46 protein-coding genes and 1 tRNA gene (1 of these 47 cut by a window edge) are annotated in these 57,671 nt (G+C 60.0%); 40 read left to right on the top strand and 7 right to left on the bottom strand.

Features of this window, described 5'->3' with window-relative positions:
- Positions 1-276 carry the final stretch of a lipopolysaccharide assembly protein LapB gene (locus DW123_RS02455; protein WP_117799388.1) on the top strand. It extends 2,166 nt beyond the left edge of the window, so 276 of the gene's 2,442 nt are visible here — the last part of the coding sequence; its start codon lies beyond the left edge, outside the window; it ends in the stop codon at positions 274-276.
- Positions 277-368: 92 nt separating this feature from the next.
- Positions 369-459 (top strand) — tRNA-Ser (locus DW123_RS02450).
- A 322-nt stretch (positions 460-781) separates the two neighbouring features.
- Here the strand turns inward: DW123_RS02450 and DW123_RS02445 are convergent.
- Positions 782-2,122 (bottom strand): D-alanyl-D-alanine carboxypeptidase family protein, encoded by a 1,341-nt coding sequence (locus DW123_RS02445; protein ID WP_118273089.1) that lies wholly within the window; start codon positions 2,120-2,122, stop codon positions 782-784.
- A gap of 197 nt (positions 2,123-2,319) precedes the next feature.
- Between DW123_RS02445 and DW123_RS02440 the strand changes: the two genes are divergently transcribed.
- The 19 genes from DW123_RS02440 (at position 2,320) to larD (ending at position 28,460) form a co-directional block, all read left to right on the top strand.
- The gene (locus DW123_RS02440; protein ID WP_117743173.1) at positions 2,320-3,015 is read left to right on the top strand and encodes a response regulator transcription factor; all 696 of its coding nucleotides are present in this window, start codon (positions 2,320-2,322) and stop codon (positions 3,013-3,015) included.
- 25 nt (positions 3,016-3,040) lie between these two features.
- A complete protein-coding gene (locus DW123_RS02435) occupies positions 3,041-4,279 on the top strand; it encodes a sensor histidine kinase KdpD (protein WP_118273088.1) in 1,239 nt (412 codons plus the stop codon).
- 103 nt (positions 4,280-4,382) lie between these two features.
- Entirely contained in the window at positions 4,383-5,258 is an 876-nt protein-coding gene (gene pstB / locus DW123_RS02430) for a phosphate ABC transporter ATP-binding protein PstB (protein WP_117734741.1), read from the top strand.
- 64 nt (positions 5,259-5,322) lie between these two features.
- A complete protein-coding gene (locus DW123_RS02425) occupies positions 5,323-6,051 on the top strand; it encodes a response regulator transcription factor (RefSeq protein ID WP_089572665.1) in 729 nt (242 codons plus the stop codon).
- Between the two features lie 3 nt (positions 6,052-6,054).
- Positions 6,055-7,479 (top strand): cell wall metabolism sensor histidine kinase WalK, encoded by a 1,425-nt coding sequence (locus tag DW123_RS02420; protein ID WP_117763580.1) that lies wholly within the window; start codon positions 6,055-6,057, stop codon positions 7,477-7,479.
- A gap of 195 nt (positions 7,480-7,674) precedes the next feature.
- The gene (locus DW123_RS02415) at positions 7,675-8,331 is read left to right on the top strand and encodes a YveK family protein (RefSeq protein ID WP_118273087.1); all 657 of its coding nucleotides are present in this window, start codon (positions 7,675-7,677) and stop codon (positions 8,329-8,331) included.
- A 2-nt stretch (positions 8,332-8,333) separates the two neighbouring features.
- Positions 8,334-9,071, top strand: coding sequence for a CpsD/CapB family tyrosine-protein kinase (locus DW123_RS02410; RefSeq protein WP_117763582.1), 738 nt, complete (start codon positions 8,334-8,336; stop codon positions 9,069-9,071).
- A gap of 17 nt (positions 9,072-9,088) precedes the next feature.
- A complete protein-coding gene (locus DW123_RS02405) occupies positions 9,089-9,739 on the top strand; it encodes a tyrosine-protein phosphatase (protein WP_022094060.1) in 651 nt (216 codons plus the stop codon).
- Positions 9,740-9,778: 39 nt separating this feature from the next.
- Entirely contained in the window at positions 9,779-10,279 is a 501-nt protein-coding gene (locus DW123_RS02400; protein WP_117743164.1) for a GNAT family N-acetyltransferase, read from the top strand.
- Between the two features lie 202 nt (positions 10,280-10,481).
- A complete protein-coding gene (htpG, locus tag DW123_RS02395) occupies positions 10,482-12,506 on the top strand; it encodes a molecular chaperone HtpG (RefSeq protein WP_117734688.1) in 2,025 nt (674 codons plus the stop codon).
- Positions 12,507-13,019: 513 nt separating this feature from the next.
- Positions 13,020-15,794 carry a YhgE/Pip domain-containing protein gene (locus tag DW123_RS02390; protein ID WP_233540112.1) on the top strand — a complete coding sequence of 925 codons (2,775 nt, stop codon included), beginning with the start codon at positions 13,020-13,022 and terminating at the stop codon, positions 15,792-15,794.
- Positions 15,795-17,984 carry a YhgE/Pip domain-containing protein gene (locus DW123_RS02385; RefSeq protein ID WP_118273085.1) on the top strand — a complete coding sequence of 730 codons (2,190 nt, stop codon included), beginning with the start codon at positions 15,795-15,797 and terminating at the stop codon, positions 17,982-17,984.
- 339 nt (positions 17,985-18,323) lie between these two features.
- Positions 18,324-19,307, top strand: coding sequence for a DMT family transporter (locus DW123_RS02380; protein WP_117734685.1), 984 nt, complete (start codon positions 18,324-18,326; stop codon positions 19,305-19,307).
- 116 nt (positions 19,308-19,423) lie between these two features.
- Positions 19,424-20,725 (top strand): M20 family metallopeptidase, encoded by a 1,302-nt coding sequence (locus DW123_RS02375; protein WP_199568406.1) that lies wholly within the window; start codon positions 19,424-19,426, stop codon positions 20,723-20,725.
- A 196-nt stretch (positions 20,726-20,921) separates the two neighbouring features.
- Entirely contained in the window at positions 20,922-21,137 is a 216-nt protein-coding gene (locus DW123_RS02370) for a hypothetical protein (RefSeq protein ID WP_117734683.1), read from the top strand.
- Between the two features lie 304 nt (positions 21,138-21,441).
- Complete coding sequence (hisS, locus tag DW123_RS02365) at positions 21,442-22,755, top strand: histidine--tRNA ligase (RefSeq protein WP_118273084.1); 1,314 nt, start codon at positions 21,442-21,444, stop codon at positions 22,753-22,755.
- 257 nt (positions 22,756-23,012) lie between these two features.
- Positions 23,013-25,826 carry a phosphoenolpyruvate carboxylase gene (locus DW123_RS02360; protein ID WP_369831505.1) on the top strand — a complete coding sequence of 938 codons (2,814 nt, stop codon included), beginning with the start codon at positions 23,013-23,015 and terminating at the stop codon, positions 25,824-25,826.
- Between the two features lie 575 nt (positions 25,827-26,401).
- Positions 26,402-27,679 (top strand): nickel-dependent lactate racemase, encoded by a 1,278-nt coding sequence (gene larA / locus DW123_RS02355; RefSeq protein ID WP_117793995.1) that lies wholly within the window; start codon positions 26,402-26,404, stop codon positions 27,677-27,679.
- A gap of 49 nt (positions 27,680-27,728) precedes the next feature.
- Entirely contained in the window at positions 27,729-28,460 is a 732-nt protein-coding gene (larD, locus tag DW123_RS02350; protein ID WP_117734678.1) for a D/L-lactic acid transporter LarD, read from the top strand.
- A 307-nt stretch (positions 28,461-28,767) separates the two neighbouring features.
- Here larD and DW123_RS02345 read toward each other — a convergent pair whose 3' ends face one another.
- The 4 genes from DW123_RS02345 to serB all read right to left on the bottom strand — a co-directional run bounded on the left by DW123_RS02345 (position 28,768) and on the right by serB (position 31,766).
- Entirely contained in the window at positions 28,768-29,307 is a 540-nt protein-coding gene (locus DW123_RS02345; RefSeq protein ID WP_118273082.1) for a TetR/AcrR family transcriptional regulator, read from the bottom strand.
- A 2-nt stretch (positions 29,308-29,309) separates the two neighbouring features.
- Positions 29,310-30,221: a LarC family nickel insertion protein gene (locus DW123_RS02340; protein WP_118273081.1), complete on the bottom strand. Its 912-nt coding sequence runs from the start codon at positions 30,219-30,221 to the stop codon at positions 29,310-29,312.
- A gap of 10 nt (positions 30,222-30,231) precedes the next feature.
- Complete coding sequence (larB, locus tag DW123_RS02335) at positions 30,232-31,014, bottom strand: nickel pincer cofactor biosynthesis protein LarB (RefSeq protein ID WP_118273080.1); 783 nt, start codon at positions 31,012-31,014, stop codon at positions 30,232-30,234.
- A gap of 116 nt (positions 31,015-31,130) precedes the next feature.
- The gene (serB, locus tag DW123_RS02330; protein WP_118273079.1) at positions 31,131-31,766 is read right to left on the bottom strand and encodes a phosphoserine phosphatase SerB; all 636 of its coding nucleotides are present in this window, start codon (positions 31,764-31,766) and stop codon (positions 31,131-31,133) included.
- Positions 31,767-32,022: 256 nt separating this feature from the next.
- Here serB and aspS point away from each other — a divergent pair, with 256 nt between their 5' ends.
- The 13 genes from aspS to ligA all read left to right on the top strand — a co-directional run bounded on the left by aspS (position 32,023) and on the right by ligA (position 48,661).
- On the top strand, positions 32,023-33,810 hold the full coding sequence (gene aspS / locus DW123_RS02325) for an aspartate--tRNA ligase (protein ID WP_117798995.1): 1,788 nt from the start codon (positions 32,023-32,025) through the stop codon (positions 33,808-33,810).
- 305 nt (positions 33,811-34,115) lie between these two features.
- On the top strand, positions 34,116-34,364 hold the full coding sequence (locus tag DW123_RS02320; RefSeq protein WP_035136856.1) for an HPr family phosphocarrier protein: 249 nt from the start codon (positions 34,116-34,118) through the stop codon (positions 34,362-34,364).
- A gap of 213 nt (positions 34,365-34,577) precedes the next feature.
- Entirely contained in the window at positions 34,578-34,820 is a 243-nt protein-coding gene (locus DW123_RS02315; protein ID WP_040358815.1) for a FeoA family protein, read from the top strand.
- Between the two features lie 39 nt (positions 34,821-34,859).
- A complete protein-coding gene (locus DW123_RS02310) occupies positions 34,860-35,081 on the top strand; it encodes a FeoA family protein (protein ID WP_006234774.1) in 222 nt (73 codons plus the stop codon).
- A gap of 123 nt (positions 35,082-35,204) precedes the next feature.
- Positions 35,205-37,535: a ferrous iron transporter B gene (locus tag DW123_RS02305; protein ID WP_118273078.1), complete on the top strand. Its 2,331-nt coding sequence runs from the start codon at positions 35,205-35,207 to the stop codon at positions 37,533-37,535.
- Between the two features lie 291 nt (positions 37,536-37,826).
- Entirely contained in the window at positions 37,827-38,027 is a 201-nt protein-coding gene (locus tag DW123_RS02300) for a hypothetical protein (protein WP_118273077.1), read from the top strand.
- Between the two features lie 102 nt (positions 38,028-38,129).
- On the top strand, positions 38,130-40,079 hold the full coding sequence (locus DW123_RS02295) for an NAD(P)/FAD-dependent oxidoreductase (protein WP_118273076.1): 1,950 nt from the start codon (positions 38,130-38,132) through the stop codon (positions 40,077-40,079).
- Between the two features lie 205 nt (positions 40,080-40,284).
- Positions 40,285-40,977, top strand: a complete 693-nt coding sequence (locus DW123_RS02290) for a GntR family transcriptional regulator (protein WP_118273075.1) — start codon at positions 40,285-40,287, stop codon at positions 40,975-40,977.
- A gap of 125 nt (positions 40,978-41,102) precedes the next feature.
- Positions 41,103-42,125: a LacI family DNA-binding transcriptional regulator gene (locus tag DW123_RS02285; protein WP_158570711.1), complete on the top strand. Its 1,023-nt coding sequence runs from the start codon at positions 41,103-41,105 to the stop codon at positions 42,123-42,125.
- Positions 42,126-42,266: 141 nt separating this feature from the next.
- Positions 42,267-43,604: a glutamine synthetase family protein gene (locus DW123_RS02280; protein ID WP_118273073.1), complete on the top strand. Its 1,338-nt coding sequence runs from the start codon at positions 42,267-42,269 to the stop codon at positions 43,602-43,604.
- Between the two features lie 50 nt (positions 43,605-43,654).
- Positions 43,655-44,317, top strand: a complete 663-nt coding sequence (locus tag DW123_RS02275) for a response regulator transcription factor (protein ID WP_006234733.1) — start codon at positions 43,655-43,657, stop codon at positions 44,315-44,317.
- A 208-nt stretch (positions 44,318-44,525) separates the two neighbouring features.
- Positions 44,526-45,983, top strand: a complete 1,458-nt coding sequence (locus DW123_RS02270) for a S1C family serine protease (protein ID WP_118273072.1) — start codon at positions 44,526-44,528, stop codon at positions 45,981-45,983.
- Positions 45,984-46,432: 449 nt separating this feature from the next.
- Complete coding sequence (ligA, locus tag DW123_RS02265; protein WP_117763603.1) at positions 46,433-48,661, top strand: NAD-dependent DNA ligase LigA; 2,229 nt, start codon at positions 46,433-46,435, stop codon at positions 48,659-48,661.
- Positions 48,662-48,728: 67 nt separating this feature from the next.
- Here the strand turns inward: ligA and DW123_RS02260 are convergent, their stop codons facing one another.
- Both DW123_RS02260 and DW123_RS02255 read right to left on the bottom strand, forming a co-directional pair.
- Positions 48,729-49,568, bottom strand: a complete 840-nt coding sequence (locus DW123_RS02260) for a MerR family transcriptional regulator (protein WP_233540121.1) — start codon at positions 49,566-49,568, stop codon at positions 48,729-48,731.
- 64 nt (positions 49,569-49,632) lie between these two features.
- A complete protein-coding gene (locus tag DW123_RS02255; RefSeq protein ID WP_118273070.1) occupies positions 49,633-50,979 on the bottom strand; it encodes an MATE family efflux transporter in 1,347 nt (448 codons plus the stop codon).
- Positions 50,980-51,246: 267 nt separating this feature from the next.
- Between DW123_RS02255 and DW123_RS02250 the strand changes: the two genes are divergently transcribed.
- The 6 genes from DW123_RS02250 to DW123_RS02230 all read left to right on the top strand — a co-directional run bounded on the left by DW123_RS02250 (position 51,247) and on the right by DW123_RS02230 (position 57,086).
- Positions 51,247-52,119, top strand: coding sequence for a GTP 3',8-cyclase MoaA (locus tag DW123_RS02250; RefSeq protein WP_233540113.1), 873 nt, complete (start codon positions 51,247-51,249; stop codon positions 52,117-52,119).
- Positions 52,032-52,301, top strand: coding sequence for a hypothetical protein (locus tag DW123_RS09715; protein WP_233540114.1), 270 nt, complete (start codon positions 52,032-52,034; stop codon positions 52,299-52,301). Before DW123_RS02250 ends, DW123_RS09715 begins: the two co-directional genes overlap by 88 nt.
- A gap of 4 nt (positions 52,302-52,305) precedes the next feature.
- The gene (gene mobB / locus DW123_RS09825; RefSeq protein ID WP_118273069.1) at positions 52,306-53,607 is read left to right on the top strand and encodes a molybdopterin-guanine dinucleotide biosynthesis protein B; all 1,302 of its coding nucleotides are present in this window, start codon (positions 52,306-52,308) and stop codon (positions 53,605-53,607) included.
- 242 nt (positions 53,608-53,849) lie between these two features.
- Positions 53,850-54,434 (top strand): histidine phosphatase family protein, encoded by a 585-nt coding sequence (locus DW123_RS02240; protein WP_117563640.1) that lies wholly within the window; start codon positions 53,850-53,852, stop codon positions 54,432-54,434.
- Positions 54,435-54,682: 248 nt separating this feature from the next.
- Positions 54,683-55,528 (top strand): PRD domain-containing protein, encoded by an 846-nt coding sequence (locus DW123_RS02235; RefSeq protein WP_117563639.1) that lies wholly within the window; start codon positions 54,683-54,685, stop codon positions 55,526-55,528.
- 118 nt (positions 55,529-55,646) lie between these two features.
- Entirely contained in the window at positions 55,647-57,086 is a 1,440-nt protein-coding gene (locus tag DW123_RS02230; protein WP_117635881.1) for a PTS transporter subunit EIIC, read from the top strand.
- The last annotated feature ends 585 nt before the right edge of the window (positions 57,087-57,671 follow it).

The following is a 57,671-nucleotide window of genomic DNA, read 5'->3' as shown; positions in this document are numbered from 1 at the left end:
GGCGAGGAGTCGGGCAGCAGCGCGCTGGAAGAAATGCAGGGCCTTATGAACGAGATGGGCGTCAGCGAGCCTCCGACGTTCGAGGAAGCGGTCGAGACCATCCGCAAGGCTGGACTCGAGCTGCCGCCAGTGTCCGCCGTGACGAATCAGCTTGCAGATGCCGCTGTGCAACTGGTCGACAACGGTTTCTTTTTCCTGGCACGCGGTTGTATCTTCCAAATGTGGCGCACCATGGGCAACGACGAGCTCGGCTCCCTCAACCGCTCGCTGGGGTAGGCGAAGCTTTCAAGGAGGAAAGGCTGCTAGGCAATTAGAAAATTTCCTCTTGCCCAACTTCGGCTGTTTGGTTACTATAGAACGGCTGTTACGGAGAGCTGACCGAGAGGCCGAAGGTGCTCGCCTGCTAAGCGAGTATGCCCCAAAAGGGCATCTGGGGTTCGAATCCCCAGCTCTCCGCCAGTAAGACTTTAAAGAAGGGTTCCGAAAGGGACCCTTTTTTAGTTGAACCACGTTAGCTGGGGATTCGAACCCGAGAGGGCACGGGCGTTAAGCAAACGCGAAAGCGTTTGTAGCCCGTGGGCGAAAAGCCGCCAGGCTTTGAAGCCGGAGGGCATGCGTAGCATGCCCGGACATCCCCAGCTCTCCGCCAGTATGAATTGAAAGAAGGGTCCCATTTGGGGCCCTTTTTTATTATCAAGAATGGCGGCTGGGGATTCGAACCCTCAAAAAAGGAGGCATCCTTTCGGATGCCTCCTTTTAATGAGCTTATTATTATTGCGTCCTACACCTCGGGCGCCTTGGCGACGGTCTCGCTTTCTGCCGTGAGTGGGCGGTTGTCGATGCGACGGCCCAGGCGGTCGAGCTTCACGAGTAGCCACTCAATGGGATTCGGCCCCGAGCCTTCCTCGTCGGCAACCAAATCCATGACGGCGATCTTGGTACCGTCCTGCTTGAGCGTAATGCTGCCCACCTTGTCGCCCACATGCACCGTGCCCGAAAGATCGTCGTAGCTAACCTTTTCGGTCACCTCGCCGGCAAGGGAAAACACGGTCGCTTGCGCCGTAGGATCGGCGAGTGTGGCGTCGATCGTCTTATCAGTCCAGTCGGTTTGACCAATGCGCGCCATAAGCGGGTTGCCGTTGGCGGTCTTTTCCTGCGTGTTGGCGATCGCGACCGTCACCTTGTGACCGTAGTACCAATTGGCAAGGGTTGCGGTATCGGTAAAGCGCTGGTCGGTGGTGGTGGAGTTCAAAACGACGGTGTAGATCTCGTCGCCATCGCGGTTGTAGGCACCCGTAAAGCAATAGCCTGCATCGTCGGTAGTGCCGGTCTTGCCACCGATGTTGCCATCTTGGCCCAGCAAATAGTTATGCGTGTCCATGGAATGCGAATGGTCGGTGCCGTCGGCGCCCGTGACCTCGATCCAGGAATCCTCGCTCGCTACGACCTCGCGGATCGTGTCGTTTTTCATGGCCTCCTGCATCATCAGCGCTACGTCGTGTGCGGTTGAGTGCATATCGCCAGCCCACTCATCAAAGTCCAGACCATGCGGGTTTTCAAAAAGCGTACCGGTGCAGCCGAGCTTCTTAGCGCGCTCGTTCATGGCCTTCACAAATGTGGCCTCGGCGTCTTTGGTCTTAGGGTCGATCTTCTTGCCCACATATTCGGCGAGCACGATGGCGGCGTCGTTGCCCGAGGGAATCATCAGGCCGCGCAGCGCCTGCTCCACGGTAAGCTCGTCGCCTTCGAGCAGGCCGGCAGTCGAGTTGCCTACGGTGGCGGCAGCGTTGCTCACCGTGACCTTCTCGTCCATCTTGCAGTTTTCGACGGTCAGGATTGCGGTCATGACCTTGGTGATCGAGGCGATTTTGACCTGTTCGTCGGCGCCGCGCCCATAGTAGACGGTGCCGTCTTTGCCCATGACGAGGGCATTGGCCGCATCGATATCGGGCAGGTTTTCGGCCGTGATGACGCGCGCATCGGCGGTTTTGCCGCAGACATTGTCGGTCGTGAGCACTTGGGCGCCGGCGACGGTGGGCACGCCAGCGGTAAGGGCGATGGCGCAGGCAAAGCCGGCGGCAAGCTGGGCGGAGCGTTTTGCAAAAGAGGTGAGGGACTTCACAGATTTCGCTTTCGACGGGATGGTCTCTTCTGGCACTAGAGTATATCGTTTGCCGGCGACGACGATCGTTGCGTGCGTGCGTGGCCCACATCCGCGCCCGAACGGGCACAAGGGTGCTTAAGGCCGACTTAATCACCCACGCTTGTTGTGTGTGACGGGCGCCCCCTCGGGCATAATGGAGCGCGAGAGGAGCACGCATGAACGAGCGCATTTTGGTAGTTGATGACGAGAAGGCCATCGCCGACCTAGTTGGCATCTACCTTACAAAAGAAGGCTTTGATGTCCAGATTGCCTACAGCGGGGCCGGTGCGGCCAAGGCGATTCTGGAGCAGGAGTTTGATTTGGCGCTGCTGGATGTCATGCTGCCCGATATCGATGGCTTTGAGCTGTTGCGTACGATTCGTTCCAGCCATACCTATCCCGTGATTATGCTGACGGCGCGCGATGCCCAGCAAGACAAGATCGAGGGGCTCTCGCTTGGCGCAGACGATTATGTGGTCAAGCCGTTCCGTCCGCTGGAGCTCATTGCACGCGTTCATGCTCAGCTTCGTCGTTATACCAGCTACGGCAGCCGCGCACAGGTGGCCGAGTCGCCGATCATCCAGCTCGACGGCCTCGAGATCAACCGCGACGCCCGCTCTGTGACGGTGGACGGTGCGTCGGTGCGCCTTACGCCCATCGAGTATTCCATCTTGCTGTATCTGGTCGAGCATCGTGGTAGCGTGGTGCCCGTTGAGGACCTGTTCCGCGCGGTGTGGAACGAGGACTTTATGCCCGGCTCCAACAATACGGTTATGGTGCACATTCGCCATCTGCGCGAAAAGATTGGCGACGATGCCCAGAAGCCGCGCTTTATAAAAAACGTCTGGGGCGTCGGCTACATAATCGAATAACGCCTTTGATGGTGGGGGAGTAGATATGACAAAAGACGATAGGCGGGCATTCGAGGTGCCCGATCGACTCTTTGAATACGTAAGGGCGGTCGTTGACAACCGTGCGTTAGCGACGGTGCTGCTCTTTTTGCTGAGTCTGCTGCTCATCGGCATTGACAATATCGTTGGCATCCTGGCAGTTCTACTCATTGGCATTTTGCTGATTGATCGATTCGAAATCGTTCGTCGCTGTGTGGTGATCGGCGGCGCTGCGTGGACAATTACGTTGGCGATCGGGTCCATGGCGCTTGGCGGTATTGGCGAGCCCGTATTCTTTGACGCCGGCTTTGTGTTCAACATGCTTGGATTTGTGCTGGCGCTTGCCGTGTGCGTCCTGTTCTTCTGCGGACGCGCCCTGTACTACCAGGGTTACGAGCAGGGCGAGCTGCACGCAGACCGCGTGATTGCCGCCCGCATTCAGGACCGTCTGATCGATAACCCCGACACATGGGACAACATTGACGGCGACTTCCTCGAGGCCGAGGGTGCGCTCAACCGGGCGCGCGATTGCGAGCGCAGGGTTCAACAAGCCCTGCGTGACGAATCCCACCGCAAAGATGACCTGGTGACGTACCTGGCGCACGACCTGCGCACGCCGCTCGCCAGCGTGGTGGGCTACCTTTCGCTCTTGCAGGAGGCCCCCGATTTGCCGCTTGAGCAGCGCGCGCGTTTTACGGGCGTGGCAATCGACAAGGCCCACCGGCTCGATGCGCTCATCGAGGAGTTCTTCGACATCACGCGCTTTGATTTCCACGATATCGTGCTCACCCGCAGCTACGTCGATTTGGGGCTCTTACTGGCGCAGGTGGCCGACGAGTTCTATCCCATTCTCAGCGAACAGCATAAAGAAGCCCAGGTTGATATCTGCGAGGATCTGACGGTGCTCGTGGACGGCGACAAGATGGCTCGCGTATTCAACAACATCATGAAAAACGCTGTTGCCTATAGCTATGAAGGCTCGATGATCACGATTGAGGCCAGACGTTTGGGTAACGGCGGCGTGCGCGTACGATTTATAAACCAGGGCGATCCGATCCCTGAGCCAAAGCTCAAGGTGATCTTTGAGAAGTTCTATCGCCTGGATGCGGCGCGTGCGACCAATCGCGGCGGCGCTGGGCTGGGTCTCGCCATCGCCAAGGAGATTGTATGCGCGCATGGCGGTACCATCGCGTGCGAATCGACGCCCGAGCATACCGTTTTTACCATCGAGCTGCCCGCCGCGTAGCGTAGGCGCCCTTACAAACACTTGACAATGCGCTCACGTGCGTATGAGCCGCGATTCCTACTATCGATACTGCTGGATTGATATCGATATGGAGGTATGCGGTATGACGGCTGCTGCGGCTGTGGAGCCCACGGAGCTTGAAGAACTCATGGAAGCGCGAGCCGAGGCTGCGCACGAGCGCGAAGTCGGAGACGCGACGCGCCCCACGGCGCAGGACCTTGCCGCCTCGCCGACGCGCATCGACGTCGAGGGCCTCGATTTGTTCTATGGCGACCACCGCGCACTCAAGGACGTGTCCATCAAGATCCGCGACAAGCAGATCACCTCGTTTATCGGTCCTTCGGGCTGCGGCAAGTCGACGCTGCTACGTTGCTTTAACCGCATGAACGACGGCATCAAGGACTGTCGCATCGAGGGCAAGATCGCGCTCGATGGCCAGGATATCCTGGGCGACTACGACATCTGCCGCCTGCGCCAGCGCGTGGGCATGGTGTTCCAGCGCCCTAACCCGTTTCCCATGAGTATTTACGACAACGTCGCGTACGGCCCCCGTGGCATGGGCGTGCGCGATCGCGCCGTGCTGGATGAGCTGGTCGAGGATTCTCTTCGTCGAGCCGCTCTGTGGGATGAGGTCAAGGACAAGCTCAAGGAGTCGGGGCTGGGCCTTTCGGGCGGACAGCAGCAGCGCCTGTGCATCGCCCGTGCGCTTGCCGTGCAACCCGACATCTTGCTGATGGACGAGCCCACGAGCGCCCTCGATCCCGTGTCGACGCTGGTGGTGGAGCAGCTTGCCTGCGAGCTCAAGGAGACCTGCACGTTGGTGGTCGTTACGCACAATATGCAGCAGGCGGCGCGCATCTCCGACTCGGTCGCGTTTTTCTTGCTGGGCGAGCTGGTGGAGCACGCGCCCACCGCTCAGCTCTTCAAAAATCCGACCGACCCGCGCACAGCGGATTATTTGACGGGACGTTTTGGCTGATACCATCTCGTAAAGGTACCTTTAGGGTTAAGATGCGGTCATGTCGGCCGCAAAGGGGTTCAACATGATCTATTACGTCGAGGACGATGACAACATCAGGGATTTGACGGTCTATGCGCTGCGCAAGCAGGGGATCGAGGCCGAGGGCTTTTCGTGCGATGGCGAGTTTAAGGCTGCTGTGGCGCGACGGGTGCCCGATGCTGTCCTGCTCGACATCATGCTGCCCGATACCGATGGCCTGGCAATTATGCGTCGCCTGCGTGCCGACCGCCTGACGGCGACGGTGCCCATCATGATGCTTACCGCCAAGGACACCGAGCTCGACAAGGTGATGGCGCTCGATGGCGGTGCCGACGATTACCTGACTAAGCCGTTTTCGCTCATGGAGCTTGCGAGCCGTTGCCGCGCACTGCTGCGTCGCGGCGGCATGGTCAAGCAGGCGAGCGATGTGCTCAGTGTGGGCGACATCGTGCTCTCGCCCAGCCATCGCGAGGTGACCGTTGCCGGCGAGCCGCTTAAGCTTACCCTGCGCGAGTTCGACCTGCTTGAGTATCTCATGCGCAAGCCTGGCGTGGTCTTTACCCGCGAGTCGTTGCTGCAGAGCGTGTGGGGCTGGGACTTCGACGGCGGTTCGCGCACCGTTGACGTGCACGTGCAGACGCTTCGCCAAAAACTGGGCGAGCATGCCAGCGCCATCGAGACCGTGCGCGGCGTGGGCTACCGCTTGGCCGAGCCTTCTGCCGGTGATGGTGCCGAAGGTGACGACACCGCGGCCACCGCATCGGAGGAGTAACCCGTGGTCTTCGCCCCCCAGGGAAAACAAACGCTGTCGCACCGCGTTTTTGTGACGATCTTTGTCTGCGCCATGGCGGTTATCGTGGCGTTTACGGTGCTGGGTGCGTTTTTTTTGCAAAACACCTTGGCGGATGCCACGAGTGCCAATCTAGCGCAGGAAACCGAGCTCATTGCTGCCGCCCTCGACGAGCAGCAGGAGCCCATCCCGTTCTTGCGTAGCCTCGATCGCGAGGACTTGCGCATCACGCTGATTAACAAGGATGGATCGGTTGCCTACGACAACGAGGCATCGCCTTCCACACTGCCCAACCATGGCGATCGCCCCGAGGTCATCGAGGCCTTTGAGAGTGGTTTGGGTTCCGCGGAGCGCGCAAGCTCTACGCTCGACGAGATTATGCTGTATCGCGCCGTCGCCCTTGATAACGGCCAGGTTGTCCGCTTGGCGCAGGCCCAGCCTGGCGTTGCGGCGATTTTGCTGTCGATGGTGGCGCCGATGCTGCTTATCGCAGCAGCGGGTGCGGTACTCTCGTTTTTCATGGCGCGCCGCGAGTCCCGTGCCATCATCGCGCCGTTGCAAGAGGTGGATTTGGACCACCCGCGCCGTAGCTATGAGCACGCCTATGCCGAGATGGTCCCCATGCTTGAGCGTATCGAGTCGCAGCGCCAGGAACTCAAGCGCCAAATGGCGGTGCTAGCGGACAACGACCGTATGCGCCGCGAGTTCACGGCGAATATCACCCATGAGCTCAAGACGCCGCTTACGGCGATTTCGGGCTATGCCGAGCTCATCGCAAACGGCATGGTCGAGGGCGAGGACGACCTGCGCAACTTTGGCGGTCGCATCTATCGTGAGGCGGGCCGCTTGGCAGCGCTTGTCAACGACATCCTTACGCTGTCTAACTTGGACGAGGCCGAGCGTGCAACTGAGGGCGAGGCGGTGCCCATTGGGTCCACGGAGCCTATTGAGCTCTCGCGTGCCATCTACGCGGTTGAGCAGCGTCTTGAACAGGTCGCCCGTCAGGCGAATGTGACGATAAGTCATGAGACCAAGCCCGTGGTCGTCGAAGGCGTGTCGCGCTTGATTGACGAGCTCATCTATAATCTGGCAAGCAACGCCATCCGCTACAATCGACCCGGCGGTACGGTTACGCTGCAGTGCGGCACCAACGACGAAGGCCATCCGTTTCTCGCGGTCGTCGACACGGGAATCGGTATCGCGCCTGAAGAACAGGGCAAGGTATTTGAGCGGTTCTATCGCGTGGACAAGAGTAGGTCCAAGGCACGCGGCGGAACCGGTCTGGGGCTTGCCATTGTCAAGCATGCGGCCCTGTATCATCACGCCACGCTCGATCTGTCGAGCGCGTTGGGCGTGGGAACCACCATTACGGTGACGTTTCCCATACAGCAGGACGAGCCATTCGCATAGCGATACAACATAGATAATGATGTAGACGCCGCATTTGACTTTCGGGTGCGGCGTTGTTGTGCAATTTTACGATTGCTTCCGACATTTTTACAGGAGAGCCTGTTTCTTATGTATAGAGTTTGGTCTCGGTAAAAAGATGCGATAACATACGGACAGTTTTGTCAATCCGAACTGGGGAAATGAAAGGCAAGCTGCATGACCCTTCTCGAACTGTTCCAGCTGCTGAAGAAGCACCTCAAGCTGGTCATCACCCTTCCGGTGGTCTGCGCGATCGCCATGGGCATCGTGTCCTTCGTTGCGATGGACAACACCTACACCGCGACGACGAGCATGTACATTCTCGCTAAGACCGACGATAGCGGTCAGATGAGCTACAACGATCTCTCGGCGAGCCAGATGCTTTCCAACGATATCGCCACGCTGCTGGATAGCGATAGCGTTAAGAGCGGCGCCGCCAAGGAACTGGGCCTCACCGATCTGGATGACTACAAGGTGTCTGTTTCCTCCGAGACCACCACGCGTGTCATTACGCTTTCGGTTACCGGCACCGATGCCAAGGAGACGGCTGAGGTCGCAAAGGCCATGGCCAGCTCGGTGAGTACGGTCGCTCAGAACGTCGGCGCTGCCCAGAGCATCAACGTTATCGACGAGGCTAAGACCCCCGAAGCCCCCAGTGGCCCCAAGCGCGCGCTGTATATTGCCGTCGCGTTCCTCGCCGGTATCTTTATCGCAGTTGCCTATGTCGTTTTGGCAGACATGCTCAACACCCGCATCCGCGGTGCTGAAGAGGCAGAAGAGCTCCTGGGCATTCCCGTTGTTGGCCGAATTCCGGCTATGAAAGGTGGTAAATAGGCATGGCTAAGGCAAAGAACACCGATAAGCTCGTTGTACAGAATGCCGCCAAGACCCTTCTGGCCAACATCCGCTTTGCGAGCGTGGACGACCCCATTCGCACCATCACCGTTACCTCCTCGATTCCCAACGAGGGCAAGTCTACGGTTTCCATCAACCTTGCCCAGGCTATCGCCACCAGCGGCAAGAGCGTCCTGCTGGTCGAGGCCGATATGCGCCGCAGGTCCCTTGCCGATATGCTCGGCGTCCGCTCCCGCGGCGGACTCTATGCAGTCCTTTCCGAGCAGGTTTCTATTGACCAGGCGATTGTCGAGACGGGTCAGAAGAACTTCTACTTCCTCGATGCCGAGCCGCATATTCCCAATCCTGCCGACATCATCGTCTCTCACCGCTTTGCCAAGCTGGTAAAGGCACTGTCCTCCAAGTTCCAGTACGTCATCTTCGATGCTCCCCCGGTCGGCACCTTCATCGATGCTGCCGAGATCGCAAGTCTGACCGACGGTGCGCTTTTTGTCGTGCGTGAGGATTTCACCAAGCGCGAGGAGGCGCTCAACGCCATCGGTCAGCTTAAGAAGTCCGAGAAGGTCAAGCTCATCGGTACCGTTATGAACTACTGCGAGACCGAGACCAGCGAGTACTACTACTCCTACTACACCAAGGACGGTAAGAAGGTGAAGAAGGGCTCCGACGATCAGGGGACTTCCAAAAAGGGCATCTTCACCAACCGAGCAAACGTTTAGTTGATTAAGGCTGACCTATGCGTGACATTCATTGCCATATCTTGCCGGGTGTAGACGACGGCGCCGCCGATCTCGATGAGAGCTTGGCGATGCTCGAGGCTGCCAAGCGGGCCGGTGTAACCAGAATCGTTTGCACTCCTCACTGCCGTGATCCCTATTTTGATTACGACAAGATGTGGGATGCCTTTGAGCTGCTGCGTGATAACGCTGACGGTTTTCCGCTCCAGATGGGCTTCGAGGTCAACCATCGAAAGCTCGTTGAGCTTGGTATCGATGCCGCGGAGCACTTGCATTTCGATGGGACCAACGAGTTTCTGCTCGAACTTTCGACGCATGCCGATGCGTATGCGTTTAGAGAGTACGAGAACACGATTTACGATTTGCAGTGCCGTGGCTACCAGGTGATCATCGCTCATCCTGAGCGCTATCGTGCGGTTCAAAAGGATGTAAGCGTGGCGGAGCGTCTGGTCGATATGGGCTGCAAGCTGCAGGCTTCGGCGGACTTTATTGCCGGCGGTCGCTTTGGTCGCGAGAAAAAGCCGGCACAGCGCCTGTTCGATCAGAACCTGTACAGCTTCATCGCGAGCGATGCCCATAACGTGGGTCATTACGACTGCCTGGCGAAGGCTCGCGCGAAGTTTAGTGTGCGCGGAGCTCATTTTCGCTAATATCTGTCCCTAACGTTCGCATTGAATAAAAGGGCAGCCATGGATATCCAACTTAAGACGGGATGCTTTGATGACGCGGCGTTGGTGCGCCGCGTCGTTTTTATGGACGAGCAGGGCTACGAGAATGAGTTCGACGCTATCGACGAGGATCAGAACTGCATTCATGTGACGCTCTATGTAGACGGCGAGCTTGCCGGTTGCTCGCGCGTGTTTCCCGAAGAGCTTGAGCGCGTGGCTGACGCAGAGGCCCCGGTGTTGCCGGCATGCGACATGGACGAAGGCGTTTCGGCGGGGGAGACCTACATTATGGGGCGCGTCGCCGTGCTGCCGGCTATGCGTCGTCGCGGACTGGCGAGTGCGATCGTCGAGGCCAGTGCTTCGTGTGCACGCGATGCCGGCGCTAAGCTTATTAAGCTGCATGCGCAGGAATACGTGTTGCCGCTCTATGCAAAGGCGGGCTACACGCAAATTGTCCCGGTAGATTACGAAGACGAGGGCCAGCCCCATGTCTGGATGGCCAAGCGCGTAGATGGCAGATAGGGACGTTCCTTTTCTGCCGGCAGTTGGGGACACTCCTTGGCAATTGGCGCATTGGAACGCTCGGACATACAGTTTTTCGATACCGTGTGTATATATGCGCGCTAATGGGTTATAAAATCTAAGTCTGAACATAGCAGGTCTGCGATGCGGCTCGGGCAACCGGGCCGTTTTTGCGGACGGGGGTAGCGCGAAAGGACTGCACATGCGTCAATTTAAGACCGAGAGCAAAAAACTGCTCGACCTCATGATCAACTCCATCTACACCAATAAGGAAATCTTCCTGCGCGAGCTTATCTCTAACGCGAGCGACGCCGTTGACAAGCTCAACTTTAAGAGCCTGCAGGATCCGAGCGTCAAGCTCGACCAGGGCGACTTGGCTATTCGCGTCTCCTTTGATAAAGATGCCCGCACCATTACCATCTCGGATAACGGCATTGGCATGACCGCCGAGGAGCTCGAGCGCAATCTGGGCACCATCGCCCATTCCGGCTCCGAGGAGTTTAAGACCGAGAACGCCGAGCAGCAGGGTTCGGATGTCGATATCATCGGTCAGTTTGGCGTGGGCTTCTACTCTGCCTTTATGGTTGCCAGCCATGTGAAGGTGGTCAGCCGCGCCTATGGCGAGGACACCGCTCACGTGTGGGAGTCTGATGGTCTTGAGGGTTACACAATCGAAGACGGCGAGCGCGCCGAGCACGGTACCGATGTCGTCCTGACGCTGCGCGAGAACGAGAAGCTCGACGCCGACGGCGAGGCCGAGACCTACGATCGCTTCCTGACCGAGTGGGGCCTCAAGAGCCTGATTCAGCAGTACAGCAACTATGTGCGTTACCCGATCCAGATGATGGTGTCCAAGAGCCGCCAGAAGCCCAAGCCCGAGGATGCTGGCGACGATTATAAGCCCGAGTACGAGGACTACCAGGAGCTCGAGACCGTCAACTCCATGACGCCGATCTGGAAAAAGCGCAGCTCCGACGTTGAGCAGAAGGATTACAACGAGTTCTACAAGTCCACGTTCCACGACTTTGACGATCCGGCACGCACTATCAGCTTCCATGCCGAGGGTACGCTCGAGTACGACGCCCTGCTGTTTGTGCCGGGCCGCGCCCCGTTCGATCTGTACAGCAAGGACTACGAGAAGGGCCTGGCGCTCTACAGCTCCAACGTGCTGATTATGGAGAAGTGCGACGACCTGCTGCCCGACTACTACAACTTTGTCCGTGGCGTTGTGGATTCTGCCGACGTGTCGCTCAACATCTCGCGTGAGACACTGCAGCAGAACCGTCAACTCAAGGCCATCGCCAAGCGTGTCGAGAAGAAGATCACCGCCGACCTTGAGGATATGCGCGACAACGACCGCGAGGCCTACGAGAAGTTCTTCGAAAACTTTGGCCGCGGTCTTAAGTACGGCATCTACTCGAGCTATGGCATGAAGGCCGATGAGCTCGCCGACCTGTTGCTGTTCTGGTCTGCCAAGGAACAGAAGATGATTACCCTGGCCGAGTATGCCAAGGGCATGCCCGAGGATCAGAAGGCCATCTACTACGCCGCCGGCGACTCGCGTGAGCGCTTGGCCAAGATGCCCGTGGTAAAGGGCGTGCTCGACCGCGGCTATGACGTGCTGCTGCTGACGCAGGATGTGGACGAGTTCACGTTCCAGGCCATGCGTGAGTACGTGGCGCGCGATATGCCCAAGATCTATGAGGACGATGCTGCTCGCGAGGCTGCCGAGAAGGCCGTTGCCGACGGTGCCGAGCCCGAGGTCGAGGATCGTCACCTGGAGCTCAAGAACGTCGCTACCGGCGATCTTGACTTGGCAACCGAGGATGAGAAGAAGGAGGCCGAGGACGCTACCAAGGAGAACGAGGACCTCTTTGGCGCTATGAAGGAGGCACTCGGCGACAAGGTCGAGAAGGTTGCCGTTTCTGCGCGCCTGACCGATGCCCCCGCGTGCATTACCACCGAGGGCCCGCTTTCGCTCGAGATGGAGAAGGTGCTCCAGAAGGGTCCCGAGGGCGCGCCCGACGGCATGCCCAAGAGCCAGCGCGTGCTCGAGCTCAACGCCAAGCACCCGGTCTTTGCCAAGCTCGTTGCTGCTCAGAAGGCAGGCGATGCCGACAAGATCAAGCAGTACTCCGGTCTGCTCTACGATCAGGCCCTGCTGGTCGAGGGCATTCTGCCCGAGGACCCCGTGGCCTTCGCCGCAGCTGTCTGCGACCTGATGTAACTTAGTTACGCCGTTCTACCGAACGGCGTAACGGCTCGACGCTGCCCTCAGGTCCGCCGTTCTAACGAACGGCGGACCGGTCGACGCTGCGCGGGCACCAGAGCGACAACTTGTCATTCAAAGAGGACGGCATGACCAGAAGGTCTATGCCGTCCTCTTTTCATGCCAATTTGTTCGCTCTGGTGCCCGCTCGCTGGCATTGCCAAAACATCGACGTTACCGTGGTCCAAACTAGTCATTGGGGACGTCCTTGTTTGACTGGTCGTTTAAGAACGTCCCCAATGACTAGTTTAAGAACGTTCCTAACGACTAATCGGATTGCTAATTTGTGCGGGTTGTGGTTTTGTGACCTGCTGAAATTTAAGATACTGTACAACTGTACGTTAACTCATCTTCGTAGTATATTGCTACCCGCAAAACTCAATACCATTGTGCATCGAGACGTTAAAACGCCTTCGTACAATGGTTATCGATAGTACGATTCGATTCAACGACAGGATGGATGGTCCAAGCGTGAGTCTCGGCAGCAAACTATCCGATGCAAAGGTTTCCTTTGCAATCTTTAAACGCGACATCAAGCGATTGATCGTGAACCCCGTCGCCCTGGTGGTTACCTTCGGCGTGTGCGTTATTCCCTCGCTGTATGCCTGGTACAACATCGTTGCCAACTGGGATCCGTACGGAAACACCCAGGGTATCAAGATTGCCATCGCCAACAACGATCAGGGCACCCAAAACGACTTAGTGGGCGAGCTCAACGCGGGCGATAAGGTCGTCGATCAGCTCAAGGAGAACGATCGGCTGGGCTGGACCTTCGTCGATTCGGCGGCCGATGCCAAAGAGGGCGTCGAGAGCGGTAAGTACTATGCGGCCATCGTAATCCCCAAGAACTTCTCGGATAACCTGGTTTCGATGCTCGACGGCAACTACCATCAGCCCAAGCTTACGTACTACGTCAATGAGAAGAAGAGCGCTATTGCGCCGAAGGTTACCGACACCGGTGCAAGCACCATCGAGGAGCAGATCAACTCGGAATTTGTCTCCACGGCAGGCGAGACCGTTGCCGGTATTGCCAAGGATGCCGGAGTCGATTTAAAGGACAAGGCAACCCAGACCCAGGATTCGCTGGCAAGTTCGGTGTCCGAAGCATCCGATACCTTGGGCGAGGTGCGTGGTTCGATTGGCGACATGAATGCCGCCATCGATAAGACAAGCAGCTCGATTGCTTCGGCCGATGCTGCGTTGGCGGGCCTGCAGGGACAGGCGCCTTCGCTAACGCAGGCAATCGCTCAGGGTAATGATCTGCTGGGCGAAGCTCGCACCACGGCTGGCAAGTCCATCACCTCGCTTTCCAAGGCGCTCTCGGAGGGCAGCGCCGCGTTGAGCAAGACATCGGCTTCTGCGAACACCGCAGTCGGAAAGATGACGGGTGCCTTGACGTCCACAACCACCCGCATCGACAACTCGCTCAAATCGCTTCAGGCGACGATCGACCATAACAAGATTCTTATCGACCATCTGCAGGGGCTGGCTGACAGTGCGCCGACGGGCTCGGAAGAAGTTAATAAGCTGATCGCGTCTGCGGTTGATATGCTTCGAGGGCAAAATGAGAGCCTTCAGGCCGTCAAGAATAATCTCTCCGCTCAGTTAAACGATATTGAGAATGACGCTACGGCTGTTTCGGTCGCCAGCGATGCTATCAACATTGCGATCAAAACCGGTACGACCAACATGAATCAGGCTCAGACGGATCTGGGGCAGAACGCGCTGCCGAAGGCTTCGAGTGCACTCGATTCCTTTGCTTCCGTCTCGGGTGATCTGACGGGAATCGTATCTGGCCTCACGCCTGCTATTGCAAGTGCGCGCGGTACACTTTCGCAACTCAACGCTACGCTCGGTCAGGCCAAGACCACGCTGTCCCAGACCGATGCCTCGCTTGCCAAGGTTCAGGACAAGCTCGCGACCGCCGCCAATGACATTGCGGCGCTGCAGACCTCTGAGTCTATGGGCGAGTTGGCCGACCTCATGGACGTCGACGTCGATGACGTGGCAGATTTCATGGCATCTCCGGTTGAGCTGACGTCCAAGTCAATCTATCCGGTCAAGAGCTTCGGCTCGGGCATTGCTCCTTTCTACACCAATCTGGCACTGTGGGTGGGCGGCTACGTGCTTATCGCTATCTACAAGCTCGAGGTTGACCGTGAAGGCATCGGCAGCTTTACCGCGCGTCAGGGCTACTTTGGTCGCTGGTTGCTCCTGGTAATCCTGGGCGCGTTCCAGGCCATCATCGTTACGGTGGGCGATCTGGTCATTGGCGTTCAGTGCGTCAATCCGCTGCTCTTTGTGCTGGGCGGCATCGCTATCTCGTTCACCTACGTCAACATCATCTATGCGCTGTCCACCACCTTTAAGCATATCGGCAAAGCCATTGGCGTCATCCTCGTCATTGTGCAGATCCCCGGCTCGTCGGGCATGTATCCCATCGAGATGATGCCCGGCTTCTTCCAGTGGCTGCACCCGCTGCTGCCCTTCACCTATGGCATCAACCTGCTGCGCGAGACCGTCGGCGGCATGTATTCGTTCAACTACCTGTTTAACCTGTGCATTCTGGGCGTGTTCTTGATCGTGGCGCTCTTTATCGGTCTGCAGCTGCGCCCGTTGCTGCTCAACCTCAATCTGCTCTTTGATAAGCAGCTTTCCACGACGGGCCTCATGATCTGCGAGTCCAACGACCTGCCGCGCCAGCGCTATTCGCTGCGCACGGCCATGCGCGTCATGCTCGATTCGGATTCGTACCGTCGCGAGCTGCTCGATCATGCCGTGGCGTTTGAGCATCGCTACCCGTACTACATCAAGGGCGGTTTTGCCGCCGTGGTAGGCGTGCAGGTCCTGCTCTTTGTCCTGTCGACGGTGCTCGATATCGACAATAACGGCAAGATCATCCTGCTCGTTATCTGGATCATTTCGGTTATCGCCATCTGTGGCTGGCTCATCAACATCGAGTACATCCGCGCGAGCCTCAATACCCAGATGCGTATCTCGGCGCTTTCGGACGAGGACCTTCGCCGCGAGATGCGCGAGCACACGGCTGCCATCCCCGCCGCCCGTCGCATGTTTGGTCTCAACGCCAGCGAGCGGGGCACCAAGGACAGCGAACAGCCCACGAGCCGTCTGCCGCATATCGGTGCGCATCGTAAGGCTCAAGATGCCGACGGCGTTGACAACGTAAACGGAAACGACGGGGACACCACCCCGCTTGGCAAGCACTCCAAAGGAGGTGAGGCATAAATGAAGAACATCCTGCATCTGTTTAAGCGCGATGTCCAAAACGTGTCTCGCTCCGTGATCGGCTTGATTGTCGTGATGGGTCTCATTATCGTGCCGTGTCTGTACGCGTGGTTTAACATCGCCGGCAGCTGGGATCCGTACGGCAACACCGGCAATCTTAAGATTGCCGTGGTCAACACCGACGAGGGCTACGAGAGCGATCTGATTCCCGTCGAGGTCAACGTGGGCGAAAACGTAACCGCCACCCTGCGCGGCAACGAGAACTTCGACTGGGTTGTCCTCAACGACCGCGATAAGGCGATCGAGGGCGTTAAGTCGGGCGCGTACTACGCTGCCGTCGTTATCCCTAAAACGTTTAGCGCCGACATGATGACGCTTTTCTCGACTGAGGTGAAGCACGCCGATATCGAGTTTTACGAGAACCAGAAGGCCAACGCCATCGCGCAGATCGTGACCGAGAAGGGTTCGAGCGCCGTTCAAAGCCAGGTTAACGAAACTTTTACCGAGACCATTACGAGCATCGGTCTTAAGACGGTGTCCAGCCTGCTCGATTACATGAGCACCGACCAGGTGAGCAACTTTATCGCCAACCTGTCCTCGACGCTCGGCGATTCGGTCCAGGACCTGCAGGGCGTTCAGGCCAGCGCAACGTCGCTTGCGGGCATTTTGAGCTCCACGTCCGATTCGCTGACGTCGGCGAGCGGTATGCTCAAGCAGTCCGGATCGACCGAGGAGTCGGTGAAGCAGCTCATGCGGCATGCCGAGAGCGGTATTGCCGATTCCGAGCAAGCGCTCAAGTCCGCCAGCGATGCGATCGATGCCGCTATTGATGGGAGCGCGGGTTCGTTCGATAACGTATCCACCGAGCTCGCAAATGCATTCGATGCTGTGAACCGACATGTCAAACTTACGGTGTCTCAGCTCAAGGATGGCGCTAAGTCACTCAATAAACGTGCCGACGATATCGATGCGATGGCCGATCAACTCCGCAGGCTTGCCGACCAGGTGAGCGATGAGAATTTGAAGGACGGCCTCAAGTCCGCCGCGACGTCGCTGGGCAGAATTGCCATGGAGTACCGCAACAATGCGGAGGACCTGACGGCGACCGAGGAGTCTCTCTCCGACAGCATGGCCAAGGTCACCAGCTCGCGTGACAAGGTCGACCAGGCCATCGCCGATGCCAAGGCCGGCATCGCGGGCGCCAAATCCGATTACGATTCCACGTTCTCGGTTAAGGCCAAGGAGCTCAAGAAGACCGTCTCGGGCATTCTAGACTCGCTCGATGGCATCTCGGGCGATCTGGATAGCGCCGTAGACGGCCTGACCGACGCATCCGGTTCGCTGTCAAAGGGCCTCTCCAAGGCTGCAAAGCTGGTCAACAAGGCTTCCGATCAGCTGGGCGAGGCGTCGGACAAGATCGGCGCGTTTAAGGACGAGCTCGACGGTGCCCTTATGTCTGATGATCTAGCCACGATCAAGACGATGATCGGCAACGACCCCGAGGGCCTCGCCGCGTCGCTTTCCGGCCCCGTCGCGCTCGACCGCAAGCCGGTCTACCCGATTCGCAACTACGGTTCGGCCATGGCGCCGTTCTATACGATTCTGTCGCTGTGGGTGGGTTCGATTGTGCTGGCAGCCATGATGAAGGTCTCGGTCGACGATGAGCTTATCAACGAGCTCGTCCCCGTACGCCTGCACGAGATCTATTTGGGCCGCTACTTGTTCTTTGGCGGCTTGGCCTTGCTGCAGGCGACGCTCGTGTGCGCCGGCGATATCTTGTTCTTTGGAATCCAGTGCGACAACCCGCTGCAGTTTGTGCTGGCGGGCTGGATCGCGAGTCTCGTGTTCTCCAATATCGTCTACACGCTTACGGTTTCGTTTGGCGATATCGGCAAGGCGCTCGCCGTCGTGCTGCTGGTCATGCAGGTCGGCGGTTCGGGCGGCACGTTCCCCATCGAGATGACCGGTCCCGTGTTCCAGGCGATCTATCCGTTCCTGCCGTTTACTCACGGCATCAACGCCATGCATGCCGCCATGGCCGGTGCCTACCATATGGAGTACTGGATTGAGCTAGGCATTCTGGCGAGCTATCTGATTCCGTCGCTGGCACTGGGCGTCGTCTTCCGCCGCCCGGTCATCAAAGCCAACGACTGGATCATCGAAAAGCTGGAATCAACAAAGCTTATCTAGCACAGCAACGTTAACGCTGATGCAGCGCTTATGCCAGCGAGCGAGCCGCATTTGCGCCAAGGTGACGTGAAATGAAAGGGCGCTGACCTTCTGGTCGCGCCCTTGAAATTGAACGTCAGATTGGCGTGAATGCGGCTCGCGCCGCGTCGGCCGGTCCGCCGTTCGGTAGAACGGCGGAACAAAACGCTTTAGTGGGCTGGATTGCGATGCGGCACTGGTTGTTGCTACAGTAGCGGGGCGTGCCGGGGGTCCGGTGCGCCCTGTTTTTATTTGACCATGAGGCGGCACGCGGTCACGCGCGTGCGGACACCACGCCCAGACTGAGCGCGAGGATGCCCTATGGCCCAGAATGCCGTTGATGAAATCGAAAACATGCCCGATAGCCCTGTCGCACGGGAGGACCTGGGCGCCGGCGGCACCTCCCGTGGCGCCGGAGCGCGTTCTCCGTTCTTCTGGAAGGCCTTGCTGTTTTCGGTGGCGGTCATCTGGGGCTATTCCTTTACCACCATGAAAGATGCGCTCGATACCGTTCCGGTGTTCGAGCTGGTCTACGTTCGCTTTCTCCCGGCATCACTGGTTATGTTTGCCATTTTCCACAAACGAATCATCGCGCACTTTAATGCTCGCAACCTTATCGTCGGGCTTGGTATGGGCGCACTTATGTGGGGCGCGTACGGTTTGCAGACGATTGGCTTGGCACAGACCACGGCGGGCAAGAGTGCATTTTTGACGGGTACCTATTGCATCCTCGTGCCGTTTGCGAGCTATGTCCTGGGCGGAGAAAAGCTTACCCGTTACAACTTGGGCGCCGCATTGCTGTGCCTGGCGGGCATTGGCCTGGTGGCACTCGATAGCGTCGAGTTCAATGCCGGAGATGTCATCACGTTGGGCGGCGCGGTCTTCTTTGCTATCCAGATGGCGGTGACCGCCAAGTATGGCCGCAAGATGGATATCAACGTCATCACGTTTTGGATGTTTGTGGGCAATGGCGTTTTGAGCTTAATCACGTCGCTACTATTCGAGACTCAGGCGCCTCTGTCCGTGTGGACGCCGAGCTTTATCGGCGTGGTGGCCTTTCTCTCGGTGGGTTGTACGTGCGTGGCCCTGCTCGTCCAAAACGTCGGTCTGGCGCATGTCCCCGCCTCGACGGGCTCGCTGCTTCTTTCGATGGAGTCCCCCTCGGGCGTGCTGTTCTCGGTGCTGCTGATGGGGGAGGCGCTCACCTCGCGCCTGCTTGCCGGCTTTGCGCTCATCTTTTTGTCGATTATCTTGAGCGAGACGCATTTCGATTTCTTGCGCCGAAAATCTCGCCCGCAATTGTAAACAACTTGTTGCGCCGCCCTTCCAGGGCGGCATTTTTTGTGTCATGCCCTTACAGTTGTGCCTTGCACTTTATGCTGTCAAAGTGCGTGCTGCAAAAACGTTACTGGAGGGCATCTATGGCACCAGCTCTGTCCGATCTTCAACCGCAACCAGCGCCTCAGGCTACCACAGCGGCGCAGACCGCTATCGACGATGGCCTGGTCAAAGAAGCCCAGGCATTTGCCGGTGAGCTTGCCGCATGGCGCCACGATCTCCATCAGATGCCCGAGCTCGGTAACAATCTTCCGCAGACGTCTGCCTATATCCAGGCACGTCTGGACGAGATGGACATTCCCTATACCACGCTTGTCGACGGCTCCTGTGTTGTTGGCCTGATCGGTGCCGGTGCGGCCGCGGCTGCTCAGGGTAATGGTGCGTGCGCGGACGGGCAGTCCGGTACGGTTATCATGCTTCGCGGCGACATGGATGCCCTGCCCGTTGCCGAGGAATCGGGCGAGCCTTTCGCTTCCACCAACGGCTGCATGCACGCTTGTGGCCACGATATGCACGCGACGGCGCTGCTTGGTGCGGCGCGCCTGCTCAAGGCCCGCGAGGCAGAGCTTGTTGATGCCAACGCCACGGTTAAGTTGCTGTTCCAGCCGGGCGAGGAGACCTTTGAGGGCGCCCGTGCTGCCATCGCCGATGGCCTGCTGCAGAACCCGCGTCCTCAGGCGGCCTTTGCCATGCACGTTAACAGCCAGTCGCCGCTTGGCCTGGTGCTCTATGGCAGCCCTGCACTTTCGGGTGTATACGGTTTTCGCATCACGCTCCAGGGCAAGGGTGGTCACGGCTCGAGCCCCGAGATTTGCATCGACCCCATCACGGCGGGCGTGCATGTGCACCTGGCGCTCCAGGAGCTTATCTCCCGCGAGGTGCCGGCGGCCAAGGAGGTCGCACTTACCGTGGGTAAGTTCGCCGGCGGTCAGGCTGCCAACGTCATCCCAGATACCTGCGTGCTGGAAGGCACGCTGCGCGGCTTCGACGTTGAGCTCATAGAGCACCTCAAGACCCGCATCGCCGAGGTCGTCAACGGCGTTGCCGCAACATATCGTACGCCGGCGACTATCGAGACACTCTCGGATGTTCCCCCGCTCGTACTCGACAGCGATATGACTCAGGCGTCGCTTGGTTACGTGGGCGCAGTGCTGCCCAAGGCCGCCTTCTTGCCGCTGTTCCATGCCATGGCGAGTGAGGACTTCGCGCTTATCTCGAGCGAGATCCCAAGTGCGTACTTTACGGTGGGCGCGGCCGTAACCGACACGGACGAGCATTTTGCCCAGCATCATCCCAAGGCGCGCTTTAACGATGCCGAGCTTCCCCTCGGCGCCGCGGCTTATGCCGCCGTCGCTCTCGGATACATTGCGGACCACAAGGAGTAATCCATGTCTCAGCAACGTAAATTCTTCCCTGGCTGGCTCGTGGTGGCCTCCGGCTTTGTGATCATGGCCACGTGCTACACAATTTTCGTCAACTGCATGAGCCTGTTCCAGCCGCTCATCGTCAGCGACCTGGGCATTTCCCTTGCGCAGTACACCATCTCCAACGCCCACGATCGCCGCGTCCAAGCAGTTTGGCATGGCCGACCTCGGCAAGGTCACGGGCACCATTACCTCGCTCGAGATGGTCGGCGGCACCGTAGGCGCTATCGTCTCGGGTGTGCTGTTCGATGCCACGGGCTCCTTTGCGAGCACCTGGATCGTGTGCCTGGTGTGTTCTGTGGTCATGCTCGTATTCCTGCTGGCCTCGGAGCCTATCGCCGCCAAGCTGCGCGCGAGCGTGGCGGGGGAGTAGGGACGACGTCGCTCGTAGCTCTTTGCCCCGTTTTGTCCGTGGCTGCCTTGGAAGCCGAATGGATGCTCGTACCGTCATTCGGTTTCCCATGTAGCCACGGGCTCAAGAGATGACCCGAAGTCTTTCCGTCCAACGGATTTTGTGATCCGAAGAGGCGGAAGGATTGCAGATTGCACACCGCGGCGGCGCATCTGGCCGAACGAGTCCCCATACCCTCGTTCGGTCAGATGCGCCGCCGCTGTTTGTGTTTGTGCCGTATAATGACCACTACCTATGACGCGATACAAAAGAAAGGTGTTTGCCCATGCAGGCACAGAAGGCGGAGGGAACCCGCGACCTTATCGGCGCCGAGATGCGCGCCTGGCAAAAGATGCAGCAGACTGCGGCCGGCGTGTTCGAGCCGTTTGGTTTTAAACCCATCGAGACGCCCGCGATCGAGCAGGTGGATGTGTTTGTCCACGGTATCGGCCAGTCGACCGACGTCGTGCGCAAGGAAATGTTCCGCGTGTTCAGCGGTGCCAATCTGGAGCGCGTCTTTACCGAGGGCACCGACACCAAACTCAAGCCCAAGCAGCGCCTGGCACTTCGCCCCGAGGGCACGGCCGGCGTGGTGCGCGCCGTCGTCGAGAACAATCTGGTGCCCCAGGGCTCCACGCCGTTTAAGGCGTACTACGCCGAGGCCATGTTCCGTGGCGAGCGTCCCCAGAAGGGTCGCCTGCGCCAGTTCCACCAGGTGGGCATCGAGTGGCTCGGCGCTCCCGATCCGGCGGCAGACGCCGAGTGCATCATCATGCTCATGGAGTTCTACAAGCGCCTGGGCTTCGATCTTTCCAAGCTTCGTCTGCTCATCAACTCGATGGGTGACGCCCAGTGCCGTCCGGCTTACCGCGAGCAGGTTAAGCAGTTCATCCTCGATCACGCCGACGAGATGTGCGATGAGTGCCGTGAGCGCGCCGAGCTCAACCCGCTGCGTGCCTTCGACTGCAAGAACGACCATTGCCGCGAGATCATGGCCGAGGCCCCGCTGATGGGTGACAACCTGTGCGACGAGTGCCGCGAGCACTACGAGCAGGTCAAGCGCTATCTGGATGCCGCCGGTATCGAGTATGTCGAGGATCCCACCTTGGTGCGCGGCCTGGACTACTACACCCGTACCGTCTTTGAGGTCGAGGCCCCTGGCGCCGGCGTCGGCTCCATCGGCGGCGGCGGCCGCTACGACGGCCTGGTCGAGCTCGAGGGCGGCAAGCCTACGGCCGGCGTCGGCTTCGCCGTCGGTTTTGAGCGCGCCCTGCTGGCCTTGCAGGCCTTTGGCAGCGACCTGGGTGCCGATGAGGCCCCGTGTGTTTATGTCGCCAACGCCGGCAAGGAGCTGCGCCAGAACGTCTTTGCCATTACGCAGGAGCTTCGCGCCGCAGGCATCGTGACCGAGGCCGACTATCAGGGCCGTTCGCTCAAGGCCCAGTTTAAGCAGGCCGATAAGGTGGGCGCCAAGCTCATCCTGGTCCTGGGCGGCGACGAGCTTGCCGCCGGCAAGGTCAAGGTGCGCGACATGGAGAGCCATGACGAGGTACTGGTCGATCTGGCCAACGTCGTCGAGGCGGTTCGTGAGCGCCTGTAGCGCATCTTTTTGAGCTGCGGACCCGCTTGAGTGTCCCGTTCATTGCGAGCGATTGTTACGGGGGTGTTTCGCATTTATGCGGAATGCCCCCGTTTGTGTATGCCGTCCACCGAGAAATACGACCATTTAGGGCAAAAACCCTTGCAATGCAGAAAATACTTTTGTGTGGTAAAGCGCAATCAGTGTCGAAAGTATTTCTCAAGCGCCTATAATGAATACCGCATGTTACGTGCATAGAAGGAGGAATGGGAGGAAACGTGGCTGAGAACCTAAGCAACCAGTCTGTACCCGAAGCCGCGGCGCGCGTCGCTGCCGTGGTCAACCGCCTCGTTAACCGAATCGGCTCGAATGCCGAGTCCAGGGAGCGTCTCGCCGAGATCGAGATCCCCGAGGAGCTGCGCGACAATTTGGCGTTGTTCCTACGCCTGGAGCGTCGTGTGCTTAGCGAGTATGATCCCGAGATCGCGGACCTGTTCGACAAAATCCTGTCGGCCGAGATTGTGGCCAATGCCGGCAACCCCGGTACCCGCGCTGCCGACGAGGCCGTCGACGAGCAGGGCGTGCCCACCGCCGACGAGCCCACCGCCGTGGCGTTTCGCGAGGTCGTCGATCTGATCGACAGTCTGCCGCTCGATAAGCAGCAGGTCATCGTTCGCGCCTTTACGAGCTTCTTCCACTTGGCAAACCTGTCGGAGGAGAACTACCGTGTGGCGCAGCTGCGCGAGCGCGAGGCCGGTGCGTCGACCGATACCGAGGTCGATCCCGCCAACGAGCTCACCGTCGCCTATCACCAGCTGGTGAATGAGCTGGGTGTCGAGGGCGCCAACGGGCTGCTCGGCAAGCTTGAGTTCCATCCCGTCTTTACCGCGCATCCCACCGAGGCCCGTCGCAAGGCCGTCGAGGGCAAGATTCGCCGTATCTCCAACCTGCTGGAGGAGCGTCCGCGCCTGGGCGGCTCCGACCTGGTGGAGAACGAGCGCCATATGCTGCAGGAGATCGACGCCCTGGTGCGTACGAGCCCCATCGCGCTCAAGAAGCCCACGCCGGTCGAGGAAGCCGATACCATCATCGACATCTTCGATAACACGCTGTTCGACGTCATCCCCGTCATCTATCGTCGCTTTGACGACTGGGTGCTGGGCGACAAGGCCGGTACCGTGCCGCCGCTGTGCCCGGCGTTCTTCCATCCCGGCAGCTGGATTGGTTCCGACCGCGACGGTAACCCCAACGTCACCGCCAAGGTGAGCCGTGAGGTCGCCGCCAAGTACTTCACCCACATGGTGCTCAAGCTCGAGGACAAGTGCCGCCGCATCGGCCGCAACCTCACGCTCGAGGCCACCTACAGCAAGCCGTCTGCCGAGCTCATCAACCTGTGGAACCATCAGGTCGAGATGAGCGCCCAGTACACCGCACGTGCTGAACTGATCTCCGAGCACGAGCCGCATCGCGCCGTCATGCTCGTCATGGCCGACCGTCTGAACGCCACCGTGCGTCGCATCACCGACACCATGTACCACAGCGCCGATGAGTTCCTGGAGGACCTGCGTGTCGTCCAGCGCTCGCTGGCCGCCTGCGGTGCCGTCCGTGCTGCCTACGGCCCGGTCCAGACCATCATCTGGCAGGTCGAGTCCTTCGGCTTCCATATGGTCGAGATGGAGTTCCGTCAGCACTCCGTGGTGCACGCCCGCGCCCTCAAGGATATCCACGAGAACGGTATCCATGGCGACCTGCAGCCCATGACGCGCGAGGTCATCGATACCTTCCGCGCTATCGGCTCCATCCAGAAGCGCTACGGCAAGAAGATGGCGCATCGCTACATCATCTCGTTCACCAAGAGCGCCCAGCATGTGGCCGACGTCTTTGAGCTTGCCCACCTGTCCTTTGCACACGAGGAGGATGTCCCCGAGCTCGACGTGATCCCGCTGTTCGAGCAGCTCGAGGACCTCGAGGGCTGTGTCGACGTGCTCGATCAGATGCTCACGCTGCCCGTGGTGCAAAAGCGCCTTGCCCAGACCAACCGCCGCATGGAGGTCATGCTGGGCTATTCCGACTCCTCCAAGGATGCCGGTCCTACCACGGCCATGCTCGCGCTGCACTCCGCGCAGGAGCGCATCGCCAAGTGGGCCGAGAAGAACGATATCGACCTGGTGCTCATGCACGGTCGCGGCGGTGCCGTGGGCCGTGGCGGCGGCCCGGCCAACAAGGCCGTGCTGGCGCAGCCCAAGGGTTCGGTCAACTGCTTCTTTAAGCTCACCGAGCAGGGCGAAGTCATCTTTGCCCGTTACGGCAACCGCACGCTGGCTCAGCGCCATGTTGAGTCCGTTGCTGCCGCAACGCTTTTGCAGTCGGCCCCGAGTGTCGAGAAGACCAACACCGAGACCACGCAGAAGTTCTGGAATATGGCCGAGAAACTCAACGCAGTAAGCCATGAGCGCTATCTGGACCTGCTGAACACCGAGGACTTTACACCGTGGTTCTCGACCGTGACGCCGCTGACCGAGGTCGGTCTGCTGCCGATCGGCTCGCGTCCCGCCAAGCGCGGCTTGGGTGCCAAGTCGCTTGACGACCTGCGTACCATTCCGTGGATCTTTAGCTGGAGCCAGGCGCGCATCAATCTGGCCGCTTGGTACGGCCTGGGCACCGCCTGCGAGCAGCTGGGCGACCTTGACCAGCTTAAGGCTGCCTACCAGGAGTGGCCGTTCTTCCGCACCTTTATCGACAACATCGAGATGTCGATCGCCAAGACCGACCAGCGCATCGCCAAGATGTATCTGCACCTGGGCGATCGCCAGGATCTGTCCGAGAAGGTCTTTACCGAGATACAGCTCACCCGTAAGTGGGTCCTTGCCATCGTCGGTGACGAGTGGCCGCTGCAGCGTCGTCGCGTGCTCGGCTGCGCCGTTCGCGTGCGCAACCCCTATGTTGATGCCCTGTCCATCGCCCAGGTCCGCGCCCTTCGCGAGGTGCGTATGAACCAGGACGAGATGGCCGAGGAGAAGAAGGCCGAGTACATGAGCCTGATTCTTTCGACTGTGACCGGCGTCTCGGCAGGATTGCAAAACACGGGGTAATCGATAGCCCTGTAGTCGTCCGGGCCCGCCATTAGTTTACTTTTAGGCACGTCCTCGGACATGCAAGAAGCCCTCGCTGCGCACTTCGTGCGGCGAGGGCTTCTCGCGTCCTGCGGAGTGTGCCTAAAAGTAAACTTATGGCGGACCCTTCGATGTCCGGTCTTCGGCGGATTACTGGCTGGGGAAATAATGGCGCACTTCGCGCGTTTGGAAAGGGCTTCGTGCTGCGGAATGCATTCAGCGGGAAACCCATTGGGCCCCTTCGGCCTCGGTCTTCAGGGATTACAGCTGAGGGGAGAATGGCGCGCTTCGCGCGTTTTGGATGGGGTTTGTCCCGGCGGCGCGTTTGGCGCTCCGCGCTTCGCGTCTTATCGATTGGGATTGAGATGCATGTGGCGCTTCTCGCCTTACGACTGTAGCGGCCGCGGTTCCCTTTGGGATCGCGGTCGTTTTGTTGTGGGTCAAATATGAACGTTGTGTTAATGAGTCGGTGGACGGTGGTGTTTTTCGGTGAACGGCGTATCCTTCCGACGGTTTGACTAGTGTGTCAGTTGAAAGGAAGAGGGCGCTCGTCAATGTTTGAATGTGAACTGCCGTTTGACCACAAGACGTTGCATCTGGAGCTCGAGGACAAGAACTTCGCGGGTGTGATGGAAGGTCATCAAAACGAGTTTAAGACTACGAAATCGCAGGAAGAACTGGTAGAGGAGTCGCTTGCCAACCCTTATGGCTCACCTTCGCTCGAGGAGCTTTGTGCTGGTAAAAAGAACATCGTCATCATCAGCTCCGACCATACGCGTCCCGTTCCCTCGCGTGTGACGATGCCTATTCTGCTGCATCACATTCATGCCGCTGCGCCCGAGGCTCGTGTGCGTATTTTGGTTGCTACGGGTATGCACCGTCCGTCGACGCACGAGGAGCTCGTCAACAAGTATGGCGAGGACATCGTTGCCAACGAGGAAATCGTTATGCATGTCGCAACCGACGACAGCATGATGAAGAAGATCGGCACCCTACCTTCTGGTGGCGAGTGCATCATCAACAAGATCGCTGCCGATTGCGACCTGCTTCTTGCCGAGGGCTTCATTGAGCCGCACTTCTTTGCCGGCTTCTCTGGCAGCCGAAAGTCTGTCCTGCCCGGCATCGCCAGCTATAAGACCATCATGTACAACCACAACGGTCAGTTTGTGAACGACTCCCATTCGCGTGCCGGCAACCTGTGCCACAACCACGTGAGCGAGGATATGTTCGCCGCTGCCGAGATGGCTCACCTTGCCTTTGTGCTTAACGTGGTGCTCAACGGCAAGCACGAGGTCATTGGCTCCTTTGCCGGTGACATCCACAAGGCACACGAGGCTGGCTGCGAGTTCGTGAAGAGCCTTGCCGGCGTTGAGCCCGTCGAGTGCGAGATTGCCATCACCACCAACGGTGGTTACCCGCTCGACCAGAACATCTACCAGGCCGTGAAGGGCATGTGCGCTGCCGAGGCCACGCTTCCCGAGGGCGGCGTGATCATCGATGTCGCCGGCTGCGCCGACGGTCACGGCGGCGAGGGCTTCTATCACAACATCGCCGACAACGATCCGGCGGAGTTTGAGCGTGCCTGCATCGATCGCCCCAAGGACGAGACCCTGCCCGATCAGTGGACGAGCCAGATTTTTGCTCGCATCCTGGCACATCACCCTGTGATCATGGTTACCGACCTGTGCGACCACCAGATGCTCAAGGATATGCACATGACGCCGGTTAACACCCTCGAGGAGGCGCTCAAGCTCGCCTTTGAGATGAAGGGTGCCGACGCCAAGGTCGCCGTCATCCCCGATGGCCTGGGTGTTGTCGTCGCCCAGCACTAGTGCGCGGCTTAAACGAATCGTTTGTAACCAATAAGAAAGATAAGGTTTTATGCTTACCAAACTCCTCTGCGAATTCGGCGCGACGGCCCTCATGATCGTCTTTGGCGTGGGCGTGCACTGCGATACCGTGCTCAAAGGCACCAAGTATCAGGGCTCTGGCCATATGTTTGCCATCACCACTTGGTCTTTTGGCATCTCGGTCTGCCTGTTTGTCTTTGGCGGCGCCGTGTGCATGAACCCCGCTATGGTGCTTGCCCAGTGCATCGTCGGTCTGGTGCCGTGGGGCAACTGCATCCCCTTCATGCTTGCCGATATGCTCGGCGGCTTTGTGGGTGCTGTGATCGCTTGGTTTATGTATGCCGATGAGTTCAAGGCTTCCGAAGGCGTCGTCGATCCCATTGCTCAGCGCAACATCTTCTCGACCAACCCCACCACCGAGGGTACGAACTATGCCCGCAACTTCTTCTGCGAGGCCATCTGCACCTTTGTGTTCATCAGCGCCATCCTTGCTGCCGCTAGCCGCGCTGGTGAGAACGTTCTGATGCTCGCTATCTGCGTCGGCCTGATCGTTTGGGCCGTTGGCATGGGCATGGGCGGCATCACCGGCTTCGCCATGAACCAGGCACGTGACCTTGGTCCTCGCATGGCCTATCAGTTGCTGCCGATTAAGAACAAGGCTGACAACAACTGGAAGTATGGCCTGCTTGTTCCTGGCATTGCGCCGTTTGTCGGTGCTATTGTGGCCGCGCTGTTTGTGCATGGCTTCTTGGGTATGTTCTAGTCGAAGGCAATTGATATAACGTCCGGATCCGGCATAGGTTAACTTTCCGCCGCGTCCTCGGACATGCAAGAAGCTCCCGCTGCGCACTTCGTGCGGCGGGAGCTTCTTGCGTCCTGCGGAATGCGGCGGAAAGTTAACCTATGCCGGACCCTGCGGGAATCCAGTTGGATTGGAACAAGCAACCCAACATATATATCTGAATTTGGATGTTAGGGTCGCTTTGTTTTTTGGGTGCTCTTACAAGAAAGCGTAACTTGGGGATGGGGTGGGCGCTTTGTTGGGATGGCGCTTTGGGGTGGCGTCTTACTTAGCTGAAGAGGGGCTGTATGGCTGAGAGGTAGTCTTTGGCTACGTCGGCTTTGTTGGATTGGAAGTTGTGCCAGGCCCACCATTGGACGGTGGCTACGAAGCTTGAGGCTATGTGATGGAGGAGGAAGCTGCGGTCCATGGTGCCGGCTGGGCCTGTGGGATCGATGGGGACGGTTTCGGCCGCGAGCGACATGATGGTCTTGCGGAGGCTGTCGGCGAAGACGCGTGAGCCGGCGCCGGCTACAAGGGCCCTCACGCCCTGACGGCGTTTCCACAGGTTGCTAAGGATATGCTCGACCTGCACGAATGGGTCGTCGAGCGGTGTGCCATCGTCGTCGAGGGCGTGGGTACAGATGTCGCTCACGAGCTCGGACAGTAGGTCGTCTTTGCTCTTAAAGAGGCCGTAGAATGTCGCGCGGCCTACGCGAGCGCGCGCGATGATGTCGCCGACAGTGATCTTGCCGTAATCTTCCTCGCACAGGAGCTCGGAGAACGCCGCGACGATCGCGGCACGGCTTTTGGCCTTGCGGGCATCCATGGCTATGCGTCTGCGTGAACGAGCAGGCAGCGAAGCGTACCGGAGCAACCCTCGTAGGGGCGCTTACCGGCGCCGTAGCCGACGGCCTCGATGCGGTAGCGGGCCGGCAGGTGCTCGGACGTGCGCAGTGCGGCGACGATGGCGGCGCCCGTGGGCGTCACGAGCTCGCCGGCGACCGGTGCGGGCGTGAGGGCGATATTGCCTGCTTGGCATAGGTTGACGACGGCGGGCACCGGGATGGGCATAAGGCCGTGGGCGCAGTGGATGGTACCGTGACCCTCGGAGAGCGACTCAACCACGATGTCTTCAATGCTCAGGTCGTCGAGGCAGATGGCGACCGAGCAGACATCGACGATGGAGTCGACGGCGCCCACCTCGTGGAACATGACGGTCTCGGGCGTTTTGCCGTGTGCCTTGGCCTCGGCGGCAGCCAGCGCGGTAAAGATGGCGAGAGCGCGGCGCTTGGCACCGCCACTCAGCTGCGAGCCGTCGATGATGGCGGTGACGTCTGTCAAAGAACGGTGGTGATGGTGGTGGGCGTGATGGTGGCCCTCGTGGCCATGACCGTGAGCCTCATGGCCATGCTCGTGGCAGTGTTCGTGCTCGTGCTCGTCATGGTCATGATGGTGGTGCTCATGCATATGCTCGACAGCTGCTTCGTTGCCGTAGAGCCAGGCCATATCGTGATCGTGGTTCTCGAGCTCCTCTGCAAGCTGGACTTCGAAATCGCAGGCGTCGATGCCATGCTTGTTTACGCGCGTCACGGCGATCGTAAAGCCGTCGACCGGCAGCGTGGCGAGCTGTTCGCGCAGGTGCTCCTCGCTGGCGCCCAGGTCGAGCAGAGCCGCGACGGTCATATCGCCGCTGATGCCCGAGGTTCCGTCGATGATAAGCGTGTGCTGGTGGTTGGACATGGAATGCTCCTTAGCGGGCGCAGGGCGTGCCGGCGCTCAGATGATTGATAAGACTTGCCTGATAGGCGGCGCCAAAGCCGTTGTCGATATTGACGACCGAGACGCCGCTGGCGCAGGAGTTGAGCATGGCGAGCAGCGCGGCCACGCCACCAAGGTTCGCGCCGTAGCCCACGCTGGTGGGAACGGCGATGACCGGGCAACTCACCAGGCCGCCGATGACGCTTGCCAGGGCGCCTTCCATGCCGGCGATGGCGATGACCACCTGCGCCTGGGCAAGTTCCTCAGCATGAGCGAGCAGGCGGTGCAAGCCGGCGACACCTACGTCGTAGAGGCGATCGACTTCGTTGCCGTAGAACTCGGCCGTCAGTGCCGCCTCTTCGGCGACGGGCAGGTCGCTCGTACCGGCGCAGGCGACGACGATGCGTCCGTTGCCGGTGGGGGAGGGCTTGCCGCCCACGAGGGCGAGCTGTGCGTCCGGGACATATCCCAGGTCGATGCCGTTGCCGAGAAATTCCGAGGTACGGGCGGCCTTTTTGGCGTCCAAGCGCGTGACCAGGATGCGCTCCTGGCCTGCATCGCGCAGCGCTTCGATAATGGCGGCAATCTGCCCGGCGGTTTTACCGGCGCCGTAGATAACCTCGCCGGCTCCCTGGCGTACCCCGCGTGAAAGATCGAGCTGCGCAAAACCCAGATCGGCGGTCGGAGCCGTCTGGATGCGCGTGAGGGCGTCGGCAGGGGTGACTGCCCCGCCGGCAACATCGCTCAGCAATTGCTCAAGATCTCGCTTATCCATATATATGTTCCCTTCGACGGCGCAAAGTCTAGCACTCAAAGGGTATATTTCCGAACACTAAGATAAAATTGTTCGGAAACTATAGGACAGACTGATTCAATTGTTAGACGAATCGGCTAGTCACGCAGGATGATGTCCATGGCGAGCATCAGGTTGCGCTCGTCGATGGCAAACGGGGCGGCCTCGCGCGTCTTGGGCTTGGCGCAAAACGCGATGCCCGTGCCCGCGGCCTGAATCATGGGGATGTCGTTGGCGCCGTCGCCAATAGCGACCGTGTGGGCAATATCGACGCCGCACTCAACTGCCCAATCCAGCATCTGGATAAGCTTGGACTCCTTGGTCACGATGTCTGCCGCCAGTCTTCCGGTGAGCTTGCCGTCTACGACCTCCAGACGGTTGGCCAGGCAAAAGTCGATGCCCGCGGCAGCCACGATCTTGTCGGCAACCTCGTGGAAGCCGCCACTCACGACGCCGACCTTCCAGCCCTTGCTGTGCGCCGAGCGCACAAGCTCCAGCGCGCCGGGGGTAAACGTCACGCGCTCAAAGGTGCGCTCGAACACGCTCTCGTCCAGGCCGGCAAGCAGCCCCACGCGCTCCTCGAGCGCTTGCTTAAAGTCAAGCTCGCCGCGCATGGCGCGCTCGGTAATCTGCGCCACTTGCTCGCCCACGCCGGCTTCCTCGCCCAACAGGTCGATGACCTCCTGGTTGATGAGGGTGGAGTCGATATCCATAACGATGAGGCGTGCAGACATGTTGGGCCTTTCCGGGTGCAGTTGTATTGGGGCACATTGTCGCACGCGGCGCGCCTCGGCGACAGTCGCGGTGCGCCAATTGTTTCGTCTCCGTCAAGTCTTTGGGCAGGAGCTACTTTTTCGCGGCACATCGACGCGGGTGCGATAAGATAGAACGCCATGTCCGGCTGCGCGGTTTACGCAGGCCGGGCGAATCTGTACGACGCCGCCCGGAACGACACGGGGCGGCACAGATCCATAAAGGAGGATCACTGGTATGAGCCAGACCCGTCCCATCGACGAGCATTCCATGCACACCCGTACCTGCGGCGAGCTTCGCCGCGAGAACGTGGGCGAAGAGGTCACCCTCACCGGTTGGGTGAGCCGTCGCCGCGACCACGGTGGTCTTATTTTCTGCGACCTTCGCGACCGTGAGGGCATTACGCAACTCACCTTCGACCCCGAGCATTCTGACGGCGATGCCTTTAAGATCGCCGAGACCATGCGTCCCGAGTGGCCCATCAAGATTCACGGCGTCGTGCGCGCCCGTGGCGACGAGACCACCAACACCAAGCTCGCCACCGGCGAGATCGAGGTCCTGACCGACCATGCCGAGGTGCTCAATACGTCCGTCACCCCGCCGTTCCAGATCGAGGATGGCATCGAGACCAGCGAGGACACCCGTCTGCGCTATCGCTATCTGGACCTCCGTCGTCCCGAGATGATGGCCAACCTCAAGCTGCGCTCCGACTTCACCTTTGCCATTCGCGAGGCACTGCACAACCGTGAGTTCATGGAGGTCGAGACGCCCTCCCTGTTTAAGTCCACGCCCGAGGGCGCCCGCGACTTCATCGTTCCCAGCCGCATCCAGCCGGGCAACTTCTACGCTCTGCCGCAGTCCCCGCAGCTTCTGAAGCAGCTGCTCATGGTCGGCGGCGTCGAGCGCTACTACCAGGTTGCCAAGTGCTTCCGCGACGAGGACCTGCGCGCCGACCGTCAGCCCGAGTTCACCCAGGTCGATATCGAGATGTCTTTCGTGGACCAGAACGATGTCATGAGCGCGCTCGAAGAGGTCCTGTCCGATGCCTTCGGCCGCATGGGTGTCGAGATGCCCACGCCGCTGCGCCGCATGGATTACTGGGAGGCCATGGACACCTATGGCTCCGACAAGCCCGATACCCGCTATGGCATGCACCTGGTCGACCTGACCGACATCTTTGCCAACTCCAAGTTCAAGGTCTTTGCGACCGCCGCAAACGAGGAGGGTTCCGTCGTCAAGGCCATCAACGCCAAGGGCGCCGGTGCCTGGGCCCGCGCCAAGATCGATAAACTCGCCGGCGTGGCCTCCACGTTTGGCGCCAAGGGCTTGGCCTGGATCGCCTTCCGCGAGGACGGTTCCATCAACAGCCCCATCGTCAAGTTCTTCTCGGACGAGGAGATGGCGGCTCTGCGCGAGCGCATGGACGTCGAGCCCGGCGACCTCGTGATGTTCGCCGCCGGCCCGCGCCTGCTTTCCGACGAGATCCTGGGCGGCATGCGCTCCCACATGGCCAACGCGCTCGAGATCAAGCGCGAGGGTCACGACTTCCTGTGGATCGTCAACTTCCCGCTGTTCCACTGGGACGAGGACCGCAAGGCCTATGCAGCCGAGCATCAGCCCTTTACCCTGCCGACCGAGACCGACATCGCCAAGATTGAGGCCGATCCGCTGGCAGCCGGCTCCTGCACCTACGACTTTGTCATGGACGGCTTTGAGGCCGGTGGCGGCGGTATGCGTATCCACAACGCCGAGATGCAGATGTCCATGCTCAAGCTCCTGGGCTTTACCGAGGAGCGTGCCGAGTCGCAGTTTGGCTTCCTCATGGAGGCGCTCAAGTTTGGTGCGCCCCCGATGGGCGGCTTCGCCCTGGGCCTGGACCGCGTGTGCATGCTGCTCACCGGCTCCGACTCCATTCGCGACGTCATGGCGTTCCCCAAGACGGCCAGTGGCTCCGACCTCATGTCGGGCGCCCCGAGTCCCGTTTCTGGCGCCCAGCTCAAGGACGTCAGCCTGCGCCTGATGTAGGCGAGCGGCTACATATTGCCTGTAACGAGGGAAGGACGCGTGCCTTCCCTCGCTTTTTATGCGCCGATGCTGCGGTGGCCCGGGATGACCGGGCGCCGCGGAAACTGCGACCCGGAATTTGCGTCCAGAACGGGTTGCAGTTTCCCAAACAGGGCCCCTTGGGAAGCCGCAACCCAGAATCCAGCCAAATAATGGGACGCAGTTTCCGGTCGAGCTTTTGGCGAGTCGCAACAACTATCTAACGCTACAATAACTACCACGTGTCTGGGTTTGCCAGCCGAATGAGCGATACCGCGGGAGGGGACATGGTCGAGTTTACAAAGACGATTAAAGATCCGTTGGGACTGCATGCCCGCCCGGTCGCGCTACTCTACGACATCATCGCCAAGCATCGTAGCGACGTGTCGGTCAGCATCGGCGACCGCCATACCGATGGCCGTGACGTGATGGGCCTCATGGCGCTTTACGGCGAATGTGGCGAGGACATCGTCTTTCGCGTTTCAGGCGTAGACGAGGCCTCGTGCGTCACGTCGATCAGAAACCTCTCGCTCTAAACGCAACAAGGGACTGCGGACAGTCCCTTTGTCACATCTCTAGGAGGCGCTCTTTGCGGTGCCTCTTTTGTTTCGTATAGGAAACTTTTTCGAAAACTGAATAGAGACCCTTTCAAAAAAGTTAACCACATGTTAGTTTACTAAAGCGAACATAGACGTGGTTAACTTTTACCGCGTCGATGTTGAGGACGAACCGACGTTAGGAGCTCACTCATGTCTTGCGGACCGCAGATGCCGGCCATGCCGCTTTCGATGGTAAAGGCGGGCGAAACCGTGCGCGTGTCTCGGGTAAAGGGCAATGAGGACATGAAGCACCACCTCAAGGACCTTGGCTTTGTCGAGGGCAGCGAGATTCACGTGGTGAGCTCGAGTGGTGCCAATATCATCGTCACCGTGCTGGGCGCACGTTTTGGCATCGATTCCAAGGTTGCCATGCACATCATGACCGTCGGTTAGTCCGCAGCATTTCATTAAAACCGAAAGGGGGACAAGAGGATGAAGACGTTGGGTGACGTTAAGGTAGGCGAGAGCTCTACCATCGTCAAGCTTCACGGTGAGGGCGCGCTGCGCCGCCACCTTATGGACCTGGGGCTCATCAAGGGCACTTCGTTCAAGGTCGTAAAGGTTGCGCCGCTCGGTGATCCGGTCGAGATCAACGTGCGCGGCTACGAGCTTTCCATCCGCAAGGAGGAAGCGGCCGTCGTCGAGGTTCAGTAAGGGCTCGCGGCGTGTATTTCTGCATATAAAGTTAGGTTTTTCTAACTTAATGCAGCATCTTTGAAGCACATTATCCAACCTGCGCGGAGATGACAGCGCGGGCACACAAGGAAGAAGGATTGAATGGCGGATTCTCAGATCCATGTCGCGCTTGCGGGTAACCCCAACTGCGGCAAGACCACGCTTTTCAACCTGATCACCGGCGCCAACGGCTACGTTGGCAACTGGCCCGGCGTCACGGTTGAGAAAAAGGAAGCCAAGCTCCTAAGCGACAAGAACGTTACCATCACGGACCTCCCTGGCATCTACTCGCTTTCCCCCTACAGCCCCGAGGAGCAATGCTCGCGCGATTACCTCATGAGCGGCGAGCCCGATGTCGTCGTCCAGGTCGTCGACGCCACCAACCTCGAGCGCAACCTGTATCTGGCACTTCAGGTCATTGAGACCGGTCTGCCCGTGGTCGTCGCCCTCAACATGGCCGACTTGGTCGAGAAGAACGGCGATAAGATCGACACGGACAAGCTCTCCAAGAAGCTCGGTTGCCCGGTCGTGATGATCTCGGCCCTCAAGAACAAGGGCATCAAGGAACTGTTCGAGCAGGTCAAGAAGTCCGCTGCTTCCAAGGGCCAGGTGCCGGAGCACAAGTTCGATTCCTCCATCGAGGACGTTCTGGACCACATCGAGAATAACCTGCCTGCGAGCGTTTCCGCCAGCAAGCGTCGCTACTACGCCGTCAAGCTGTTCGAGCGCGATACGGATGCCTGCAAACTCATCAACCTCACCAAGGAGAAGGCGGCTCGTGTGGAGCAGCTGGTCGCCCAGTGCGAGCAGGATTGCGATGACGATGCCGAGTCCATCATCACCGGTGAGCGCTATGGTGTGATCGCGCACATCGTCGATGAGTGCCTCACCAAGACTCCGGCCAAGATGAGCACTTCCGAGAAGATCGACCGTGTGGTTACCAACCGCATTCTGGGCCTGCCGATCTTCGTAGTCATTATGTTCTGCGTGTACTACATCGCCGTTTCCACCCTGGGCGGTACGGTGACTGACTTCACCAACGACCAGCTCTTTGGCACCGACGGTTGGTACGTGCTCGGTCAGGGCCGCGACGCCTACGATGCGGCCGTCGAGGCCGTGGGCGAGGACGCTGCCGATTCGATCGACCCGGCACAGTACGGCCCGTATGTTCCGGGTATTACCACCATGGTGCACGATGCCCTCGTGGCGGGCGGCACCGAGGACGGTGGCCTGGTCGATTCGCTGGTCTGCGACGGTATCGTCGGCGGCCTGGGCGCCATCTTCGGCTTCGTGCCGCAGATGTTCCTGCTCTTTGTGATGTTGTCCTTCCTGGAGGATTGCGGCTATATGGCCCGCGTCGCCTTCATCATGGACCGCGTGTTCCGCCGCTTTGGCCTGTCCGGTAAGTCCTTTATCCCCATGCTCGTGTCCTCGGGCTGCGGCGTCCCCGGCGTCATGGCCACCAAGACCATCGAGAACGAGAAGGACCGCCGCATGACGGTCATGACCACCACGTTCATTCCCTGTGGCGCCAAGCTGCCGATCATTGCCCTGCTCATGGGTTCCATCATCGGCGATTCTTCCACCACCGCCGCGTGGATCAGCCCGCTCTTCTACTTCCTGGGCGTCTTTGCCGTCATCGCTTCGGGCCTCATGCTCAAGAAGACCAAGCTCTTCGCCGGCCGCCCGACGCCGTTCGTTATGGAGCTCCCCGCTTACCACTTCCCGGCGATCCGCTCTTGGGCGCTGCACGTGTGGGAGCGCTGCTTCGCCTTTATCAAGAAGGCCGGCACGGTCATCTTTGCGTCCACCGTCGTCGTTTGGTTCCTCTCCAACTTTGGTAGCTACAACGGCGCCTTTGGCTACCTGCCTTCCATGGAGGGCATCCCCGAGGAGTTCATGGATTACTCCGTGCTTGCCATGTTCGGCAACCTGGTCGCTTGGATCTTCGCCCCGCTCGGCTTTAGCACCTGGCAGGCCACCGCACTGACCGTCTCTGGCCTCGTCGCCAAGGAGAACGTTGTCGCCACCGCCGGCTCGCTGCTGTCCGTTGCCGACGCCGGCGAGACCGACCCGAGCCTGTGGACCGCGTTTGCGGCTATGTTCCCGACCATGGGCGCTTGCGTCGCCTTTGGTGCCTTCAACCTGCTGTGCGCTCCGTGCTTTGCCGCTATCGGCACCATCCGTAACCAGATGAACTCCGGTAAGTGGACCGCGATTGCCATCGGCTACGAGTGTGCCTTTGCTTGGGTCATCGGCCTGTTCATCAACCAGTTCTATAACCTGCTTGTTCTTGGGCAGTTTGGTATCTGGACGGTTGTGGCCATCGTGCTGCTGGCTGCGATGCTCTTCCAGATCTTCCGTCCCATGCCCAAGCATGCATGGACCGACGAGGACGAGACCAACACCGCTTCTGCCACGGTTTCCGCCTAAGTCCGAATAAGGATTAGCCCCTTTTCACGAGCCCGGGTGTCCCAGCGACACTCGGGCTTTTTGGTGCAAGTGGGACAGATTGGTGCAAGGGGGACAGGCTACTTTGCACCAGGTTGGTGCAAAAGTGTCAGGTTAATCTGCGCCAGGTTGGTGCAAAGTAACCTGACCCCCTTGCACCAAAAGTTGAGATGTGGCGTTTCCGCAGATAAAACCGACCAAAATAAACCTGTCCCTTTTTGGCAGGTGGAAGATGGGGTAAAGTAAGTGGTGGTTAACTAGAGGAGGCTTGCTATGGCACCTATCGATATTGTTGTGTTGGCTGTTATCGGCATTGCGTTTGTCGCCGTGTGCGTGCGTATCTACCGCAAGGGCACCTGCGCCGACTGTGCTCAGGGCGGCGCTTGCACGGGACATTGCGCCAACAAAAAGACCTGCGCCGCACTTAAGGGCGTGGATAAAATCGCCGAAGACTTGGGTCGCGGTATTCATTAGCCGACTGGCGTTTGAGCATATATGACTGCGGATACGGCAGTTGCTGATACGATAAGTACGTTAGCAACTGCCGCCGAGCGGCTCAAACGAAAGGAAGCCTGCATGGAGTCCTGTGCCTACCCGATGCTCTTTAGCCCGATCAAGGTCGGTACGACCGAGGTCAAGAACCGCGTCTTTATGCCGCCGGTGTCTACCAACCTGGCCGACCACGGCTATGTGACCGACGATCTGGTCGACCATTACCGCGCCCGCGCCAAGGGCGGTGTGGGCCTAATCATCACCGAGGTCGTGACGGTCGAGCCCACCTATACCTATCTGCCGGGCGACATGTGCTGCTACGACGACTCGTTTATCCCCGGCTGGGAAAAGCTCGCCGCGGCCGTCCACGAGTACGGCTGCAAGATCATGCCGCAGCTCTTCCACCCCGCCTACATGGCCTTTAACATTCCGGGCACGCCGCGCCTGATCGCTCCGTCCTTTGTGGGCCCCTCCTATGCCCGCGAGGCGCCGCGCCCCATCACGGTCGATGAGATCCACGAGCTCACGCATCAGTTCGGCGACGCCGCCGTGCGTATGCAGAAGGCCGGCGTCGATGGCGTCGAGGTCCATGCGGCGCACGCCCATGGCATGCTCGGCGGCTTTTTGACCCCGCTCTATAACAAGCGTACCGACGAGTATGGTGGCTCGCTCGACGCCCGCATGCGCTTCTTGCTCGAGGTCATCGCCGAGATTCGCGAGCGTTGCGGCAAGGACTTCATCATCGACGTCCGTATCTCGGGCGACGAGTACACCGATGGCGGCCTGACCCTCAACGACATGATCTATGTCTCGCGTTGTCTGGAGAAGGCCGGCGTCGACATGATTCACGTGTCGGGCGGTACCACCATCAAGCGCGGCTCCGCCATTCCCGCCGCCGGTACACAGCAGGCTTCGCACGCCGCCTGCTCGCGCGAGATCAAAAAGCATGTGAACATTCCCGTTGCCACGGTCGGCCGCATCAACGAGGCATGGATTGCCGAGGAGCTGATCGAGGACGGCGCTGCCGACATCTGCATGATGGGCCGCGCCAATCTGTGCGATGCCGAGTTCTGCAACAAGGCGGCTGCCGGCAACGCCGACGAGATTCGTCCCTGCATCGGCTGCCTGCGCTGCCTGAACGGCATCATGTTCGGCAAGCGCATCTCCTGCACCGTCAACCCGGACGTGGAGCGCGACGAGGCCGGTTACGAGCCTGCCGCCGAGGCCAAGAACGTGCTCGTCGTGGGCGCCGGCCCCGCGGGCATGGAGGCGGCCTACATTGCCGCCAAGCGCGGCCATAACGTGGTGCTCGTGGACAAGCAGGATGAGCCGGGCGGCGAAATGCGCATCGCAGCCGTTCCGCCGGCAAAGCAGGAACTCACCCGCGTGATCAAGTATCAGTACCGTCGCCTGGCCGAGGCCGGCGTCACGTGCGTCTTTGGTACCGAGCTTTCGGCCGAGGACATTCAGCGCGATTACGCGGGCTACGAGGTTGTCCTGGCTTATGGCGCCGAGCCCATCGCTCCAGCCTTTATGCAGGGCTTTAAGCAGGTTATGACGGCTGACGACCTGCTGGGCGGCAAGGCCTTCCCGGGCAAGAAGATCGTCATCGTGGGCGGCGGCACCGTCGGCTGCGAGACGGCCGATTACCTGGCCCCGTTGGTCAACGACCTGTCGCCGGCCAATCGCGATGTCACCGTCATTGAGATGACCAAGACGCTCGCCGCCAACGAGGGCGGTGCCGGTCGCGCGGTGCTCATCACGCGCATGCTCTCCAAGGGCGTTCACGTGCTGACCGAGGCCAAGGTGACCGAGATTACCGAGGACACCATCAGTTACGAAAAGGATGGCCAGATCCACACCATCGCCGATGCCGATACGCTGGTGCTTGCCATGGGCTACCGCCCCAATACCAAGCTTGCCGATGACCTTGCCGCTGCCGGCGTTGTCACCCACGTGCTGGGCGATGCCCAGAAGTGCGGTAACATCCGCGACGCCATCGGCGATGGCTACAAGGTCGCCTGCGAGCTCTAGTCAACCCCTTGGTGCATGAGGGGGGCGTCTCTGCGCCATCCGATAGCAAAACAGCGGTGGTGTCCCGGGTTTCGGGATGCCGCCGCTTGTTCTTGTGATCCTGGCGACGTGAGCGCGCCCTATTTCACCGCAACTGAGGGAATGGGGGATGCGATAGTATTACGTGGTGATATTCGACAAACCGTGAGCTTCATTCGAGGGCTTTATGGAACAGCACCAGCATTATCAGAGCCTGCAAGATCAGGCATACAACGCATTGCGCTCCAAGATCATCTATGCCGAGCTCAAGCCCGGCACGCGCCTTTCGGCGATTGGTCTGGAAAAGGAGACGGGAATCGGGCGCACGCCCATTCGCGAGTCCTTTGTGCGCTTGCGTGAGCAGGAGCTGGTGGAAACGCGTCCCAAAAGCGGCACCTATGTCTCAAAAATCAGCATGGAGCGCGCCGAGAACGCCTGTTTCTTGCGAGAGAAACTCGAGAGAAGCGTGCTCATTAAATGCTGCTCTGCCGCCACGCCCGAGCAAAAGCAGCGGCTCGAGCGGATTCTTGCCGAGTCCGAGTCGCTCGACCATAGCGAAACGCGTCGCTTTTTCGATCTGGACAATCTGTTCCATGAGACGTGTTTTGAGATTGCCGGCCGCCACATGTTGTGGGATTGGATGAGGAGCGTCAATACGCATTTCGAGCGCTACAACTGGTTGCGTATGGTGTCGCAGGATCTGGATTGGGAGCCGATTCGTCGGCAGCATCGCCGGATTCTCGAGGCCATTAAGAAGGGCGATACCGACGCGGCGAGCTATTTGGCAGAGACGCACTTGCATCTGATGCCCGAGGAGCAGGGCCCGGTTATCGCCTTGCATCCCGACTATTTTGAGCTGCCTAAAGACTCGAATATCTAGCCCATCACCGCATCTGCTCAAGACGTAAAAACGATGCTGCCCACCTACAGCGTTTTGCAAGCGAGATTTTTAAAAAAATGCCTAAAATGGCTCAGACTGCCGACAATTGGGAAACGGGGTGCGCTATGGCGCAGATGAGAATCAAGGACATTGCCGCCGAGGCGGGCGTGAGCCCGGCCACGGTCTCGCGCTATCTCAACAACCGTCCCGGGCAGATGACCGAGGAAACCCGCGCTCGCATCGCGGCGGTTATCGAGCGCACCGGCTATCGTCCACGTGCCGCCGCGCGCAATCTGCGCAGCTCGCGTACCAACCTCATCGGCGTGATCTTGGCCGACATTGCTAACCCGTTCTCCAGCGCCATGCTCGAAGGGCTTTCCGCCAGCGCCGCCGCGCGCGGCTGCTCGCTCATGACGGCCATTAGCGGCAACGACCCCGCCAAGGAGGCAGAGTCGCTTACCAGACTTATCGATGCCGGCGTGGACGGCCTGGTCGTCAATACCTGCGGAGGCAACGACAAGGCGATCGCCGAGGCTGCGGGACGCCTGCCCGTCGTTCTGCTCGACCGCGATGTTGCCAATGGCGGCATCGATCTGGTGACCTCCAACAACCGTGAGCTGGTCGCCGGCCTGGTAGACGCCTTGGCCTCTGCGGGCAGCGAGCGCCTGTGCCTGCTCACCGAGGCAAGCGACGACAGCCCCGTGCGTCGCGAACGCGCCGAGGCGTTTGCCGACGAGCTCTCGCGCCGCGGCCTGGCCGGCGAGGTCGTCACCCTGGCCGACGGTGGCGCCACGGGTGTCAGTCGCCTGGACGAGACCATCCGCGGCTATGCGGGTAAAAAACTCGGCCTCATTGCCGTCAACGGTCTGGTCTTCCTGCGCCTGACCGAGGCGCTGGCACAGTTGGGACCTTCGTTGCCGGCGGGTCTCAAGATCGCAACGTTTGACGACTATCCCTGGAACCACGTGCTCTTTGGCGGTGTGACCACGGCCGCGCAGGACACCCTCACCATTGCCGAGCGCGTGGTCGAGCGCCTGTCCGAGCGCATCGACGTCGTTACCACTACGGTGGGCGACGCCGCAAAGCTCGCCCCCAAGCGCATCGAGGTCCCCGGCCACATCGAACACCGCGCTTCGACCTCGCGCTAACCATTCGTTCGTGCTTGGCACCCGCCTGCTCGCGCACGTTTTTTGAGCGCTTGATACGCTTTAACCCTGCGGAAACATTTTTCTGCGATAGTATCTGCGGTATAGACCAGTCGAAACCCGCCCGAAAGAAAGGGGAGCGACATGAACCAGCAGAACATCGATTACGTACTCCGCTCCGTAGAGCAGCGTGACATCCGCTTTGTGCGTCTGTGGTTTGTCGACATTCTCGGCCGCCTCAAAAACTTTGCCATTAGCCCCGAGGACCTCGAGGTCGCATTTGAGGAGGGCATTGGCTTTGACGGCTCCGCCATCGAGGGTTTTGCCACGCCCGAGGAAGCCGATATGCTGGCGTTTCCCGATGCTTCGACCTTCCAGATTTTGCCGTGGCGTCCGAGCCACAACGGCGTCGCCCGTGTGTTCTGCGACGTGTGCACTCCCGATCGCAAGCCCTTCGCCGGCGATCCGCGCGATGCGTTGCGTCGCATGTTCCGCAAGGCAGAGAAAGCCGGCTATCTGCTCAACGTGGGCGCCGAGCTGGAGTATTACTACTTCCCCGACGAGCACACGCCCGAGCCTCTCGACAACGTGGGCTACTTCGATCTTTCGGTGAGCGATGCCGCTCGCGATCTGCGCCGCAACACGGTCCTTACGCTCGAGAAGATGTCCGTGCCCGTGGAGTACACCTTCCATGCCGCCGGTCGCTCGCAGCACGGCATGAGCCTGCGCCACGCCGAGGCCCTGAGCATGTCCGACGCCATCACCACGGCCAAGCTCATCATTAAGCAGCAGGCCTACGAGAGCGGTTGCCATGCCTCCTTTATGCCCAAGCCGTTGGCGGGCGAGGACGGCAGCGCCATGTTTTTGCATCAGTCGCTGTTCGACCACGACGGCAACAACGTCTTTTGGGGCGAGGACGACGAGAAGTACCACCTCTCCGATATTGCCAAGCATTACATGGCCGGCATCCTGGCGCACGCGCGCGAGATCAGCGCCATCACCAACCCCACCGTCAACTCGTACAAGCGCATCACCACGGGCGGCGACTCCGTGCCGCAGTACGCCACGTGGGGCTTGCGCAACCGCGCAAGCATGGTTCGCATCCCGGTCTACAAGCCCGGCAAGCAGCTGTCCACGCGCATCGAGCTTCGTAGCCCCGATCCCATGGCCAACCCGTATCTGGTCAACGCCGTCACGCTGGCGGCTGGTCTCGACGGCATTGAGCGCAAGCTGGAGCTCCCGCCCGAGGCCACGGCCGAGACGCTTAAGCTCAACGACCGCCAGATGCTCGAGGCCGGTTACACGCCGCTGCCGCGCTCGCTTAAAGAAGCACTCGACGTCTTTGAGGACTCGCAGTTTATGAAGGATGCCCTCGGCGATCACATCCATAGCTTCTTCCTCAAAAAGAAGCGCGACGAGTGGCATAAGTTCGAATCCACGATCACCGAATGGGAGATCAAGCACTACCTGGCGAACTCCTAATCGCGCTGGCTTGTCCCAGTACGATTGAGCTCATTTCTTTGGAGGCCGATATGTCCGAAAAGAGTGCCCTGTTCATGGCGCGCACGACGCGCTTCCACGAGTTTGCCCGCAGCTTGACGACCACCCTGGGTGTCGAGGTGAGCCTGGCCACCCCCGATTCGCCGACTGCGGCGCACGACTTTGACCTGCTGATCCTCGATTCCGATGGCATCCGCAGCGACCGCATCGATCAGATTGCCAAGTGGCTTGACGACCGCGGTGGTGTTCCCATGTTGGTGATCGTCGACGACGAGGCGCTCGGCACCCTGCGCCTGCCCAATCACGCGCATGCCGACTTTGTATGCCCCACGGCGACGCCCAACGAGCTCAAGGCTCGTGCGCAGCGCCTGATGGGCGAGGAGGAGACCGTCACCGCCGACGATGTACTCAACATCGATAACCTCGAGATCAACCTGGCTACCTACCAGGTGACGCTCGATAACGAGCCCATCGACCTGACGCTGATGGAGTACTCGCTGCTGAGCTTTTTGGCCACGCACCCCAACCGCGCCTACAGCCGCGAGGTGCTGCTGCACCGCGTGTGGGGCTTTGAGTACTGCGGCGGTACGCGTACCGTCGACGTGCATATCCGACGCATCCGCTCCAAGGTGGGCCCGCAGATCGCGGCGCACATCACCACCGTACGCGGCGTGGGCTATCTGTTTAAGGACTAGATTTCCATCACAAAGGGGACAGGCACCTTTGTGGTGGCTTTGCCACAGGTGAGGGTCCCTTTCGGGTCTGCAACAGAACTTAAACCTTCCTAAAAGATTTCGTTCTCATACACTTGCGCACGCATATTGGGGTACAACTCAACGTGAACAATGATGGCCCGCCACATGTTTGGCGGGCCTTTGGTTATTTGACGAAAGGATCGCAGCTATGAGCGAGAACGATTCCCAGCGTCCCCAGGATGCGGGCAACGCCGGCGAGACTCAGCAGCAGCCGCGCGTACAGGTGGAGTCGACGCCTGCCGACGGCAACAACATTCCCTACGTGCAGGCCTACGACACGCAGACCGGCAAGCCGCTGGGCGGCCAGCAGGTTGTAAACAAGCACACGGTGGTCAAGACCAAGACCAAAAAGCTGCCGATCTTTATTACGGCGCTTGCCGGTTGTGCCTGCGGAGCCTTGCTGGTCATCGCACTCATTATGAGTGGCACGCTCGATATTGGTGGCGGTAAGAATGCCGTGACGGCGGGTGCTTCGGGTTCATCGACGCAAAAGATCACCATCGACTCCGAGGACACCACGCTGGCCGAGGCCGTCTCTGCTAAGGCCCTGCCCTCCGTCGTTTCCATCGCCGCCACTTCGAGCGGTAGCCAGAATGGCTCGCTTTCGCAGTCTGCCGACGAGTCGGATAGCTCGGGCAGCGTCGGTTCGGGCGTGGTGCTCGATACCGAGGGCCACATCCTCACCAACAACCACGTGGTCGATGGTTACGACCAGTACGTGGTGACCATGGACGACGGCACCACCTATGAGGCCGAGTTCGTGGGCAACGATGCCTCGAGCGACCTCGCCGTCATCAAGCTCAAGGATGCCGATGCCTCCAAGCTCACCCCGATCGAGATCGGCGACTCCTCCAAGCTCAACGTGGGCGAGTGGGTCATGGCTATCGGTTCGCCGTTTGGCAACGAGCAGTCTGTCTCCACGGGTATCGTGTCGGCGCTGTATCGCTCCACGGCCATGAGCTCTACCAGCGGCAATACCATCTATGCCAACATGATTCAGACCGACGCCGCTATCAACCCGGGCAACTCCGGCGGCGCGCTCGTCAACGACAATGGTGAGCTTGTGGGTATCAACTCGCTCATCGAGAGCTATTCGGGCTCCAGCTCGGGCGTGGGCTTTGCCATTCCGGTCAACTATGCCAAGAACATTGCCGACCAGATCATCGACGGCAAGACGCCGGTGCATCCGTACATGGGCGCTACGCTTTCGAGCGTCAACGCGCTCAACGCCCGCACCAACAAGCTGAGCACCGATAGCGGCGCGTATGTGGCGAGCGTCGTTGAGGATGGTCCTGCTGCCAAGGCCGGCATTCAGGAGGGCGATGTCATCACCAAGCTGGGCGACGACGAGATCACGAGCGCCGATGGCCTGATCATCGCACTGCGCAGCCACGAGGTGGGCGAGAAGGTCGAGATCACGCTCATGCGCGGCAAGGAAGAGAAGAAGGTCACGGTTGAACTGGGCTCCGACGAGGAGCTGCAGAACCAGCAGCAGGACGACAGCGCGACCGACACCGGCAACGGCGGTATTACCGACGAACAGCTGCGCCAGTACCTGGAGGAGCTGCTAGGCCAGCAGGGCCAGGGCTACGGTCAGGGTTACTAACGAGCCACTCCACACATATCGAAGCCAGAGGGGGCTGTCCCGCCAACGCGGGGCAGCCCCCTCTTTTCGTGATGATCCCTTGGGGACGGAGGAAAACGGAGCACTTGTGGCTGGCAAGAGGCTTGGTTCGGAATGGCCTGGACAGTTAGTTCAGATACGTATAAATCTGGGGCAGCTTGGGATGCGTTTTGAGCAATTTTTGATTGGGATGGGGCTTGAATGGGCGTTTGGGAGGGAGAGCGGGACGTTTACATGGTCTCAGGGAGCCCAAATTAGTTGAAACAGGGGTGTTCGTGCCTGATCCAGCTCTAGGATTTATACGTATCTGAACTAACTGTCCACCCCAGTCTGGCGGCTGCCGATTCGGTGCGGTTCGAGACCGCTATTCGGCCTCATTGCGACCGGTGGTACTCTAGTATCCGTTTGAAATCGAGCGAAGGAGTGCCGCTATGGAGCAATCGAGCCTGTTTGGTGACGGCGTGGACATCGATACCGAAACGCCCGCGATCGCGGAAGCCACCGCACCGACCGATGTCCGTGCCCAGGCGGCAACGCGCGCGGCCGAGCTGCGCCACGAGCTCGACTACCATGCCTATCGCTACTACATGCTCGATGCGCCCGAGATCACGGACGCCGCCTTTGACAAAATGCTCGTTGAGCTGCAGGAGATCGAGGCGGCCTATCCTGACCTGGTGACGCCCGACAGCTATACCCAGCGCGTGGGCGGCTACGTGAGCGAGCAGTTTACGCCGGTAACGCACATGGCGCGCATGTATTCCATGGACGATGCCATGGATCTGGACGAGCTCGACGCATGGCTCCAACGCACCGAGGATGCGCTCGGTGCCGGCAGCGTCACCTATACCTGCGAGCTTAAGATCGACGGTCTGGGCGTGGCGCTTACCTATCAAAACGGCACCTTTGTGCGCGCGGCCACACGTGGCGATGGCACCACGGGCGAGGACGTATCGCTCAACGTCCGTACCATCAAGGATGTGCCCATGCACCTGTCCGAGCCGGCGCTCGCCCACATGGGCGCCGACCGCGAGCGCACCATTGAGGTACGCGGCGAGGTCTATATGCCCAAAGGCAGCTTTGTACGTCTGAATGAAGAGGCCGATGCCGAGGGCCGCGGCCCCTTCGCCAACCCGCGCAACGCCGCTGCAGGATCCTTGCGCCAAAAAGACCCCAAGGTCACGGCGCGTCGCGACTTGGCCACCTTTATCTATGCCATTGCCGATACCGACCCGTTGCACGTCCACAGCCAGCGCGAATTTCTCGACTGGCTGCGCAACGCCGGCTTTAGCGTCAACCCCAACGTGGCTCGTTGCGCCACGCCGGCCGAGGTCCACGAGTTCTGTGCCCAGGCGCTCGAGCACCGCGGCGACCTGGACTACGACATCGACGGCGTGGTCGTAAAGGTTGACAGCTTCCAGCAGCAGCTCGACCTAGGTTTTACCGCCCGCGCACCGCGCTGGGCCATTGCCTTTAAGTTCCCGCCCGAGGAAAAGCAGACCATCCTGCGCGAGATTCGCATCCAGGTGGGCCGCACCGGTGTGCTCACGCCGGTCGCCGAGTTCGACCCGGTGACGGTCGCCGGTTCCACCATCGCGCGCGCCACGCTGCACAACATCGACGAGATCCGCCGCAAAAACGTGCGCGAGGGCGATACCATCATCGTGCACAAGGCGGGCGACGTGATTCCCGAGGTCGTGGGGCCGGTGCTCGACAAACGCCCGGCCGATTCGGTCGACTGGCACATGCCAGAGGTCTGTCCCGTGTGCGGCAGCCCCGTGGTCCACGAGGATGGCGAGGTGGCATATCGCTGCGTGTCCATCGACTGCCCGGCGCAGCTCAAGGAGCGCCTGCTCCACTGGGTGAGCCGCGGCTGCATGGACGTGGACGGCCTGGGCGACGAGATCGTCGACAAGATGATCGCTGCTGGCCTGATCCACGATGTCGCCGACTTCTACCAGCTCACGGTCGACGACATCGCCGGCCTAGACACGGGTCGCGTGTATGCCAGCTCCAACAGCAAAAAGGGCGTCAAGAAGGGCGACCCCATCCCGGTGGGCCTCAAGACGGCCGAGAAAATCATCGCCGAGCTCAACAAGTCCAAGAGCCAGCCGCTCGGTCGCGTACTGTTTGCCCTGGGTATCCGCCACGTGGGCAAGAGTGTGGGCGAGGTCATCGCCGAACGATTCCTGTCGATTGACAAGCTCATCTTGGCAAGCGAAGAGGACATCGCCGAGTGCGAGGGCATCGGTTCCAAGATTGCGGCAAGCGTCAAGCAGTTCCTGGCCGTACCCGAGAACCTCGCCGTGCTGGAGCGCCTGCGCCAGGCGGGCATGTCGCTCGAGGTCGACTTGGGCGCCGCGCACGCGCAAGCCGCGGCCGACGCTGGCGTGGCCGGCGAGCTCGCCGACGCACAGCCGCTCGCGGGTCTGACCTTTGTGCTCACCGGCACGCTCGTCAACCGCACGCGCGACGAGGCAGGTGCGGCGCTCAAGGTACTCGGCGCCAAGGTTTCGGGCAGCGTGTCAAAGAAGACGAGCTATCTGGTCGCCGGCCCCAAAGCGGGCTCCAAGCTCACCAAAGCCGAGCAGCTGGGCGTGCCTGTATTGGATGAGGACGCACTCGAGCAGATTCTTGCGACTGGTGAGGTGCCCCAGGCTTAAGGCACCGATAGCCAAATTAATCAAATTAAAGAGCCTCCCGGATGGCCCGATGCTATCCGGGAGGTTTTTATTCGGCCACGGCAACTGGCACCGTGATCTGCGTCACGTAGGTTGCTGGGTCGTCGCTGATAATGTCGTCGATGAGGGCGATTTCGCGCGAGGGACCGGCGGGGGACAGGTCGCGCTCGTGCATGTAATCGAGTAAGCGCTCATAGCGCGGGGCCGCCTGACCGTGCGTGCCGCGGAAGCTGACCGTCAGACACCGCGCGGCGGGACGTACTTCGACATCGCCCAGGTAATCGTCCGTGTCATCCAGCAGCAGAAAGACCTCGTCGTAGCCATCAAAGTCGCCGGCGGCAAAGCGTTCGGGCGCGATCCCGACGCCCAAGTTGCCCAGGAAGACAAAGGTCTCGTGCTGGCCCTTCTGCAGTTGACGAATTTGCCACTCCAGCGCATAGGCATCGGTAGGGTTGACGCGTTCGCGCAACACGGCGCAGCGAAGCTCGGGCGCATCGATTGTGCAAATGGTATCGAGCTCGGTGTTCAGGGCATCGTGAAGCAGGGCAAGCCGGTTATCGATCTTGCGCGACACGCGCTCCAGCTCGCAGCGCTTGCGCTCGATGAGCTCCTGCTGCTGGGCCAGCTGCCGCTGCATGAGGTCCACATCGCGCGTGGTCACAAACTCACGGATTTGCGCGAGCGGCAAGTCGAGAACACGCAGGTGGCTAATGGTGTTGAGGGTGGAGAGCTGCCGCGATCCGTAGTAGCGGTACCCACTTGCCGGATCGATGTGCGCCGGGTCCAGTAGGCCCATCTGCTCGTAATGGCGCAACGCGCCCACGCTCAGGTTAAGCAGGCGCGCCACCTCGCCAATGCGGAGTAGGCCCTCGGTGTGTTCGCTTGGCATGTCGGTCACAGGACCGCTCCTTTCGGTAAAAACAGGGGAGAGGCGCTAGGCATGCGTTGCCCCGCTATGCCACCAACTTGTCAAAAGCTCCGCGACGGTTGAGTACGGTAAATGCCACCACGCAAATAATCACCGACAGAATCGACCCGCACGGCGAGGCGATGCCCATGGGGAACAGCGTGTCGGAGTAGGCGTTCGACAGCAGCCACGCGCCGGGCACGCGAATGAGCACCACTGCCAGCACGTTGTGCGCAAAGCCGATGTAGCTCTTGCCATACGCAGCGAAAAAACCGCTAAAGCAAATGTGGATGCCGGCAAAGATCGCGTCAAAAATATAACTGCGCATATAGCCGGTGCCGGCCGCAACGACCGCGGCGTCCTTGGCAAAAAAGCCGAGAAACGCCGGTGCCACCAGCCACATCAGCACCGTGATCAGGCAGCCATATATCACCGAGATGGTCATGGCATCTTTGAGCACCTGACGCGCGCGGTCGCCCTTGCCCGCGCCGGCGTTTTGCGCCGTGAGCGCGCTGACGGTGGCGCCCATGGAACTCGGCACGATAAACAAAAAACTGATCATCTTTTCGACCAAGCCCACGGCAGCGGCGTCGACCAGGCCGCGATGGTTGGCGATGACGGTGATAAACATAAACGCCACCTGAATGCAGCCGTCCTGCACGGCCACGGGCACGCCGATCTTAAGAATGCTGCCGAGCACCTCGGGCTGAGGACGTAGGTCGCTGCGCTTAACGTGGATGTTCGTGCGGCGGCTCTTGAGCCACACGAGCGCGAGGGCAACGCTGGCCGTCTGGGCGGTTACCGTGCCGAGTGCCGCGCCCACGGGGCCGAGCCCCATGTGCCCGATAAATAGAAAATCGAGCGCGATGTTGATGATGCATGCCACGCCAATCACGTACATGGGCGAGCGCGAATCGCCCAGCCCGCGAAAGATTGCCGAGAGGATGTTGTATGCGGCGATAAAGGGAATGCCGACAAAGCAGATGCGCAGGTAGGCGGCAGTGCCTTCGACTGCCTCGGCTGGCGTGCCAATGAGTGCCACGATCTGCGGGCACAGCGCAAACAAGACGGCGGCCAGCACCACCGAGACACCCATAAAGAGCGTGATGGTGTTGCCGATGGCGGTCTCGGCTCGATCAAACCGGCGCGAACCCACGGCGTGGCCGACGACGACCGTCGTTCCCATGGCCAGGCCCACGAGCGTTACGGTAATGATATAGAGCGTCTGCGCGCCATTGCCCACGGCGGTGATGCCGGCAGCGCCGCTAAACTGCCCCATCATGTACAGGTCGGCCATGCCGTAGAGCATCTGCAAAAAGTACGAGAGCATATAAGGCAGGGCAAAGACCGCGATGGTCTTAAGGACGTTGCCGCGTGTGAGGTCGTGTTCCATGGGCGGGGCACTTTCTGGCTGGGTTCGTTTACGTACCAGTGTAGTGAAAAACCTACAACGATTGTAGAGTCAAGGTTTGTGTTGAGGACCGGGCGAAAAAGTTGCGTGCGTAGGCATTTCCAATTGAATGTAGGTGTGTTGAACCATGTCGAGTTCGCGCTAGAAAACGCCATTCGCCCTGCGTCGTGTCGTACGCATGTCGACCTATTCTTCCCGTGCGGTACTATATTCCCTAAAGAATAAAGACCAGCGTGAGGGGAGGGCTGCGTGGACGGGCGCGTGCATCATGACGGTTTTGGCCGCAATATCAACTACCTGCGTATTGCCGTTACCGACAAGGGCAATTTCCGCTGCATTTACTGCATGCCTGCCGAAGGCGTGGCGCCCCGCGTGCACGACGAGCTGCTCAGCGCCGAGGAAATCGCCCGCTTTGTGCGCCTGGTTGCGGGGGAGGGCATTCGCCGCGTGCGCCTGACGGGTGGCGAGCCGCTGGTCAGCCGCCGTATCATCCCGCTCATTCGCGACATCCGCGCGATTCCGCAGATCGAGGACATCTCGCTTACCACCAATGGCGCCCTGCTGCCCAAGCTGGCGCCGCAGCTCAAAGACGCCGGGCTTAACCGCGTCAACATTTCACTCGATACGCTCGACCCCGTGCTGTTTGAAGAGATCACCCGCTTGGGCCGGCTCGAGCAGACCATGGCCGGCATCGACGCGGCGCTGGCCTGGGGCTTTGAGCCCGTCAAGGTCAACTGCGTTGTTGTGCGCAGGCTCAACCAAGATGTGGCGGCCCTCGCGCGCCTGACCGTCGACCGTCCCATTCACCTGCGCTTCATCGAATACATGCCCATCGGCGACGAGCGTACGAGCTCGCATTGCGCCGTGGACCCTCATGCGCCCACGCTCAATCCAGCGCTGTGGGATGCGAGCGACACCGTGCCGAGCGACGAGCTACGGGTGCGCGTCAATGCCGGGGCCGCCACGGTGGGCCTGGGCGAGCTCGAACTGCTCGACATCACCGACGCTCCTGCCGGCACGGCTCCCGCGCGCTATTGGCGCTTTCCGGGTGCGGCGGGAACGGTCGGCTTTATCAGCGCTATGTCCAACCATTTTGCGCGAGCTGCAGCCGCCTGCGCCTGACGGCCGACGGCAACGTGCGTCCGTGCCTGTTCGGCGATGCCGAGTATTCGGTGCGTGAGGCGCTGCGCCGTGGTGATGATATGCAGGTGCTTTCAATTTGGCGCGATGCCGTGGCCCACAAACCGCAGGAACACGCGATAATTGAGGGCACGCAACGATTTATGTCCCAAATCGGAGGATGATCATATGGCCAAGAGCAGGTACGCCGATGCCACCAAGGCCGCTCGCAGGGCCGCGATGTCTGCCCACAAAGTCACGGCTGCGGCGAATGCTGGCAACGCCGACGCGACCGCACAGCCGTCTGCCGGCGCTGCTGCCGAGCCCGCTCGCGACGCCCGCCGCGACGAGCTAACGCATGTGGATGCCAAGGGCGAGGTTCGTATGGTCGACGTGTCCGACAAGGCCGAGACCCATCGCATCGCCATCGCCGAGGGCACCATCCTCATGCACCCCGAGACGCAGGCCATGGTGCTGCAGGACCGCGCCAAAAAGGGCGACGTGCTTGCCTGCGCACGTGTGGCGGGCATTATGGCCATCAAACGCACGAGCGACATCATCCCCATGTGCCATCCGTTGCTCATTACCAAGAGCAAGTGCGACATTGCGCCCATCGCTCCGGCGGGGACGCCGGCCGAGGACGTGCCCGAGGGCTGGGCGCCGGCGCGCGCAGACGGGCAAGTTGGCTTTCACGTACTGGTTACGGCTGGCGTGACGGGCAAGACGGGTATCGAGATGGAGGCTCTGACCGGCGCGAGTGCCGCGTGCTTAACGATCTATGACATGTGCAAGGCCGTCGATCGTGGCATGGAGATCGTCGACGTTCGCCTGCTGCACAAGGAAGGCGGCCGCTCGGGTGTGTGGGACCGCGCCGAGCGCCAGGCCGCTGCTGTTGAGGCTGTGGGGGCCGCGGGCGACGCACCCGCGAGCGCACCCGTCGCCGTCGCACCCGCAGCTCCCACTCCAGCCGTCCCTGCGATCGCGTTTATCGGCTACCAAAACTCGGGCAAGACCACGCTCGTCGAGAAGGTTATCGCCGAGCTCACCCGCCGCGGCCTGCGCGTGGGCTCGCTCAAGCATCATGGGCATCACGGCTTTGATATCGATGTGCCCGCTAAGGACACCTGGCGCCATCACCAGGCCGGATCCAAGCACGTGGGCCTCATCTGCGCCACGCGCTGGGCGGAGTACGCCGACACACGCGAGGAGGACGAGATGCCCGCGCGCGAGCTGCTGTCGCGCTACAACGATGTCGACGTGGTGATCATTGAGGGCTACAAGACCGAGGGTTTCGACAACATCGTGGTCGCGCGCTCCGGTGTCGACCGTCTGCGTGGCAAGAGCTCGCTCGACCTGGTCGACGGTCACACGCTGGCCCTTGCCTGCAACGAAGCCCTGGCGCGTCAGGCCTTCGACGCCGGCTTCGCGACCCGAACCATCAACATCAATGACGCCCGAGCCATCTGCGATCTCATCCAAGACCACCTTTAAGGCTTGACGCTGCGCCGGCCCCAAGCACCCCATCTCGCCCCTCAAGCCGTCGCTCGCGTACCAAAGTACGCGTCGCTCCTCTTTCGGGGCGACCTGGGGCACTTGGAACCGGCTCGCTGCGCTGCCATAACATGCCAAAAAGGGACAGGCATCTTTGTGGTGGTTTTTGCAAAAAAGCTTTGACTTAAAGTTAGCTCAAGGTGTCATAATCGCTGACAAACGATTGCGATCACGGAGGCCTCATGTCAAAACTGTACTTTATGCGTCACGGTCAAACGCTCTTTAACTTGCTTCGTCGCAAGCAGGGCTGGTGTGACTCGCCGCTCACCGAGCTGGGAATCGAGCAGGCTAAAACTGTCGGTGCGACCCTGCGAGGGCGTGGCCTTACGTTTGACCATGCGTACAGTTCGACGTCCGAGCGTGCGTGCGACACGCTTGAGCTTGCGTTCCCCGGTCAGCCTTACGAGCGCGTCAAGGGCCTTAAGGAGTGGAACTTTGGCAAATTTGAGGGCGCGAGCGAGGATTTGAATCCGCGCCTGCCGTACGGCGATTTTTACAAGCAGTATGACGGCGAGGGCGAAGTCGAGTTTCGCGAGCGTATGATGGCGACGATCACCGAGTTCATGCAGCGCCCTGGACATGAGAGCGTGTTGTGCGTGAGCCATGGCGCCGCAGCGGCTCAGGTCATGCGCGGCGTGGGCGTGGAGCCGCTCAAGATGAAGCACCGCATTGGCAACTGCTGTGTGCTCGAACTCGACTTTGATGCTACTACCGGCACATTTGCTCTTGCAGATTTGTACAACCCCTACGGCACCCCGCGCGAGTAACATCGGGGCATCAGCCAAAACCACCACAAAGGGGCCAGGCACCTTTGTGGTGGTTTTGCCGTTTACAGGCGATTTCCTACCGTTCAGCGGACTTTCGCACCAATGGGGCTTACGCTGCATGCAAGTTTCATCCTACAATCGCCCACGTGCTCACAAGTTTGTTACTCCTCGGGAGGCATCACTTGCGCATAATAGAAGACGAGGAATATCGCCCCGTCGTCTAGCGCCGATGTCCGAGGAGTTTTTTCATGCTCATTTTAAAGAAGATCAACAATAACGTTGCTCTCGCCGCCAGCGATGACGGCCGAGAGGTTGTTGTCTTTGGCAAGGGCATCGGTTTTCACGAGATGCCCTACGAGCTTGCCGATGAGTCGCTCATCCAGCGCAAATTCTATAACGTTCCCGAGAGCCTGCAGGATATGGTCGGCACACTTCCCGACGACGTTCTGCTCGCGGCAAGCGACATTGCCTGCTTCGCATCCCAGCAGCTTGGTTGCAAGCTGTCCGGTGGCCTGCCCTTTATCCTGGCAGATCACCTGCAGTTTGCCGTTCAGCGCGACGACGACCAGATCAGCGCTCCCAACCCGCTCGAGCATGAGGTGGCTTTCATCTACCCGCGTGAGCTCGAAATCGGTCAGGCCGCGCTCGCCATCGTGCAAAAGCACACCGGCGCCAAGCTGGGTCAGAACGAGGCCACGAGCATCGCGCTCCACATCGTTAACGCCGAGGTCGACGGCATGGGCCGCGCCAAGGACATGGACTTCATCATGAAGAGCACCCGCGTGCTTGACGAGGTAACCCATTCCGTGGAAAAGCAGCTCGGCTGCTCGCTCGACACGGCGTCGTACTGCTACATTCGCTTTCTTGCGCACCTGCGCTTTTTGGTTCGCCGCCTTGTTAAGGGCAGCTGCACGCAGACCGAGAACTCCTCACTGTTTATGCAGGCCGCCCGCGATTTTCCCGAGGCCTACCAGTGTGCGTACGCCATCAACCGCGTGTTCGAGAAAGAGTTCAAGCAGAGCTGCTCGGACGAGGAGCTCTTGTATCTGATGATGCATATCAACCGTCTGCGATCGGCTTCGCAGACCGAGTGAGTAAAGCCGCCAGCCCGGCGGCAATCGCAACAATTCTTTTTGGTTTCTAACTGCGGGCAAGGTACCGGCTCGCGGTAGGGGATATTTTTGTCGAAATTTGGAAAAGAGAGGACAGATCATGGCAGGTAAATACGACGATCTTGCTGCCCAGATCGTAGAGCTGGTTGGCGGCAAGTCCAACGTCAAATGCGTCGCACACTGCATTACCCGTGTTCGTTTTAAGCTCAAGGACGAGTCGAAGGCCAATGACGAGGCAATCTCCGAGCTGCCCAACGTCATCAAGGTCATGCACGCCAACGGCCAGTACCAGGTTGTTGTGGGCAACATCGTCGAGGACGTCTACGACGCCGTTCTCAAGGCCGGCGGTTTTAGCGACGGCGGCGCCGTCGACGCCGATGACGACGATGCCGCTCCCAAGGGCGTTACCGATGTGATCATCGACCTCATCTCGGGCATCTTCGCCCCCATGCTCGGCACCTTCGCCGCTGCCGGTATCATGAAGGGCCTGCTGGCGCTCGCTACCTTCCTGGTCCCGAGCTTTGCCAACGACGGCGCCTACACGCTGCTCTACACCGTCGCTGACGGCATGTTCTACTTCCTGCCCGTGGTGCTTGGCTTTACCGCGGCCAAGAAGTTCAAGATGAGCGAGTTCAACGGCATGGCCATCGCCTTTGCCCTGGTGTATCCCACCATGGTTGCCCTGACCTCGGGCGAGGTTGTCGGCTCCGTCGAGCTCGGCTTTGCTGGCACCTTCTCTTGGTACACCACGTTCCTGGGCCTGCCGCTCATCATGCCTGCCTCGGGTTACACCAGCTCCGTTATCCCCATCCTGCTCATGGTCTGGTTTGGCTCCACCCTCGAGCACTGGGTTAAGAAGTGGATGCCCGCTTCTATGAAGATGTTCTTCACCCCGCTGATCGTCGTCACCGTTACCGTCACCCTTGGCTATCTGGTCATTGGCCCCATCGCCACGCTCATCACCAACCTGCTTGGTGAGTTCTTCGCGCTGCTGTTTGGCCTGCCCATGATCGGCTCCCTCCTGGGCTGCACCCTCGTCGGTGCCTTCTGGATGTGCCTGGTCATCTTTGGCTTCCACTGGTCGCTCGTGCCCATCGCGCTGGTCAACCTGTCCACTCTGGGCCACGACTACATCCTGGGCTCCGTTATCGCCCACTCCTTCTCGCTGGGCGCCGTGCTCTTCGCCATGTATCTCAAGAACAAGGACGAGAAGTTCCGCGGTATCGCGCTGCCGGCCATGATCTCCGCCTTCTTCTTTGGTGTCACCGAGCCCGCTATCTACGGTGTCGCCCTGCCCGATAAGAAGGCCTTCATCAACGCCAGCATCGGTTCTGCTGTGGGCGGCCTCATCATTGGTCTCTCCGGCGCCGTGGTGTACATGTCCGGTGGTCTGGGCGTCTTCAACTGGCTGTCCTTCATCGACCCCTCCGGTGTTAACGGCATCAACCACATGATCTGGGCTATCGTTGCCTCTTTCGTGGGTGCCGCCGTGGGCTTTGCGATCGAGTTTGCCACCTACAAGCCCGAGGCTGCCAAGTAGCCCAAACGACAAAGACTCGGTACCAAGCCGGCGGGGGGGGGAGCGCCCCGCCGGTTTTTTTCAAAGGGGCTAGATGCCATGCGCTCGTCCGAGCGACTGCCCAAAATCAAAACCATGCCGGATTACGGGGCTGAAACGGTGAGTGCTGACCATACCCCGTTTTTCCGTAAACTGACAAGCCTCCTACCTGCGGTTTTGTCCTTGCCGTTTCTGGCATGCTCAAGGGGCACTGGTTCTGCCCCGTAAACCGGCATGGTTTTGAACCTGCCAATAAGGGACAGGTTTATTTTGGTCGGTTTTATCTGGGCAAACGTCGTCTCCGTCAGCTCCGTCCGCATATCTTAAGCCGGCATAGTTTCGATGGGTCGGTCCGTGCGCGTCCCGCAACATGCCTCGCCACGAAACCGGCCTATCTACTACGTTTAAGTGGTAGGGGCCAACCACACGGTGGTTTTTCGAAAACCGCCAAGCCGTCTACCTGCGGTTTTATTTTTGACAATTGAGGCGTGGTCGGGGGTTCACGACTAAACGTAGTAGATGGGCCGGTTTCGTGGCGGCCGACTCAACGCGAACTCCGATCGGGAC

The organism is Collinsella sp. AM10-26 (assembly GCF_003472525.1).
Lineage (GTDB): Bacteria > Actinomycetota > Coriobacteriia > Coriobacteriales > Coriobacteriaceae > Collinsella.
This window is presented reverse-complemented; position numbering and strand designations above follow the sequence as displayed.

Excerpts from the sequence above, each read along its gene's own strand:
- larA (WP_117793995.1), top strand. The coding sequence starts at position 26,402 with ATGTTTGAATGTGAACTGCCGTTTGACCACAAGACGTTGCATCTGGAG.
- DW123_RS02375 (WP_199568406.1), top strand. The coding sequence starts at position 19,424 with ATGGCACCAGCTCTGTCCGATCTTCAACCGCAACCAGCGCCTCAGGCT.
- pstB (WP_117734741.1), top strand. The coding sequence starts at position 4,383 with ATGACGGCTGCTGCGGCTGTGGAGCCCACGGAGCTTGAAGAACTCATG.
- DW123_RS02300 (WP_118273077.1), top strand. The coding sequence starts at position 37,827 with ATGGCACCTATCGATATTGTTGTGTTGGCTGTTATCGGCATTGCGTTT.
- DW123_RS02385 (WP_118273085.1), top strand. The coding sequence starts at position 15,795 with ATGAAGAACATCCTGCATCTGTTTAAGCGCGATGTCCAAAACGTGTCT.
- larD (WP_117734678.1), top strand. The coding sequence starts at position 27,729 with ATGCTTACCAAACTCCTCTGCGAATTCGGCGCGACGGCCCTCATGATC.
- DW123_RS02380 (WP_117734685.1), top strand. The coding sequence starts at position 18,324 with ATGGCCCAGAATGCCGTTGATGAAATCGAAAACATGCCCGATAGCCCT.
- DW123_RS02275 (WP_006234733.1), top strand. The coding sequence starts at position 43,655 with ATGTCCGAAAAGAGTGCCCTGTTCATGGCGCGCACGACGCGCTTCCAC.
- DW123_RS02340 (WP_118273081.1), bottom strand. The coding sequence starts at position 30,221 with ATGTCCAACCACCAGCACACGCTTATCATCGACGGAACCTCGGGCATC.
- DW123_RS02315 (WP_040358815.1), top strand. The coding sequence starts at position 34,578 with ATGTCTTGCGGACCGCAGATGCCGGCCATGCCGCTTTCGATGGTAAAG.
- DW123_RS02370 (WP_117734683.1), top strand. The coding sequence starts at position 20,922 with ATGGCCGACCTCGGCAAGGTCACGGGCACCATTACCTCGCTCGAGATG.
- DW123_RS02410 (WP_117763582.1), top strand. The coding sequence starts at position 8,334 with ATGGCTAAGGCAAAGAACACCGATAAGCTCGTTGTACAGAATGCCGCC.
- DW123_RS02260 (WP_233540121.1), bottom strand. The coding sequence starts at position 49,568 with ATGCCAAGCGAACACACCGAGGGCCTACTCCGCATTGGCGAGGTGGCG.
- serB (WP_118273079.1), bottom strand. The coding sequence starts at position 31,766 with ATGTCTGCACGCCTCATCGTTATGGATATCGACTCCACCCTCATCAAC.
- DW123_RS02230 (WP_117635881.1), top strand. The coding sequence starts at position 55,647 with ATGGCAGGTAAATACGACGATCTTGCTGCCCAGATCGTAGAGCTGGTT.
- DW123_RS02295 (WP_118273076.1), top strand. The coding sequence starts at position 38,130 with ATGGAGTCCTGTGCCTACCCGATGCTCTTTAGCCCGATCAAGGTCGGT.
- aspS (WP_117798995.1), top strand. The coding sequence starts at position 32,023 with ATGAGCCAGACCCGTCCCATCGACGAGCATTCCATGCACACCCGTACC.
- DW123_RS02405 (WP_022094060.1), top strand. The coding sequence starts at position 9,089 with ATGCGTGACATTCATTGCCATATCTTGCCGGGTGTAGACGACGGCGCC.
- htpG (WP_117734688.1), top strand. The coding sequence starts at position 10,482 with ATGCGTCAATTTAAGACCGAGAGCAAAAAACTGCTCGACCTCATGATC.
- DW123_RS02290 (WP_118273075.1), top strand. The coding sequence starts at position 40,285 with ATGGAACAGCACCAGCATTATCAGAGCCTGCAAGATCAGGCATACAAC.
- ligA (WP_117763603.1), top strand. The coding sequence starts at position 46,433 with ATGGAGCAATCGAGCCTGTTTGGTGACGGCGTGGACATCGATACCGAA.
- DW123_RS02435 (WP_118273088.1), top strand. The coding sequence starts at position 3,041 with ATGACAAAAGACGATAGGCGGGCATTCGAGGTGCCCGATCGACTCTTT.
- DW123_RS02240 (WP_117563640.1), top strand. The coding sequence starts at position 53,850 with ATGTCAAAACTGTACTTTATGCGTCACGGTCAAACGCTCTTTAACTTG.
- mobB (WP_118273069.1), top strand. The coding sequence starts at position 52,306 with ATGGCCAAGAGCAGGTACGCCGATGCCACCAAGGCCGCTCGCAGGGCC.
- DW123_RS02310 (WP_006234774.1), top strand. The coding sequence starts at position 34,860 with ATGAAGACGTTGGGTGACGTTAAGGTAGGCGAGAGCTCTACCATCGTC.
- larB (WP_118273080.1), bottom strand. The coding sequence starts at position 31,014 with ATGGATAAGCGAGATCTTGAGCAATTGCTGAGCGATGTTGCCGGCGGG.
- DW123_RS02400 (WP_117743164.1), top strand. The coding sequence starts at position 9,779 with ATGGATATCCAACTTAAGACGGGATGCTTTGATGACGCGGCGTTGGTG.
- DW123_RS02440 (WP_117743173.1), top strand. The coding sequence starts at position 2,320 with ATGAACGAGCGCATTTTGGTAGTTGATGACGAGAAGGCCATCGCCGAC.
- DW123_RS02270 (WP_118273072.1), top strand. The coding sequence starts at position 44,526 with ATGAGCGAGAACGATTCCCAGCGTCCCCAGGATGCGGGCAACGCCGGC.
- DW123_RS02345 (WP_118273082.1), bottom strand. The coding sequence starts at position 29,307 with ATGGATGCCCGCAAGGCCAAAAGCCGTGCCGCGATCGTCGCGGCGTTC.
- DW123_RS02415 (WP_118273087.1), top strand. The coding sequence starts at position 7,675 with ATGACCCTTCTCGAACTGTTCCAGCTGCTGAAGAAGCACCTCAAGCTG.
- DW123_RS02255 (WP_118273070.1), bottom strand. The coding sequence starts at position 50,979 with ATGGAACACGACCTCACACGCGGCAACGTCCTTAAGACCATCGCGGTC.
- DW123_RS02235 (WP_117563639.1), top strand. The coding sequence starts at position 54,683 with ATGCTCATTTTAAAGAAGATCAACAATAACGTTGCTCTCGCCGCCAGC.
- DW123_RS02280 (WP_118273073.1), top strand. The coding sequence starts at position 42,267 with ATGAACCAGCAGAACATCGATTACGTACTCCGCTCCGTAGAGCAGCGT.
- DW123_RS02285 (WP_158570711.1), top strand. The coding sequence starts at position 41,103 with ATGGCGCAGATGAGAATCAAGGACATTGCCGCCGAGGCGGGCGTGAGC.
- hisS (WP_118273084.1), top strand. The coding sequence starts at position 21,442 with ATGCAGGCACAGAAGGCGGAGGGAACCCGCGACCTTATCGGCGCCGAG.
- DW123_RS02425 (WP_089572665.1), top strand. The coding sequence starts at position 5,323 with ATGATCTATTACGTCGAGGACGATGACAACATCAGGGATTTGACGGTC.
- DW123_RS02305 (WP_118273078.1), top strand. The coding sequence starts at position 35,205 with ATGGCGGATTCTCAGATCCATGTCGCGCTTGCGGGTAACCCCAACTGC.
- DW123_RS02320 (WP_035136856.1), top strand. The coding sequence starts at position 34,116 with ATGGTCGAGTTTACAAAGACGATTAAAGATCCGTTGGGACTGCATGCC.